The following is a 48,657-nucleotide window of genomic DNA, read 5'->3' on the forward strand; positions in this document are numbered from 1 at the left end:
GCGAGATTGCTTTTTGAACTAAGATTATAAAAGAGAGTCAAGACTTTTCAGAGCATGTATGCTGGTTTACCAGCTTAGTGTCCAAATCTGAAAACGTGAAGCCTTTGCAGTTATTATTAACGCAACTCGGTGTCGCCCAAATGCGTATCATTGAGATGAGTCAAGGTCAAAAGAACACCCGTATATTAGCTTGGCGCTTTAATACTGATGAAGAATAAGTAATAGTTAAAATTAGAAATTAATACAGTTTCACGTGAAACATAGCCCTTACTAAAAAAACACCGCTTTGGTATCCAAAGTGGTATTTTTTATGAGGAAAATAAGCTGAAACACTACCTTTAATTAACTAAAAAACATAACCTTCATCCCGATCGCGATCAGCACCACTCCTCCTAATATTTCAGCTTTATCCTCAAGCCACGTGCCAGAGTGCTTACCCAAATAAACACCGAACAGTCCAAACCCAGCAGTGGCTATTGCAATTATTAAACAAGCCAACCAGGCATTAATAGCCAGTAAGTTTAGAGTAAATCCTGCTGCCATCGCATCAATACTGGTCGCAATAGCGAGCGTCAACATCGTACGATGATTGATATATTCTTGCCTGTTGTTAGCATTCACAGCCCCACTATCAAAGCTTTGAATAGCCTCGTCTATCGTTTCTTGAACATCAGCACTCAAAGCTTCGTAGAGCATTTTTCCACCTAAAGCGAGTAGAATTATACCGCCAATCCATGGTGCAGCAGATGCCAACCAACCCAACATCACAGCACCCAGTAAATAGCCGATGAGCGGCATTACGCCCTGCGCGACACCAAAGTACAGCGCCGCATAAAATGCCAAACGTAGTATGTAAGGACGACTATGCTTTTGGGACTTAGCTCCCAGCCCAATCGCTACGGCAAACGCATCCATCGCCAGTGCAATGGCGAGTAAGATTACTTCAATCATTTATATTTCCACCGGTTAAAGCCATTCTTAAATTAAGTTCCACGTGAAACAAAAAAAGCCACCTTGCTAGCAAGATGACTTTATAGAATTAATAAGTTAATTTCAAATACTATATATCTAAATTAGAAACCGTCAGCGCATTTTCTTCAATAAAGATACGGCGCGGCTCGACATGATCACCCATCAAGCAGGTAAACATATGGTCAGCAGCGATAGCATCTTCAATCGTCACGCGTAGCATACGACGGTTTTCAGGATCCATGGTGGTATCCCAAAGCTGATCAGCGTTCATCTCGCCCAGCCCTTTATAGCGCTGAACAGCCAGACCGCGACGTGCCTCTAGCATCATCTGCTGCCATAGGTAATCAAAGTCACGTATTGGAATATCTTTATTAGTTCCTGAAGTACTTTCGCGGCGGATAAAGGCACTGTCGTCGAGCAAAGTATTCCACTCAGCGGATAGACGCAGTAGCTTGCTATACTCGCTTGAGTTGATAAAGCTGGCATCAAGCAGATAATGATGTGCTAGCTGATGCACATAAACCGTTATGCGTGGCAACCATTGCGCCTTCGTTGAGAGCACATCACCACTAGAAATAGACTCACCTTCAATGGCTAATTGTGGCTCTGGCTGTGGTTTCATTCCTAACAAGTCAGCAGTGACCGCATCCATAGTTGCAGATACGGGCGCATGGATATTAACCAATTCAATTTCAGGATTTAAATCACTACCGAAGTGATCAAGTTGGATCTGTAACGACTCTTTCCATGCTTCCATCGCTGACTTGTCATAGGTCATATCGGTGCTGAGCTTCGGCGTATGCGTCAATGCGTCGAGTAATACCGCAGGATAACGAATTTGCAAACGCGCTTTGATTAATTGCGTTTGATTATAATCGTTCAGCAACGTCTCAAGCGCCTGTCCAGTAATCGCTGGCGCATCAGCACTAACATGTAGCTTAGTATTATCAATCGTTGACGATAATAAGTAGGCTTTTAGCGCTTCATCGTCTTTTAGGTACAGCTCTTGACGACCTTTTTTCACTTTATAAAGTGGTGGCTGGGCGATATAAATATAACCACGCTCAATCAGCTCCGGCGTTTGACGGAAGAAGAAAGTTAATAGCAAAGTACGAATATGCGAACCGTCAACGTCCGCATCGGTCATTATAATAATTTTATGATAACGTACTTTATCAGGGTTATATTCATCAGGACCAATACCACAACCAAGCGCGGTAATTAGGTTACCGACTTCAGCAGACGATAGCATCTTATCAAAACGCGCGCGCTCAACGTTTAAGATTTTACCTTTTAATGGTAAAATTGCCTGCGTTTTACGGCTACGACCTTGCTTGGCTGAACCACCAGCAGAGTCCCCTTCCACAATATATAGCTCTGACAATGCCGGATCTTTTTCTTGGCAATCCGCCAACTTACCCGGTAAACCTGCGATATCTAGAGTAGTCTTACGGCGAGTCATCTCACGCGCTTTACGAGCCGCATCACGAGCACGCGCGGCATCAATAATTTTACCGGCAATCAATTTACCAGCGCTGGGATTCTCTTGCAGATAATCATTAAACTTATCATGCATTGCTGATTCGACCGCTGATTTTACTTCGCTTGATACCAGCTTATCTTTAGTTTGACTCGAAAACTTAGGATCAGGAACTTTAACGGATACAATAGCTGTTAAACCTTCACGAGCATCATCACCAGTCGCAACCACTTTCTCTTTTTTGAAGAGGTTTTCACGGTCCATATAGGTATTCAAACAACGCGTTAACGCTGAGCGAAAGCCTGATAAATGCGTGCCGCCATCCCTTTGCGGAATATTATTGGTAAAGCACAGCACTTTTTCGTTATAAGTATCCGTCCACTGTAGGGCAACCTCGACACTGATACCGTCATCTTGATTACTGATGAAATGAAATACATCGTTGACGCCATCTTTACCAGCATTGATGTAGCTAACAAATTCAGACAATCCACCTTTATGCTCAAACTCATGACGCTTATCAATACGCTCATCAGTTAGTACAATACGTACACCTGAGTTTAAAAATGACAGCTCACGTAAACGCTTGGCTAAAATATCATACTCAAAGGTAGTGCCCGTAAACACATCATGACTAGGATAAAAACGGATTTGCGTACCCGTTTGATCTGTCGCTTCCATCTGCTGGATATCGCTATCCGGCACACCATCGGTATAAGTCTGATTATAATGATAGCCTTCGCGCCAGATATTCATCTCAAGCTTTTTAGATAAGGCGTTAACAACCGAAACACCGACGCCATGTAAACCGCCAGATACTTTATAACTGTTGTCATCAAACTTACCACCAGCATGCAGTACCGTCATAATGACCTGTGCTGCAGACACACCCTCTTCTGGATGAATATCCACAGGAACGCCGCGACCATTATCCATGACGCTCACAGATTCATCTTCGTGAATGATGATATCAATCTGGTCACAATGACCGGCAAGCGCTTCATCGATAGAGTTATCCACCACCTCAAAAACCATATGATGCAAGCCGGTACCATCATCGGTATCACCGATATACATACCAGGACGCACGCGCACCGCTTCTAGTCCGCGCAGTACACGAATATCTTTCGAGCTATAATCAGAGGGTGATGCTTCAGGGGCGACAGCGGCGGCAATAGTCTCAACTACGCTGTCTGACGTTAGTTGCTGGTGGTCGGTAGGTAATGAATCACTCATGTGCATTCCTTAATCTAGCCATTATCAGCTGCGTACCATCAATCATCACCACAGTGGCAATACTTGATGATGCTATCTTAGCTATCGTTTTTATAGTTAAATTCTGCTATTAGTGTGGTTGACCTAAGATTTCCAACAGTTGAAATACGGGCGAAAACCAGTTCTAAATAATACAGACTTAGTATTATTTATAAAACAATCATTGCCAGTATTTTCAACCTTAAACACACTTTGAAGAATAATATTAAACAGTTATTTATCAAAGACTTAAATACGTCCAATCAGTAATAAATATTTATATAAAACAGTAAGACAGCTTGCTGAGAATAGAACAAAAATAAAGCCCTATTTTAGCATTTTTCTGCTTGTAAGTCACTGTTTACTGGTAGTTTTATCAGTTCTAGAAGGTTGGGTGAATCGAGGAAGTTGAGCGTGGATTTGAATATAATTTATAGCAAGTTATAAAAGAAGCTAGGCACTTAAAAATATCAATAACCATTAAATTATTTAAGGATAATTAAGTCAATTGAAAATTATTGAGTAAGTAAAATATCACCTTGTTTCATGTGAAACACTTTAGGCTCTGACCAATATTCATTTATCAGTGGCAAGATACTGTCGGTCAGACTGCTCATAAACACCTGACACGGTAGCTGCGCCAAGGTAGACAGTAAAATATCTATCGCTCTCTCATCAAGCTCTGCAGTAATATCATCTAACAGTACCACTGGTGTAGCGTTTAGCTTAGCGTCACTGCTAGATAGCTCACTATTATTTTTAACGTTAAGCAACAATGGCAACTGCGATAAGCGTAATGCGGTAATTAACAGCTTTTTTTCACCACGCGACAATACGTTAGCCGCCTGCTCTTTTAGAACTGGCAATTTAACACTTACATCGGCTGCCGAGATGGTACTGATAGTTGGGTGTTCATTATTCATTGCTACTGGATCGCTAGATCGCCAATGCACATGAATGTCAGCGCGATGGTTACCGATACGGGTATAACCGAGCTGTAAATCCTGCTCTAAACGCTCGTTAAGCTGTATATCGAGTGCTATACCAGTATCGTAACCTGCATTGTAGCTTAAGCTTAATTGCTGCGCATAGGATGGCAGTAACTGAGTAATACTCTCAGAAAAATAAGGCTGCCACGCTTCAAATATAGATTCACGATAATGATGAATCAAGGCTGCATGATTGCTAAGCCCTTTATCCCATGACTTTAGCTCAGCAAGCTGAACTTGACTAAGATGCCGCCTCTGTTTTAGCAAACTATTGCGCTGTTTTAGCAGGCGTTGATAAGCAAGCCATTGCGGGTGGAAGCCTTGTTTCATGTGAAACACCAACCAATCTAACAACTGCCGACGACTGGCACTACCCTGCTCTAGCATGTCCATCGTCGATGGATCTATGAGTAATGTTGGCAGCTGCTCAGTTAAGATACTCTGGTTATAAACAGTGGTTTGATTGAGACGTAAAATCGTCGTAGCATCCGCTTGCTTTTGGATAGCCAATGTACTGCTATCGCTGAGTTTGGCATGCACGGTTGCTGTGTTTTGATGGTGCTGAATATAGCGTTTAGGCTGATTATGGCGGAAACTCTTGCCTCTTGATAGCAAGAATATCGCTTCAAGTAGCGAGGTTTTACCGCTGCCATTAGCGCCGATAATAACGTTGCAAGCAGCAGACGCTAGATTGACTTGCGTTAAATTACGCAGGTGTGAGATTTGTAGACGTTCAATCATAATACCGATAGCCGCCTATAAAAATCAATGATAATTAACAAACATAAGTTTAATATAATATCTAGGTGTGGGAAGTTAAACTTAAAGCCTAACCACCCAATATTTTTGAATAACAAACTAGATACGCATTGGCATAATCACGTACTGATGGAATTCATCATTTAACTGATTGACCAATACCGACGCATTTGATTGGCTCATATGCATTTGTAAGTCACCTTGGATGACACCTAGCACGTCTTGTAAATAGGCGGCATTAAATGACAGCTCCATTGGTTCACCTTGATACTTGGCTTGTATCATCTCAACCGCTTCATCTTGCTCAGCATTATTGGCACGTACTTCTACCATGCCATCGCTTGCAAAATTAAATACCACCCCGCGAGATTTTTCATTACTCAAAATCGCGACGCGGCGCAGCACATCCATCATTTTTTCTTGATTGAATAAAGCCAGCTTATCGGTATTGCTAGGCATCACACGGCGATAATCAGGGAATTTACCATCGATTAAACGCGCGGTAAAAGTCACCATAAGATTTTGACTGACCTGCCCTACACTATCTACATCACCAAACGGCAAACTGACTTGCAAAAACTCACGACCGAAACTTAACGTGACTGCGTTATCCTGATCGCCAAGCATTTTACCTAGCTCAGAAGCTAGACGTTCAAGCTCGATCACAGCTTTACGTGGCAGAATAGCCTGCATATTCAAATCCGCACTGACGTCGATAACGCTACGTGCTAATGCCAGTCTATGTCCATCGGTCGCAACCGTCGTTAGCTGCTGCTGCGATACGTCAAATAGCATACCCGTCAGATAATATCGTACATCTTGAATCGCCATCGCAAACTGCGTCTTATGAATCAAATCCGTAAGACGACTACGATTGATGGTCAAAGGGGTAATATTTTCAGGATTTCCCAAGCTTGGATAATCTTCGCTGGGCAATGTGCCCAAGGTAAAGCGGCTTTTGCCACTGGTTAATAAGCAGCGCTCGTTTTCTTGAGTGGCAAGATTGATTTGTGCTTGAGCTGGTAATGATTTACAAATATCTCTTAGTTTTGTCGCCGGCAACGTCGTTGTACCTGCTTGAACACAAGCACCGGCAGGCAATTTCAACGTCGATGTCAGCTCTACTTCTAAATCAGACGCTGTCAAAACAAGCTCTGACTCAGATAATTGCAACTTGATATTACCCAAGATAACCATATTGTGGCGTTTATCCGCAGCCTTGGCGATCAAGTTTATGGCTTTTAGTAACGACTCTCGATTAATCGATAATTGCATGCTTAGTTACTCTTATTTAAATGATTCTTTTTATAAAAATATAAAATAATGGCTTAATAATACCTTGTCTACTGACGATAATCCATTAGCTGTCTGTGTACGCTTATTTTCAATATTATAAACCATATCTATCTACTAAAATATAGTGATAGCAAAGCCTTCTAACCCGCTTGCAACATCAGTGCTAGCGTTTTGTAATCCTTGTCAAACGCTGGATCTGCTGCTCGCAGCTCATTAACCTTATCGCAAGCATGCATCACTGTCGTATGGTCGCGTCCACCAAAGGATTGTCCAATCTCAGGAAAGCTATCGCTAGTCAACTCTCGTGATAGCGCCATCGCTATTTGGCGTGGTCTAGCAATACTGCGCGTACGTTTGCGTCCCAGCATATCTTTAATGGTCACATCATAATATTCAGCGACCACTTTACGAATATTATCCATATTAACGGCTTGTACGCGCATTGCAACGATGTCTTTTAGCGCATATTGCACCATTTCAAGGGTAATAGGTGCACCGGTTAAGTTAGCATTAGCAAATACTTGGTTCAATGCACCTTCTAAACGCCTCACGTTAGAGACAACGTTTTGAGCGATGAATAATGCACATTCTTTAGGAAGACTCATGCCATAAGATGCTGCTTTTCTCTGGAGAATTTGTACGCGTGTATCAATCTCAGGTGGATCAACAGCAACCGTTAAACCCCAAGAAAAACGTGATCTAAAGCGTTCGTCAAACTCAGTCATCTGTGATGGATGCCGATCCGAAGCTAAAATCAGTTGTTTATCACCACTGGTAAAATCTGCAAACAATGTCAAAAACTCATTACTACTTTTAGTCTTTCCAGCCAATACGTGAATATCATCTACAATTAATAAATCCACTTTTTTTATTTTCTTTTTAAAATCTTCTATTTTATTATTTCTTAATGAATAAACTAATTGATTAATAAATTTTTCAGAAGTGAAATAATAAAAACTTTGATTGTTTTTTAAATAGCGATGGGCTACAGAATGCATTAAATGCGTTTTTCCCAAACCAGAAGGTCCATATATAAATAAAGGATTGTGACGATTTTTTGATTGACGTTTACCAAGCTCATAACACGCCTTGTAAGCCAGATTATTTGACTTACCAGTGACAAAGGTTTCAAAGGTAAAATCAGGATTTAGATAACTTAATGATTTCGCATCACCCGAGTCGACCAGCTCTGCGTGACGCATATTGGCATCGATATCTGCTTTGGCATTGTTATGATGGATGGTTTCAAACTTATGATCTGCAGTGGGAGAGGGGAGGTTATCTTCTGCAAATAGGGATCCTGATTGTGCCTGAACATCATCATTGGTATCACGGCCAGCATTATCGACACGGACGATAACTTCTTCTATATTGCCTTGGCTGTGCTTAGTAACCAGCTGCTGAATGTCCGCTAAATGGTTCTTTTTGATATATGTCACAAAATAATCATTGGGAGCAAGAATAATCAACGTGTTGGCTTCTTGATGAGCGGACAGTGGTCTTAACCACATAGTGAACACATTATCTTTGACGTGATAACGTAGGTCGTTTAGGCATTTATCCCAAATATTTGCTGTATCTATCATGAATATCACTAACCCTATAGTCTAATATATCAATATTTTTTATTGTAAAAACCAGTCAACTCATACCTGATAAAGCGTTGATGTTGACCTCAAAAGCTCTATTATAAGATTACTCAAAATCACACATCAGATAGGGGGCTAATCTAACACAAACGCCCTGTGGATAACACCTTGTTTTTTGTGGATAACACTGTGGATAGTTTTGTGGATAAGTTAATAAAGTAAGTTATCCATATTTCACCCACAGGTTATCCACAGGTTTACCCATAGCCTAGTATTTTGATAATAAAGAGAAAATCACACTTAACCCCAGAAAAAACAGCTCCCAATAACAACAACATCTATATATAATAATTAATTAATTATTATGGAACTCGACTCAAACTGTGGATAACTTCTGAAAAGTGATTGAAAACCACGGTTATATTTAATTCAACAAATAAGGTTTATAACCAGAATTCTACAGACAATGATTTAAAAACATCTTTTCTAAACCGTTCAAAATAGTATTTATTTAATTTTAAAACGATACAGTGCAACCGATATGCATTTCTGCAATATCTGTCACGTCTGGCAACAGCAAGCAAGAAAAATTGAAAGCAGTCGTACTTTGCTATAAAAACAGTTTAAATTAGTTTATTGACCAGAATGCGATGCAATGATATAATCCTCCGTTATTAGGAATTCAGTCCATTATTTTGATAGGTGAGTTATGAAACGTACATTCCAACCAAGCGTGATCAAGCGTAAGCGTACTCACGGTTTCCGTGCTCGTATGGCAACTAAAAAAGGCCGTCAGGTCTTAGCTCGTCGCCGCGCTAAAGGACGTCATCGTCTTACTGTATAATCAGTAAATTACGATGAACATGGCTTGTTGTGTTTCTATTATTTATAGATTGCGATAGTCAATCATCACAACTGACACTCAGCCATATATTAAAAGCGCCCACATCGGCGCTTTTTTTGTCTCTGCATTTTACCGTTATTTCTAATCCTGCTATTAGTTCTTATACTAGGTTGTACTATGTCCAATACTGTTTCAGCTACACCTACCTACCGCTTCACTAAAGAGCAGCGCTTGCTCACGCCTGCAGCCTTCCGTGAGGTATTCGATGCTCCTGAACGTAAACTTCATCAGAGTCACTTAATGGCCTTTGTGCGTACCAATACTCATGATAAACCACGAGTCGGCATGGCGATTACGAAGCGTAAAGTACCGACGGCAGTTGCGCGAAATTTAATCAAACGTCAAATACGTGAGCAGTTTCGAGTAAAGGCTATTAGTTTAGAAAACAAAGATATTGTTTTTATTGTTAAAAGTTCTATTAAAGATTTGACTAATAAAGAATTGAAAAATGAAATAAATAATATTTTTAAAAAAATAGAAAAAAAATAAAATGAATTTTATTTTAATAAAGTTAAATAAATTTTTTTATAAATTATTTTATAGTTTTATTGTTTTTTATCAAAAAATAATAAGTCCTATCTTACCTGCTCGTTGTCGATATTATCCAACTTGTTCAAATTATGGTAAGCAAGCTTTAGCTTGGCATGGTGTTTGGGTAGGTAGTTGGCTTTTATTAAAACGTCTTGGCAGCTGTCATCCTTTGGGCGGACATGGCATTGACTTTGTACCGCTACCTTTAGCTTCTTATACTTATCAATACGTATCTTGTGTTACGTCAGCTCATATCAAAGCTTATATCAAGGCTCAGGGTTTATACGTTTATCGAGATCATAAGAGCTATGTTTCTCGCCTAAACCATATGATGAAATTGACATAAAACTTAAGTTAGATTGAGCGTTTTAGGATATCTATCGAGTTACCCACAAGTTATCCACACTGTTGGTATCATTTAGAGTCGTTTTTTAGTAAAATGATGAACATTTTATGTGATTGACTGCTGACATTACCGCTAGCTATATGGGTTAATGCCGTGTGGTAGTCATAACACATGCCCTAGTTTTTTATTCCCTAATTTTTTAATCTAGGAAAGGTTTATGCAAAAGATATTTCGGGTGATGATCATCATTGCGATGTTAATCACCGCTTATCTGCTGATTTTGGCATGGCGTGATGATTATGCAGATGCCCCAGCTGTAGACACGGTGCCAGAAACTGCAACTTCAGTAGGAGCTGACATTCCTTCTACTAGCGGTGCAGCAGGTGATATTCCAGTACAGACGCTACCTGTCGATAACGGTACAGTTGATAATGGTACTGTGACCGCCACACCTGCTAAAGATGCAGGACTAATCACCGTCACTACTGATCGCTATGACATCAAAATCAACCCAGAAGGCGGTGACATCGTTTATGCTGCGCTAAAGCAGTATGATGCGACGCTCGATAGCGATAAGCCTTTTGTATTATTAGAAAATAATAGTAATCGCGTCTATGTCGCTCAGTCTGGTCTGATTGGTAAAGATGGTATTGATACGGCAGAAGGTCGCGCCAAATACAGTCATACCGCGAATAACTATGTGATGGAAAAAGGTCAGCAAAGGTTATCAGTACCGCTAACTTATCAAAAAGATGGCGTGACAATCACCAAGACCTTTACCTTTACGCAAGATAAATACCCTATTGATATCAGTTATCAGATTCAAAACGCCTCTACGAAAGCGTGGCAAGGGCAGATGTTTGCACAATTAAAACGTGATAACAGTAAAGACCCTGGTATGTCTGATAAAGGTGCGCTGAGTATGGCGACTTATTTGGGCGGCGCTTGGGGTACACCGGATGACCCGTATAATAAGCTAAAATTTGGTAAGTTTAACGATGGCGCGCTGACCACCACTAGCGATAAAGGTTGGGTTGGTATCGTGCAGCATTATTTCGTATCTGCATGGACGCCTGAAAACTTCACTGGTAAATTCTTTAGTCGCGAAACCGGTGATGATTATTTTATCGGCTTTAACAGTCAGCCTGTCAATGTGGGTCCAAATAAGCAAGTCACTTTAGATGCAACCTTGTATGCAGGTCCAAAGGTACAGTCTGAGCTTAAAGATGTAGCGGTAGGGCTAAATCAGACCGTCGATTATGGTTTGTTATGGCCAATATCGAAGATATTATTTGCAATCTTGGATGGTATTCATAAGGTTATCGGCAACTGGGGTTGGTCAATCATTCTTTTGACCATCTTAGTGAAGTTCGCATTGATGTGGTTCTCTAATAAGAGTTACTATTCAATGGCGAAGATGCGTGCTATCGCACCGCGTCTAGCAGCGTTAAAAGAAGAGCACGGCGACGATCGTATGAAGATGTCGCAAGAAATGATGGGCATCTATAAAGAAGAAAAAGTCAATCCAATGGCTGGTTGTTTGCCAATATTGATGCAGATGCCTATCTTCTTAGCGTTATATTGGGTTCTAGTTGAAAGTGTTGAGCTGCGTCATGCGCCGTGGATCTTATGGATTCAGGATTTATCAGCGATGGATCCGTGGTTCATTCTGCCGCTATTGATGGGTGCGTCGATGTTTATCCAACAGCAGCTTAATCCGCAGCCAGCTGATCCAATGCAAGCGAAAGTGATGAAGTTCTTACCGATTATCTTCACCGCTTTCATGCTGTTCTTCCCAGCAGGTTTGGTACTATACTGGACCGTGAATAACTTATTTAGTATGACGCATCAGTATATCGTTAATAAAAAAGTCGAAGAAGAGCAAAAACTTCGTACCGTTAAAGTACTGGATTAATCAGTAAATAAGCTTTCTTCTTATAAAGAACCATCGCTACGGCGGTGGTTTTTTTATACGACAAATACTTAGAGTTTTTTGAATTAAAGCTCTGTACTGCGAAAAAACATCCCAGCAGTGCTGTATCGTTTTTGACATCTTTAATAATAGCAACATACCACCCTTTAAAGTTTGCTTTGTCAGTGTGCGCCAAGCCGTCTATAATGGAACTTTTAGTTATTGAGAGTGATTGTGGATTCCCAAGAGATGGCGTTAGCCGCCCCTGATTCATCTAAAGATTCTGATTTGTCGAGCCTACCCACAATTGCTGCGATTGCAACACCACTGGGGCGTGGGGGTGTCGGGATTATTCGTCTGTCCGGTGCGCGTGCGTATGACATCGCCTGTGAGCTTACTGGTAAGTCTGCTTTCAAGCCACGTATGGCCAGTTTTTGTCGTTTTTATCAGGCTGATGGTACGGTCATTGATGAAGGTTTAGTGCTGTATTTTAAGGGTCCGCACTCGTTCACCGGTGAAGATGTCATCGAGCTGCAAGGGCATGGCGGCATGATTTTACAAAACCAGTTGTTAGCGCGAGCGTTCGAGCTGGGTGCAAAACAAGCAAACGCTGGAGAGTTCTCCTACCGTGCTTTTGATAATGATAAGTTAGATCTTGTGCAGGCAGAAGCCATCGCTGATGCTATTGATGCAACCAGCGCCGCCGCTGCCAGTAGTGCCATACGCTCGCTTAGCGGTGAGTTTTCACAAAAGATTAACCAGTTACTTGAGCAATTGATTCACTTGCGATTGCATGTTGAAGCGGCGATTGATTTTCCGGATGAAGAAGATGTTGATTTTTTATCCGATGGGGTTATACAAGATAAGCTTGAGCAAACACAAGAAAAAATACAGCACGTATTGGCAACGGCAAAGCAAGGGCAGCTATTGCGTGACGGTATTCATGTGGTACTGGCAGGCAGACCGAATGCCGGTAAATCAAGCTTACTTAATCGTCTGGCAGGTCAAGAGCGTGCTATCGTCACTGAGGTGGCGGGTACGACGCGCGATACCCTGCATGAAACTGTGGTGCTCAATGGTTTGACGCTACATTTGACTGATACGGCAGGCTTACGCGATACGGAAGATACGGTAGAACGTATTGGTATCGAGCGTGCGCGTACAGCGATTACCCAGGCTGATATATTGCTCTTGGTTTATGACGTCACCCGTGACCTTGAAGAAGAGAGTACGCCATTACAGTTGGCTGAGCAGCTATTTGGTGAGTTGCCAGAAGCCAAGCGCTTATTAATCATTGCCAATAAAAGCGATTTATTAAGCGGTCTGTCAAACGATGGTAGCAGTGAAAAAATGACTTCTGCTTCTCAGTTAGAAATTAATAAGCGAGATTACCAACAAGTTAATGTTTCATGTGAAACAGGTGCTGGTATTGATAACTTAGTCGAAACCTTGTGTGCTAAAGTAGGTTTCCATCCACCAGAAAATAGCTTAATCGCTCGTACTAGGCATTTAGATGCCTTAAGAAGAACCGCTGAGCATTTAGCAGAAGCTCATGAGCAGTTAACGGTTTTCAAAGCGGGGGAGTTAGTTGCTGAAAGCTTGCGCCAGGCCCAGCAAAGTTTGGCTGAGATTACTGGTGAATTCAGCGCAGACGATTTATTAGGTAAGATTTTTGGCAGCTTTTGTATTGGTAAGTAATTTGATGGTTTGTTATTAAAAGATGAGTTCCATTGATAAGTCTTTACATACAAACATTTGAAGTCATTAGCATCTCTTATTGTGCTTAATATTAAGACAAGGAAAGCCGTATGCATTGCCCTTATTGTAATGCGTCAGAGACAAAAGTAATCGACTCACGGCTTGCAGCTGAAGGTGCGCAAGTACGTCGCCGCCGCTCATGTAATAGCTGTCAAGAACGCTTTACTACCTTTGAGGTAGTCGAAGTGGTGATGCCGCGTATCATCAAATCAAGCGGTAAGATTGAACCTTATGATAATGACAAGCTGCGGCGCTCGATTTTATTACCACTGCAAAAACGCCCTATTACCATCGATGAGCAAGAGGGGATGATTAGCCGTATTGAAAAGCGCATACGGCAAATGGGTGAGCGTGAGGTTAGTAGTAAAGTCTTAGGTGAAATTATCATGAGCGAGCTTAAAATACTGGATGACGTCGCTTATGTGCGCTTTGCCAGTGTTTATCGTGACTTTCAGGATATCGACGCTTTTCATCAAGAAATTGCCAACATTCGCCCCATTGATAAATAAAGCATATAACCTTTCTTACTTAGGTTTTTTTCAAGCTTACCATGCTTATTTTATAAGATAAGCCTCTCAATAATAATGACCACCTATTTATTAAGTCCACCCTTATGCCAAACTTAAGCCACTCGCAATATGCAAAAGACCGCTACTTTATGATGCTTGCCGTTGAACAGGCAAAGTGTGGTTTGTATACCACAAGACCAAATCCTGCGGTAGGGTGTGTGATTGTCCAAGCAGAAGAAGTGGTCGGTCAAGGATTTCATCCTAAAGCTGGAGAGCCACATGCTGAAGTTTTTGCGTTAAAAGATGCAGGTACGCGAGCCGTGGGGGCTACTGCTTATGTGACTTTGGAGCCTTGTAGTCATACGGGGCGTACGCCGCCTTGTGCGCAGGCTCTCGTTGAAGCTGGTGTGAAACGTGTCGTCATCGCGGGTCTAGATCCAAACCCACAAGTTGCGGGTCGCGGTGTGACATTGTTAGAGCAAGCGGGCATTGAGGTCACTGTAGGCGTGCTAACGACACAGGCAGAGGCTTTGAACAAAGGATTTCTGAAGGCGATGCGTACGCAAATGCCGTATGTGAGACTGAAGATTGCCACCAGTCTCGACGGTCGTACAGCCATGGCAAATGGGGAATCCAAGTGGATTACTGGTCCAGCAGCACGCGAAGATGTCCAAAAACTGCGGGCGCAGAGTGGCGCTATTATTACTGGTAGCGAAACCATTATCGTCGATAACCCAAAATTAAACGTGCGCTCTAACCAATTGGGTGTAGCGCCTGAGCAAGTTCCGAACCCTATGGTGGTGGTGCTTGATAGGCGAGAACGGCTAGAGCATCATTTACAATCTGACTATCAATTATGCCGTCGTACTGACACATTCTATTGGCGTAAAGATGACTTGAGTGAATTGTTAAAGGTTTTGGTCAGTGATTACCAGTGTTATGAGGTATTGATAGAATCGGGCGCTAGCGTTGCTGGCAGTTTTTTGCAACAACAGCTGGTAGATGAGCTGATTGTTTATCAAGCGCCGTGCCTGTTAGGTCACCAAGCACGACCTATGGTTGATATCAATCCATTGTCTTTAGCGCAGCAGCTACGCTTTGATATTCATACTCATGAACAGCTTGGTACTGATCTTAAGCTTACCTTGCTGCCAGCATAAAGCTTTTTATTTTTCAATGACTTATCCACAAAAAACCATGCAGAATCTTTAAGTGTGGATAAATATAGGTTTTTAATACGGGTTTCACATGAAACTGTGTATAACTTTGTTTCACACGAAACAGATTAGTTATAATCACTACTAGTGTTATTAAATAACCCGTTATTAATCAGTACTTTAGATTTAAGTTGACAGTATTCAAGATAGATATTAAGAAACAGTTCGATTGTGGATAACTCTTTAAAAATAAAGGTTTTTATACCAATATATAAAGATTTATCTTTACTTATCCACAGTTTATCCCATCATTAGTCTTAGCAGAGCTTATGTCGTGACTCACACTATTATTTTAGTTGTATGCTAGATGCTTAATATTACTAATGTGCTCAAATTAAAAATACCGTCTACAATGACAATATAGTCAGTCCTAAATAAAATAAGCACAAATATTATAACGCGCTACTGATATAAGTTTTCCTTGCTTGCTGTGCCTGCGCAGACAGATGCTGCGCAATACTTATCCCAGTAGCACTGTGTTTGTTTTATAGTGGATCGACTATACAATAATGACAAGAGGTCAATATGTTTACTGGAATCATAGAAAGTGTCGGAAAAGTTAAATCTATGCAACCCATGGGTGGCGATATCCGCTTAACGATAGAGTCTGCTGGATTAGATTTCAGCGATGTGAAGTTGGGAGACTCTATTGCTTCTAATGGTATTTGTCTAACGGTTGTAGACTTTGGCAGTAATTATTACTCTGTTGATGTTTCACGTGAAACTATCGCTCGTACCGCTTTAGAAGATTTGAAGCCAGGTCATATTGTGAATTTAGAAAAGGCTATGCTTCCGACCACACGTTTTGGCGGTCATATTGTGGCCGGTCACGTCGATGGTGTAGGAATGGTCAGTAAACTACAAAAGGATGCGCGCTCTATTTATATAGAAATCGAGATACCAAAGGAGCTAGCGCACTACACGGCGACTAAAGGCTCAATTACTCTTGATGGCATCAGTCTCACCACCAATTTAGTACGTGACAATATCGTCTCTCTCAATATCATTCCGCATACCGCTCAAATCACGAATATATCGCAGCATTGGTTAGTAGGAGACAAGGTCAATGTGGAGGTAGATATTGTGGCTCGCTATTTAGAACGTTTGTTAACTAAGTCACATACGGACACGAACAACACCAGCAGTCCGCAAAGCGCTATTACCGAAGCTTTTTTAGCAGACAATGGCTTTATGAAGTGAGTCATGTCTAGTTAATCCACTTCAAAAAATAGAGTGTTAATAGAATAATGTTTTCGAAGCCTCTATTGGGCTTCCTGCCCAGTAGGTGACAACTATATCTTCACTGAACTCAATCATGGGTTTTAGAGGCTTATTAATTTTTAATAAGGATCTCTAAGACCTCTTGAAGCTTGTTCTTATTAATCGGTTTAGATAAAAACTCATCCATTCCAACTTCTAAGCATGCAGCACGGTCCTCTTCAGTATTATTCGCAGTGAGTGCAACGATAGGAATGTCATCGCCTTGCGCTCGAATAGCGTGGGTCGCTTGTAGTCCATCCATCACCGGCATTCGGCAATCCATTAATATAAGAGCAATCTCTTGCCGCTGTGCTTGTAAGGCATTTAATGCTTGCTGACCATCTTCTGCCACGATACTACGATAGCCGAGTTTGGCTAATATTTTACAGGCTATTTTCTGATTGGTTGGACTGTCCTCGACCACTAAAATAAGAGATGATAGCGTTTCGCTCGCAGCATTATCTGCTGCTAATGGGCTATTATCGTCTTTAATACTTGCTTGTGGTATGAGTGCCTGCCTGATGGGTAACGTCAAGCGCAGTAGCTCAGATAGCAATAATGTCGCATCCAACGGCTTGGTTAAAAAGCCGTCACATTTATCTAATAACATAGAAGGAATGCGGCGCTCAAGTTTCATACTCAGTAATATCTTTGGTAGCGATGGTTTAGCCAGTAGATGATTCAAAATATATTGTCTATCAATATTTCTAGATGCCTGATTTTCTAAGTTAAGTTGTCCCTCTAGAGCATTCGCTTCGAGGTCTTCTACTTCAGTTTTTAAATGGATTAGCTGTTTATCATTTATATTTTTATTATCAGTTTTTATCTGATTGGATAAAGCGATAGTGAGGCTTTCATAATATTCGTAATCCAGCAGTAGGATAGGGGCGAGTGTCTGTTCGTTTTGTGCCAACTGATCTGTTAACTGTTGTAAGGACGCTCTATTTACAGCAGTGGAAATGGTCGCTGGTATGGATAAATGCTTGCATAAGCGCTGTAAATGCTCAGAGGCAAGTGGTTGATTGATAATAGCGATGAGATGAATGTGCTTTAAATGAGGGTTGAGATGGTAGATAGGTTGATAATTTGGATGCCGGCAAGGTAAATAAAGACTAAAAGTACTTCCTAAATTGGGCGTGCTTTGTACTTCGATAAAGCCGCCTAATAATTTAGAAAAACTATGAGCAGTCCTTAGTCCAATGCCTTTCTGAAGAATTTGAAGGCTTGTTTTACTCTCTGTTTGCAAATATGCCTGATTGTTTGCTCGATTATTTGCTCGATTGTCTTCTGATTTAAGCGTTTGATTAAAATAAGTGTTCAATTGACTTTGCTTGCTTGTCTCTAACCCTATTCCGCTATCTTGTATGCTAAAACGAACCCAGTCATGTGATGGGTTTGTTTTATTGCTTTCATTTACCGGTATTAAGCCGTCGTCGCCGTCTTTGGTGTTTGATAACTGTGCGCCGTTAACCGCTTCGATGGTAAGTGCAACATAGCCAGCAGGAGTGTGTTTGATGGCATTATCTAATAAATTGCGTAATATTTGTTGCAGACGCTTAGGGTCAGTATTAATACAACGCGGACAATCAGGGGCAAAAAAGTACAGCAGCTCAAGCCCCTGCTGCCTTGTACTATCTACCAATAAATGACTAACCTGTTGTCCGATTCTATAAATGTCGACTGGCTCAATGTTAAGACGGCTTTTCCTAATTTCTATCTCCCCTATATCTAACATATCATTGAGCATGATGAGCATAGAGTGACTGGCTTGAATCAAGGTATCTAAGGTTTGGTTCTGATCGGCCGTCAACGTAGTGGGATCAATGGGTTCGAGCGTGTCAATCATCGCCTCTAATGGCAGGCGTAAATCACGTCCCATGGTTGATTTGAGTGTGTTAAATTCATCCAACTGTCGTTGCATTTGCAGGTTTTTTTGTTGTAAGTCCGCAGTCTGATTGACCAGCTCATTAATATTATTGAGTAGTACGGTAAAGCCATGAACTTGTCCATGCTCACCAAACCACGGTGTAATATGCAATTGATAGGCTTTTTTATTCACCAATCCATAGACCATCAATGTGCGTGTCACACGAAGATTCGCCAGTTTTTGTAGCAATAATTGAGTAGAGGTATCTTCAGAAAAGACGAAATCTGTCAGATGATAGTTGCTATCACTTTGAAACAAAGTCGCAAATACCTGCTCAAAACGTTGATTGAAAAAGCTAATCTGACCATGTCTCATAATCATCAGCATGGGTAGCGGTGCGTGATCAACCAAACGCTCTAAACGATGCTTAAGCGTGGTAATACGGCGATGATTGCTATGCAGCTGATAGTTTATACGACTGAGTGAGTGACCTAATTGCAAAAACTCAGGCGTGGTTCCTTTTTCAATAAATGGTGGTGGGGTATAGCCATCTTTTGCGTGGCTACTTAAATTGTCGGTATAAAGTAGTAGCTTTTCCCAATTGGCACGGCGCTTTAACGTATAAAGTAACGCTAAGATAAAAAACATGATGGCTGTCATTAACGGAAGCCAATAGCGATAAGATATCCAATTAATATCAAGCGGTTTATGACGCAATATCGTATAAATCTTATGACCACTGTCAAGCTTAATACTTCCTACTAAACTATGATTGGTGAGCGTATAGGCACTATGAATACGACTATCCGATTGCAACGAGGTGACAATATTAGGAAACATGATGCCAGTAAATTCATCCTCATTAGGCTGGGTATAGCGGTGAATATACGTTTGACCAGACGGCAGCATAAAAATTAGCTGGTAACTAATATCTTTAAAAAAGGGCTTTTTTAATATTTCTTTGATCTCAGCATCTATAGGATTGGCGTGTTCAGTAATCTCATATTGCAATGAATGAAAAGCCTCTACACTGCGCTGTTCGCTATCATTTCTCATCTCATAAAACATCGTGAAATAATACAATAACAACATGGCCAGCAGTGTCAAAGTATAGAAAATCAGCAAGCGTTGTAGAGACTGAAACTGTTGCATAAAGGCATGACCTTAAGTCGGCATGATGGCATATAGTGAATTTTCGATATCTCTGTTAAATTTGCTTGTCACTCCTTAATGGATAAATAAGCGCTATATGACAATTCAAAAAATGAGACGAGGTCTTATTGCTATTATAAAGATAAATAGCGTCATTAGTAGCGCTTGATTGAGGCTATTACAATCATGGCACAACGCTACAAACTCACCTATAATAGGGCAATTACTTATCAATAATGCCTAACTATGACGACACTTGCTTGCGCCCCTGATTCAACCTTTGATACTACTGAGCCTCAGCAACCAACGATTGCTGACGAGCTGCAGCGTAATAACCCATTAAGAGTGGTATTCGCTGGTACTCCGGAGTTTGCTGCTATCAGCCTTGAGGCATTAATTAAGCAGCAAGAAGCGCTCAATATAGACATCGTCGCCGTCTATACCCAGCCTGATCGCAAGGCAGGACGCGGACAAAAACTGGCTGCTTCTGCCGTAAAGCAAGTGGCATTGGCGCATGATATCGCTGTGGAGCAACCTCTTACCTTTAAAAAATCGAGCACAGAAGGGTTGGCGGCGCGGCAGACCTTGCGTACTTATCAGCCAGATCTCATGATTGTAGCTGCTTATGGACTCATTTTACCTATTGGGGTATTAACCACACCTACTTATGGTTGCCTAAATATTCATGCTTCATTATTGCCGCGCTGGCGCGGTGCAGCGCCAATTCATCGTGCACTATTGGCTGGCGATGATGAGACAGGCATTACTATTATGCAGATGGATAAAGGGCTGGATACGGGTGACATGCTTTATAAAGTGAGCGCTAATATTGAGGCTAATGATACGGCTGCCAGCCTACATGATAAGATGGCTGCTCTTGGTGCGACCGCTATCAGTACGGTGCTACAGGACTTAGCCAACTATCAAGCACAGGCTATTGCTCAAGATGACAGCCAAGCTAATTATGCTGAAAAACTCGTTAAAACTGAAGGTGAAATTGATTGGACGCAACCTGCTACTGTGATTGAGCGGCAAATCCGTGGATTGACACCATGGCCGGGTGCTTACACTTTCTTAGCAGGGCAGCGCGTTAAAATATTAGCCAGCTTGCCTGTTAATGCCTCACAGCAAACCGAGAAGCCTGCTGGTACCGTTATCAGTGTTGGGCGTAAAGCGATTTTAGTTGCCTGTGGCAAAGAGAATAATGCTGAGCAAACTACTAATAATACAACTGCTGCTGATAGGCAGCTAGCCAGTACTTTAGCCATAACCAATTTACAGTTTGCTGGTGGTAAGCCGATGACAGCTGAGCAAATCTGTCATGGCAATCAGCTAAACGATGGTGACCAGTTCACGACAGATCCGAAATAATTTAACCTACTTTACTTATAAATAATCCAACTTGCACAAGACGCTATTCATCATACGTCAAGGAAATCCAATTTAATGAGACAAACCAGCACTGCGCCTAGAAATAATAAACTTAAACCGTCAAGCAACCTTATTATGAATGGTAGCGTCCGCGTCCGCGTGATTCGAACTTTACTGGCTATTCAAAACGGTCAATCACTCGCAAGCGTTCTTGACCCATTATTAAACAGTCTGCACGATGGTGACAAAGGTTTTGCCCATGCGTTGCTACTAACCACGTTGCGTCAATGGTATGCCCTTGAGCGCCTACTGGATAGTCTGGCTGATAACCCCATTGATGAAAAAGAAGTTCGTACCACTATTCAAGTAGGTTTGGTGCAATTGTTATACTTAGAAGTAGCGGATCATGCGGCGATTCATGAAACGGTTGAAGCAGCGAAAGAAATTGGGTTTGCTCATGCGACTGGTTTAATTAATGCCATCTTGCGTAAAGTCGCTAAGAACCCCAGTAAATTCCGTAAGAAGTGTGATAAAAAACACAGCTTACCTAATTGGCTTGCCTATCAGCTCAAGCAAGATTGGAGCGAGGAGTATGACGATCTGATGCAAGGTTTACGTCAACCTGCGCCCATGTTTTTACGCGTGAATGCTTCTATTACTTCTGTCGATAGCTATCAGCAAGCATTGGTAGAGACAGAGATTGAGGCGGATTTGGTTGAGCTAACGAGCGGTTTCAACTTACCTAACTCGTCAGATGCAGCTACATCTATGGCTCTATCAACCAAAGGTCTAAGACTACATCAAAGTACAGCAGTCAGCGCTTTGCCACAATTCGCCGAAGGTGCTGCCAGCGTGCAAGATATGCATGCTCAGCTTGCTGCACCACTTATTCATAAAGCTTTGATGAATAAGATTAGCGCTGAGAATGATAATGCTGACAGCGCTAATAGCGACACTAAAAATGCCGAGCTGCATATTTTAGATGCTTGCGCAGCACCTGGTGGTAAGCTTGCTCATTGGTTAGAACTCATAAGTTCAGCTGAGCAGTCGCCTTTGTTTCACGTGAAACAAAGCGATGCAGAAGTAACGTCTACGATTTCTAAAATCAAGATAACCGCTATCGATAATGAAGCGCCGCGTATCGAGCGTATTTATGAAAATTTACAGCGTCTGAATTTAACACAGCAAGATTTACAGCAATCTGAAAAAGAAATTGAGCTAAAAATTGTCTGTGCCGATGCCACCAGATGGCAAGGCGCTGGTAAAAAAGATAAAAACGAATCTGTATTTGACGCTATATTACTTGATTCACCTTGTACAGCGACTGGCGTGATTCGCCGTCACCCTGATATCAGTATCTTGCGTACCGAAGAAGACGTCGAGCAAACCGCATTATTACAAGCCGATATTTTGCATAACTTATGGCCACAATTGAAAGCCGGTGGTTATCTATTATATGTAACATGCTCTATTTTAAAGCAAGAAAACGTCGAGCAAATGCAGGGCTTTGTTAGTCATCATGATGATGCAGTAGCGATTGAATTTAGCGAAGATTGCAGCTGGGGTATCGCGCAAACTATTGGTCGTCAATGCTTGCCTATTGATAGCAACAGTGGTGATGGTTTTTATTATGCCTTGCTGCACAAAACTGCTGAATAAACCGTTTTAAATATTGAACAACATTATTGTAGACAGGACAATCTAATGAAATATATCAGTACCCGTGGTCAGACAGCGCCGATGGATTTTAGTGATGTACTCTTGATGGGTCTTGCACCGGACGGTGGTCTGATGCTGCCTGAGCATTATCCAAACATTGATAGTGCGACGCTTGATGAATGGCGCTCGCTTAGCTATCCACAGCTTGCCATGGCGATTATGCAGCGCTTTGCGACCGATATTCCTGTGGCTGACTTACAAGATATTATTGAGCGCACTTATACCGCTGATATATTTGGTAGTGAAGAGATTGTGCCTGTACGCAAGCTCGAAGATAATTTATACATTTTAGGCTTATCAAATGGTCCGACCTTGGCATTTAAAGATGTAGCCATGCAGTTCTTGGGCAATGCTTTTGAATATGTGCTTAAAAGAAAAGACGCACGTATTACCATCATCGGCGCGACCAGTGGCGATACCGGTAGTGCGGCGGAATACGCCTTGCGTGGTAAAGACAACATCGAAGTCTTTATGCTATCACCGCATGGCAAGATGAGTGAATTCCAGCGTGCGCAGATGTATAGCTTAACGAATGATAATATCCATAATATCGCTATCGATGGTATGTTTGATGATTGCCAAGATATTGTCAAAGCTTTACAACAAGATGCTGAATTTAAAGCGGCTTATAACTTAGGTACAGTGAACTCTATCAACTGGGGTCGCATACTGGCGCAGATTGTCTACTACTTTAAAGCCTACTTCGCCGTGACTTCAAACAACGATGAAAAAGTCAGCTTTAGCGTACCATCAGGCAATTTTGGTAATATTTGCGCTGGTCACATCGCCCGCGAGATGGGCTTACCAATTGAGCGTTTAATCGTTGCGACTAACGAAAACGACGTGCTCAATGACTTCTTTAACCAGGGTGCTTACCAGCCGCGTCCGACCGATAAAACTTATGTGACCTCAAGCCCATCGATGGATATCTCTAAAGCCTCTAACTTTGAACGTTTTGTGTATTTATTACTCGATAAAAATAGCGATCGCGTTCAGGAGTTATTTGAAGGCGTAAAGTCGGGTCAAGGTTTTGACTTGTCTGAACTAATGGAGGCGGTTAATACGCGTTATGGCTTTGCTGCGGGTAAATCTACCCATAGCGACCGCTTGCAAACCATTCAATCGCTTTATGAAGAACATGGTGAGCTAGTCGATCCGCACACAGCTGACGGTATTAAAGTCGCTAAAGAATTACAGCGCGAAGGTGAATTGATTGTTTGTGCCGAAACGGCATTACCAGTTAAGTTTGCTGAGACTATCATCGAAGCAATTGGTCAAATAGATATTGCCCGCCCAGCCCATACAGAAGGGTTGGAAAGTTTACCGCAACACGTGGTGATACTCGATAATAACGCTGAGTTGGTCGCCGAGCAAATCCGTCAACACATCACGCCAAATCCAGCTTAACAACTCTAGATATTCACATAGCTCATTAAGATTAATATCAAATTAAAGGTTACGCTATTGTAATAAAGTGTTTATGATTGTGTTATGGTGGATATAATTGTAATATTGGAAATAGCGTCGGCGAGTCATTATTGTTCTAGACGCTTTTTTAGCAATCATACCCGTCAATCACATCAGTCAATAATGCCCTTGGTTTTTATCGTTATTTTTAAATAGTGATAAAATATTCAGAGTAATTAATAGGCTTAATTACCGGTGATTATGGCGCTAACAGCGTTACATATTGTGGATATAACAATGAAGATGAGCTTAAAAAATATCGCAAAAGCGCTATTGGTTACGACCTTTAGTGGTGCAATGCTGATGAGCACTGCCCACGCTAATAATCCACCGCCAACCATCAAGGCAGATGCACCCAATCGCTACATTGTCAAAAAAGGCGATACTTTATGGGATATATCAGGACGCTATTTAGACAGTCCATGGCGCTGGAAAGAGATTTGGGCAACCAATAAGCAAATCAAAAATCCCAATCTCATTTATCCTAATGATATTCTGATTCTATGTGTGATTCAAGGTAAGACGTTGATTGGTGTGGACACTGGCGAAGGTTGTGCTGGGGTCGAAAAACAACTAACAGGTAATGTTGTTGCTAGCACGGTTGCTGTTACCTCATCGGTTAATAGCATTCCACCTATTCCATGGTCTGCTATTCAGCATTGGCTCGATAAGACACTTATTGTCAATCCGCAAGATTTTAATACCACACCATATATACTTGCCTCTAAAAAAGGTAACTTAATCACTGCAAGTGGTGATAAAGTCTATGCCAAAGGCGTGCCACTTATCGTTGGTCAGCGTTATGGCATCTACCGTGAAGGCGAGATGTATGTCGAACCTAAGACTCAAAAGGTTATAGGTTTAGAAGTCACACAGGTAGCGACTGGCTTGGTCACTTCTACAGAAACCAATGGTGTTACGAGCTTGCAGCTTATTGATAGCTATGGCAAAGAAGTTCGTGAAGGTGATCGGGTTTTTGTTGAGCTCGATAATGCTATCCCGCCAGTGTTTTATCCGACGCCAGCAACTGTTAATCGCGGTGGTATGATCGTCCGCGTCATGGATTCTATCAGTTCAGCTGCCAAGGGTAGTGTGGTTGCTATTAACTTAGGTAGCACGCACGGTGCCAAGCCGGGCGATGTGTTAACCGTTTATCAAAAAGGGGCGGTCATACGCGATATCAAAGACAATGATACGCCTGTACGCTTGCCGAGTGAGCCTACTGGCATGGTGATGGTATTCAACACCTTTGATAATATCAGCTACGCTTATGTGCTTGAGTCGGAGCTACCTCTCAGCGTTGGTGATCAGCTACTGCCACCTGCTTATCTATAAAGCATATATAAAGCTTACTTTTGAAAACAACCCTAAGTCCGCCTATACGAGCCAAGTGATTATGATGGCATCCTCCCTTTCTTTATCAGATCATCAGCGTGCAGTACTGGCGCTGTGGTCTGAGGTAAATGCGTCATTATCTGCTTATTATAAGCTTGTTACTTCTTTCGGTAATGCTGAGCTTGCTTGGCAAGCCAAAGTAGAAGCATGGCGGCAGTTGGGTATTCACCATACCCACCTAACGCGTCATGAACAGCCAGAGCAAACGCGTGCCAGTATCGATAAAATCCAACAAGCATTAATAGAGAGACGTTATGGTCTATTATTTGCCGATCAGCCTGAATATCCTGCGCAATTGCTAGCAATCTATGATCCACCGCCACTATTATTTTATCGTGGTGATAAGTCGCGTTTGAATCAAGCACAAATCGCTATCGTCGGTAGCCGAAAACCTACCGCACATGCGCAAAAAACTACCTTTGATATGGCACAATATTTAGCGCAGGCGGGTTATATCGTCACCAGTGGTTTGGCTATGGGCGTGGATAAACGCGCTCATCTTGGCGCATTGGCGCAGGTGGATTCTGAATTTCAAGGTCGTACTATTGGCGTCATGGGCACGGGTATCGATGTCAATTATCCCAACCATCATGATAAATTATTTTCTCAAATTATCGACCAAGGCGGCTGTATCATTAGTGAATTGTTGCCGCATACCCAGCCGCATAAACATACCTTTCCACGGCGCAACCGTTTGGTTGCTGGACTGAGCCTCGCGACTATTGTGACAGAAGCTACGATTCAAAGTGGCTCGCTGATTACTGCTAGATTGACCTCTGAGCAAGGCAAGCAAGTCTTTGCCATTCCTAGTCATATTGATAATAGTAATGCTGAGGGCTGTCATCATTTGATACGTGAAGGCGCAACCTTGATTTATCATCCTCAGCAAGTACTCGAAGATGTTAATAGTCAATTAGGCTATAACAATGATTCACGTGCATCAACACACCTACCTAAATCTGATAACGATGCATCGAATAACAATCAATCGCCTAGCAGTCAGCCTTCTAACTCTATAGATATAGACCGAAGCGTTGGCAAAGCTAAGGGTCAGCCATTAGCTTCTAATATCAAATCTCCTCCTAGTACTGTTGTCGTGCCTGAGCATTTAACGCTCGCTTATGAGCAGCTTGATTGGCATGGGCAAGATTTAGATGCGCTTATCGTAACTACTAAGCTTGCGCCACCGCAGCTGATTGGACAATTAATGGAGCTTGAGTTGCTGGGTGTTGTCAGTGTGCATGGCGGGCGTTATCTACGCGTTTAGTCTTATATTGCAATACTTTTAACTTTCTAAAAACATTCTATTGATTTCTAAATATCACTATCTTAGTCAGTCTTTCCACTGTGCTATGATTAGCGCCTACTTCTCTATCATCCTGAACGTTCAAGCTATGAGCCAATCCAAATCATTCATCACTGATTCTGTCATTCAAGCTGCTAAGTGGCTCAAAGAAGGACAGCTGCTCGCTTATCCAACCGAGAGCGTGTGGGGAATTGGCTGTGACGCTTATAATAAAAAAGCCGTTCAGCGTATTTTGGCCATCAAACAACGTCCACAAGCTAAAGGCATGATCGTTATTACTGATAGCATAGAGCGTTTAGCACCTTTATTAGACCCTTTAAATGAGGCGCAACTCAACCCTATTCTAAAAAGCTGGCAGATAGATAGTGAGTATATAGACCTACAATATCAGCAAGCTCATACGTGGCTACTACCTATCCCGCAGACGCTTGCTGTGACTATTCCGCCTTGGATCACAGGTCAGCACCAAACTGTAGCTGTTAGAGTTATTAGTCATCCTATTATCCGTCAGCTCTGCCAACAGCTGGTCAGTGCCCATAATCAATTTGGACTCTTGGTTTCCACAAGCTGCAACCCATCAGCTCAACCTCCAGCGATTAACTTTATTGAAGCATATGCTTATTTTGGTGAGCAAATCAGTTACTTACAAGCTGAGACATTAGGTTATACCTTACCCAGTCAAATATGTGACGCGACAACAGGCTTAATATTGCGTTAAAACACATTTAGCTATTAGACAATAAGTAATATTTTATAATTTCACTCTTGACAGAAATAAAAGAATAGCGCAACATGAATTATTAAGATAACCAAATTATTCAAGATAGTGAGTAGATAGTAATCATGAAACTAAATCCTGTGACCGAAAAATTTATTTTACATTGGGGCGAAATGGGCTCGCAGTGGGGTGTCAATCGCACCATGTCGCAGATTCACGCGCTGTTATTTATTATCGGTAAACCACTAAATGCTGAAGAAATAACCGAAACGCTTGGCGTTGCGCGCTCTAACGTTTCAAACAGTATTAAAGAACTACAGCACTGGGGGTTAGTACAAAAGATTTCGATATTGGGTGATCGTCGTGATCATTTTACCACCAATACCGATGTTTGGGAGTTGGCGCGCATCATTGTCGTTGAAAGGCAAAAGCGCGAACTGGAGCCAACGGTGCAGTTTTTACAAGAGTTGATGGACAGCCCTGAGTTTGAGCATGAGAATAGTGAAGTAAAAACTCGTATTCGTGAGACGCAAGAATTTGTTGAGACCGTGACTACTTGGTCTTCTGAGATGCTTAGATTGCCGACAAGCGCACTTAAAAAGATATTGAAATTGGGTGCTAGTATTAAAAAATTTTTACGTTAGTGGTGCGTTAATAGTGCCATAGCTTATTTAAAATAAAAAATTTAAATATTCGTTTCTGTTATGACAGAAATTTATGTAACAGATTGAAGTTTTATTAGCTCTTTTCATAGTAATAACAAATGGATGTGTCATATGAAAGCGAATAACACACAGGATAATAAAAGCATAGCGATTAAAAATGCGATCAACGTAGTGCAGTGGCAAGACTTGCGCCAGCTAACTCGCGGTCAAATTGCTTATAATATTATTTTGCCTTATCCATTTTTATTGCTGTCATGGTGGTTTGCCAGTCAATCTTGGTATGTACTAGCGTGCGGCGCTTCTTATTTATTCTTTGCCGCGGCTTTTCGCCAAGCTCATGATGGCTATCATCATAGCTTAGGGACGGGTAAACGCACGACTACTGGGATATTGCTGTTACTTAGCGTGCTCTTGATGACCAGTTTGCACAGCATTCGAGCCACTCACATGGCGCATCATCGTGACCCATTGGGCGACAGTGACATTGAGGGCAGTCTGGCAAAAGTATCGTGGTGGCGAGCGATGTTAGGTGGTGTCACTTACCGACTGGATATTTATCGCCAAGGACTGCGTCTAAGTAGTCGTCGTAATCAGCGTATCGCGTATTTAGAGTTTGGTTTGATTGCTTTGGTCGTCTTGGTTGCCCTCGTATTGACCGCCTTTACTATTCCTGCTCTTGCTATGTTAGCGCAAATATTGATGTATCACATACTGACCATGACATTGGCCAATGCCAGCGTCGGTATCATTGCCGTGTGGGGCGTACACCATGATTGTGATGAGACGATCGCTCGTACTGAGCGTAATCCATTGGTCAACTTGCTGACCTTCAACTTACTCTATCACGTAGAGCATCATCTTTTCCCTGCCGTGCCATCCAATCATTTACCGGCGCTCGCCAAGCGTTTAGATGCGGCAGCGCCACACCTGACCAAACAGCATGTATTGCCAACAATGGCTACTATCATGGAATTTCTTAATAATCGTTGGAATAAATTGAAAGATAAGTATCAAAATAATGATGATAGTGAATGTCCTATTCGCAAGCGTTTTGCCTGAAATTTCGCTAAATATCAACGAAAAATTTCGTACTATCAATTCTTTATTCATCAGTTCTTCATAGCAAATTCATCATCGCTACCAACGCACTATTTATACTCAATTAACGACGAATGTTAATAGGATAAATATAATGAAAGCGAATAATAATTTAGGTGCTTATCCTTACTTACCAGTGATTATTTTGTTTGCAGGGCTTGGTAGCATAGTTGGTGGATTAATTGCAGAGCTGGCTTTATTGTTTATCTTTCGAGAAGCAGATTTTGCCCAAATTGGTTATCAGCCATTAGTATACGTCGGTTTATTGGGTTTTATCCCTGCTTTATTAACGGGCGTTATCATCGCTAGTCAAAAGCTATGGCGCGGCGCTCATAAAAGTATAATCAAGACGTTCTTAGTTGGGTTTATAATCTCAGCAAGTTATATGGGTGCAATTGTCCTATATTTAGGCATCAACTCATGGGTAGAGGTTGGCGTGCTGTTGGCTTTTATGGCTGGTGTCGGGCTGTTTGGTGCTATCAACTCAGCTATCGCTGGCTGCATAGCTTTACCAAAAGCATGTAAAAGTGGTTTTGATATCAGCGCTAAAAAAGAAGACGATGGTTATGATAGTTTAAGTTTTACTAAATAATAAAGATGAAAATAACGCATACAGGGAGTAGGACATGAATATTTTAATCAGTGGTGGCTCAGGGTTTTTGGGTAGTGAGTTTAGTGACAAGATAATGGCACGTTACCGTGCACAAAATAAAGCGCTACATATTACTTGGCTGACGCGTGATAGCAGTCAAGTACACCCTAATGATATCAATATGATGACCTATGATGAGCTTGCAAGTTCTAATAAAAGCTTTGATGTGATTTTAAATCTAGCAGGTGCTGGGATTGCCGACTCGCGTTGGAGTGATACTCGTAAAGAGCAATTGCTTGCCAGCCGTATGAAACCTACTGAATCATTATTGTCATTCATTGCCCGCAGCAGTATTAAACCCAAACTGTTGGTCAGCGGTTCAGCGATTGGCTGGTATGGTGCACAAAGTGACAAGCCCCTTACCGAAAGCAGTAGTTTTGAAACCGATTTTGCTCATCAATTATGTGATAAATGGGAGCAATTAGCATTGACAGCAATCGAATATGGCGTGCCTGTGGCTATCGTGCGTACCGGTGTGGTTATCCATCCTGAAGGCGGTATGCTCGGCAAACTATTAACACCATTTAAAATGGGCGTCGGTGGACAGTTGGGTGATGGCAAGCAAATCATGAGTTGGATAAGCCGCGAGGATTGGGTAGGGGCAGCGATATTTATTATTGAGCAGCATCTTGCTGTCAAAAATGCTACTAATAATGCTGGGCAAAATAATAACTCCACCACACACGATAATACGCTAAAGACAGCAAATGATACGCCAGCCGTCGTTTATAATCTGACTGCGCCGAATCCAGTGACCAACCATACTTTTACTAAAACATTGGGGGCATGGTTACATCGTCCGACCTTTTTTACTTTACCTGAGTTTTTACTTAAGCTAATGTTTGGTGAGATGTCGACGCTATTGATTGATGGGCAAAAAGTATTGCCGCAAGCATTGCTAGATAATGGTTTTGAATTCCAGCAGCCGACACTTAAACAAGCGCTAGAAAATCAGAAGTCGTGAGTAATTAAGTGACTGTTTCATGTGAAACATAGTTATTAATTATATGGTTGTTGTTTCATGTGAAACCTAAATGGAGATGTGTATGAGTGACATTGAGGTCAGCACTACAGTCACTGCATCTAGCTATCCTAAATGGAAAGTGATAGCGCAATATCTATTATTAGGCGGGGTAGTAGGTAGTATTGGCATGCTTTTAATATTACTTATCACTATGATTTTCACTGAAAAAATAGGAGAAGTAGCAGAATATGGGCTTGAGGCGATTGTGCTCATCATGCTAGTTATTGTGGTCGGATTCTTTGCTGGGTTAATACCTTCTCTTATCGCTGCATTAATTATCACTAAACTTAAAATATATTTTGATTCAATACTAAAAATAATACCACTATTTATAATTGGTTTTTTTAGCGGCTTCGCTTGTGCTTGTTTTATGATTATCACCGAAGGCTTCTTGGGAGCATTAAGGGGTATGTCTGTGTATGGCTTTATTGGTGGTTTCAGCGCAGTGGTTACAGGCTGGTTAGTACTACCTAAACAAAAATAAAATTGAAGGATTTTCATTAATGAAGTTTTCGTGGAAAAAAAGACACGATATTCAGAACATCAAATTTTTAACGTAAGATAGCGTTATCTTTATCTGGTTAGATTTTACTATGTGGTTTTTTATTGTTTTTACGCAGTTGCTAGTTATTATGACCAGCATTATTCTTTGGTGGTTAATCAAGCCGAAATATCGCTTTGGGCGAATAAGCTTAGTGTTAAGTGTTTTCGTGCTTAATAATTTATGTCTTATGTATGGGCTCAGTGAATTTTGGCATGAGCGTTTCCATGTTTATCTGGTTGTTAGTATTTTGCAAGGTTTTATGTTTTATGCTGGCTGCATAACGGCTGTAATTGCAGTAGTTTATGCTCAGATTTTTAAACGAAAACCACGACCAATAATCATCCGTGCGTTTGCCGTTGTCGTTTATATCAGTATTGTGAGCTTGGCGGTATTTAATGCCTATTCGCCAGTCGTACATCGTCTGACGGTAACGACAGATAAAGTTTTAGATAAACCAATGGAAATTGCCTTGGTTTCTGATACGCATCTAGGGAGGTGGTTTGGTAATCGGCAGATAGATAAAATGGTTAAGCTAATAGATGCGCAACGTCCTGATGTGGTGGTCATCGCCGGTGATGTCATGAATGATTCTACTGATGCTTATGAAAAAACCAATATGCATGAGCATTTATCAAAATTAAGAGCGCCGCTTGGTGTCTATGCAACCTTAGGCAATCATGACTATTCTGGTAATGAGGTCGCTATTGCCAAAGCAATTGAGTGTGCAGGTATACAGGTCATTGATAATAAAAGTGTCTGGTTGGACGATTCAGTATTATTGGTCGGGCGTTCAGATGTGACAGACCCTGTACGCCCAGCTGCGGCAGATTTGTTAACTAAGGTTGAGAGCAAAAAACCTGTGATTTTTTTGGAGCACAGTCCTGATGCTTTAGAAGAAATACAGGGTTTACCTGTTGATTTGCATCTATCAGGACATACGCATGGTGGTCAGATATTTCCTTTAACCCTATTGTTAAAATGGTTCACGCCTCTAGTTTATGGTTATGAGCAGACAAATGATACGCAGTTTTTGGTGACCTCTGGTTATGGTATTGGGGCAGTGCCGTTTAGGCTGGGTACACGATCTGAGATATGGATGATTACGTTACAGTCTGCACCATAAGTTATTTTAGATAAGTAACGTAACACGCATACTAAAAGCCTCTACTATTATATAAATATAGTAGAGGCTTTCTATTCGTTGCTAATGGCTCTTTTATTTTCTTAACCTAATCTAAATTTCTTTAATACCATAGCGCTTTAGAACAAAAGCGCCTTAGAATAACAGTACTCAAGGATTGGCTTATGCGTTACGCCTTTATCATTACTATTATTGCGCTGCTACAACTTTTTAGTGTCGCCGCTGCGCTCAGTTTACAGTGGTGGCTACAGCCTTGGCTCACATCGCAACCAGCATCAGCAACTATTGCGGTGTGGATGGCAGTATTTGCTATTACCAATCTTCTATTACTGTTGAGCGTCACCAAATTATTAGCTAATAGCTATCGTTGGATTAGTGGTTGGATGTTAGTCATGCATTTTATGATGCTGACGGCTTTATCTACCAGTCTATTATATGGCGGCTATTGGCTCTTAAATAGCTTGTTCGGTATTACGCTTATTGATGGAGAAATGCTTACTATTGGATTACGCATTTTTGCGCTGTTATTTTTTATAGGGCTATTCGTTTACGCTTTATATAGTGCTTATATGCCAGTTGTGCGCGAGCTGTCTATTCAGATTAATAAACCGCTGACCAATCCACTACGTATCGCGGTAGCCAGTGATTTGCATTTAGGTCGCTTATTCGGTAATAAGGCTATTAAGCAGCTGCACACTATGGTTAATAAGCATCAAGCAGATATTTTATTGATGCCGGGCGATATTATGGATGATGATACGCAAGCTTTTAACACTTATCATATGGCAGAAAACTTAGCAAAACTTGTGAGCAGTTTGCCATACGGTATCTATGCGACCTTAGGTAATCACGATTTATATGGTCATGAGCAGCCGATTAGTGATTCTTTACGTGAGGCTGGCGTGCAGTTGCTAAATGATGAGGTAATATGCCTGACGCATAAAGGCGAGTCTATTTGGCTGATAGGGCGTTTTGATAATCATAAACGTCAGCGTGTTGCAACGACTGAGCTGCTAGCACAAGTCAATATAGCAGAGCCTGTCATACTCTTAGACCATCGGCCTAGCGATATTATCGAGCACAGTCAATTACCGGTTGATTTACAAGTCTCAGGGCATACTCATAATGGTCAAATATTTCCCGCTAACTTTATCGTAAGCGCCATCAATCGTTTGGGTTATGGTCATGAAGTTATTGGTAACGGCCACTTCGTTGTCTCCTCAGGCTACGGCTTTTGGGGCATACCATTTCGCTTAGGGTCACGCTCTGAGGTTTGGATAATTACCTTTACTGGCAACACTGCTAGTAAAAATACTGATGAAATTATATGAACGTATCAATAGCTAGGCAGTTAACAAAGCTTGTGTCCTTATCACTTCACGGACAAACCTCGCAAAACCGTTAATGATATGCTTAGTCTCTTGCTCAAGCGCTGCATGAACGCTCATAAAATGGATAAATCCGTGTGGTGCGCCAACCACAGTATAGGTCTGAACAGCCACCCCATAGTCTTTTAATTGGCTAGCATAAGCAAACGCTTCATCACGCAATACGTCTAATTCTGCAGCGACGATATAAGTAGGGCAAATTTGTCGATTATCACCTAGCATAGGTGAGGTAAGAACATGCTGACGCGGTAGCGGACTATTCTCTAAACAAGCAGCATCAAAAACCGCAACGTCAGCGTGGTCTAACAATAAACCCTCACCATATAATTCCCAGCTCGGATAATCAGTCTCAATATCAGTCACCGGATACAAAGGCATTTGCGCCATTGGATATGGTAAGCGCTGCAATATATCAAAGGTTTTTTGACCTTCAGCACCCAAATCACACCAAGCATCTTTGCTCGGACTGATGATTTGTTGCGCAATCATAGTCGATAGCCCGCCACCAGCACTATCACCAGCTAATACGATACGTGATGGCAAGGCGCCAAGTGACTGACAATGCTCAGCCAACCAAGCATAAGCAGCAATACAATCTCTTAATGCCGTAGGAGCGGGATGTTCAGGCGCTAAACGATAATCAACACTGACGACTGGCCAGCCAGTTTGCTCGCAAACGGCATGACAAAATTCATGGTGCGTATTGATATCACCGATACAAAACCCACCACCATGAAAGAACAATAAAACCGTCTCATCAGGATTGTGTTGTTGTGCTTTTTTAAAGCCAAAGCCAGTAGCATTAGCTCGTTTTTGATAGCAACGAAGCGTCATATCACCGTCGTCAGCATTGGCAATCGTTTTGTCTTGCCAACGGATAGAACTCTCACCTTTTTTAGCAAACGGCTTAATATTGCTAAAGAGGTTGTCACTGGCTTGCTGCCATACCTTTGGTGCTTGCATCGCTACCGCATCTGTGGCAAATCGTTTACGTAGTTCGGTCATTTCTACAAGGTGTAAAGGCGTTTTAAGCTTGCCATTGATTGCAAGAATTAAGCGTAGATGGGCATCGACGTGCATGTATTGCTTAGAATTAGGACCATTCAAATAATCGACTAAACTTTCTAATACAGGCGTTGGCAAGCAGCCTATGCCTTTTATGGCATAATGCAACAGATGCGGTTGGTAGTTTGTCATTAAGTGATGACCTAGCATCTTATCCTTGATAGATAGATACTTATCATCGGTAGCTTGCAATTCAATACTTTCTATTCTAGCGCTTTCTACTTTAATATTCTCTGGCTCATTACTATCAACTTGTTGATGACAGTTTGTTTTTCCCGCACTTTTTTCTTGACCTAAAGACGTTAGGTTCAGTGTCTTCACCGCTTTATTAAGTAAGGTGTTGACTGACAATACTGTTGAATTAGACATAACACCTCTTATAAATCATTACCAGCATCCACTGTCATAACATTGCTATTTTTAGTTATGCTATGAGTCAGCGTTTACTTGTGTTTAATTAATTATATTTACAGTCATAATAAGACAATCAAAAATTAAGTTGAGCACTCTTTGGTAATAGTTTGGGTACAAAGCGTAAATGATTTGGAATAAATGACGGCTTTTTGTACCTTTTGTTAGCAAAAAAGTATTTTAATTAACAATAAAGACAAACACGGTATATGGCACTTTTTTTGCACTTTAGCGAGTATTTGTCTCTATCTGCCTAGCATTTGTCAGTATTAAGAAAAATTCCTCGTATTAGGCTTGAAATTTGGCCTTGCAACCTTTATCAATCAGCTATTGAAAGATATCTATAAAAACAATGAGTGATAAAGGTTAATCAAGTAATATAAGCCTATAAGCTATTGATAAACACACTAGGGATAGCAATTAGCCAATTTTTTGTTTTATAAAGTCCATCATTATTATATCAATATTAGGGAGCTATCATGAGCGAGCAAAACACCAACCACGAATCGATTGACCAAAATATCTCACACGACAATGTTTCACACGATAACGTTGTACACGAAGAGAGTATCTTAGAAGAAACCTTGAAAGAATTTGATCCACAGAATAACTCAGGTGAAGAGAGTGTCATCGAAAACGACATTAATCTTGATACTTTTAAAGCCCGTATCGCTGAGCTAGAAGGTGAAGTTAAACAAGCTAAAGAAAGTACCGCCCGTGCCAATGCTGAAACTTATAATGCGCAAAAGCGTATTGAACAAGAGGCAGATAAGAGTAAGCGTTTTGCGCTACAGAAATTTGCCAAAGAGCTATTAGAAGTGGTCGATAATTTAGAGCGCGCGATTGAAAGCGCTCATGCAGACGATCCAGTGACTGAAGGCGTAAGACTGACGCATAAAGCATTGCTTGATGTACTGAATAAAAATGGCGTCGAAATGGTTGACCCACAAGGCGAGAAGTTCAACGCTGATTTTCATGAAGCCGTCGGTATCGACCCAGAAGCTGAAGCAGATATGGTTGGTACGGTCTTACAAAAAGGCTATAGCTTGAATGGTCGTCTATTGCGCCCAGCTATGGTGCGTGTCGGACAGTAATTTTAAGACAATCGCATTGCTACGTCAGTCTTAAATACTATAGATAATAAATAATCAGTTTTTAACGGTACTAAACCTTGTTATTAGTAAGGCTTTTGACAAAAAATCACATAAAAGGGGGTTTCATACCGTGAATGACTTGAAAAAATGCATAAGTAAACCGATATAAAGCAACAAGTGATCGAATAGGTTTATATAACCTAAGGTCTGGATGTATAAATATTTAATTTAAAAACAAATTAGGAGTAATTAATTATGGGTAAAGTCATTGGTATTGATTTAGGTACAACCAACTCATGTGTTGCAGTGATGGAAGGTGATAAAGTTAAAATCATCGAAAATGCTGAAGGTACTCGTACCACACCATCGATTGTCGCTTATAAAGATGATGAGATCCTTGTCGGTCAGTCAGCGAAGCGTCAAGCGGTAACCAACCCAAACAACACGTTATTTGCCATCAAGCGTTTGATTGGTCGTCGTTTTGATGACAAAGTCGTACAAAAAGATATCGGCATGGTACCTTACAAAATCGCCAAAGCTGATAACGGTGATGCATGGGTAGAGATCAACGGCAAAAAACTGGCACCACCACAGGTTTCTGCTGAAATCTTGAAAAAAATGAAAAAAACAGCCGAAGACTATCTTGGTGAAGCGGTTACTGAAGCAGTTGTTACCGTACCTGCTTACTTTAATGATTCACAACGTCAAGCAACTAAAGACGCGGGTAAAATCGCTGGTCTTGATGTAAAACGTATTATTAACGAACCAACTGCCGCCGCTCTTGCTTATGGTATGGATAAAAAGAAAGGCGATACTACAGTTGCTGTTTATGACTTAGGTGGTGGTACTTTTGACGTATCAATCATCGAAATCGCTGACGTCGATGGCGAGCAGCAGTTTGAAGTACTAGCGACCAATGGTGATACTTTCCTTGGTGGTGAAGACTTTGACTCAGCGTTAATTGATTTCTTAGTAAGCGAGTTCAAAAAAGACCAAGACGTCAACCTAAAAGGTGATTCTCTTGCGATGCAGCGTCTAAAAGAAGCGGCAGAAAAAGCGAAAATTGAGCTATCAAGTGCCCAAAGCACTGAAGTGAACTTGCCATATATTACTGCTGATAGCAGTGGTCCTAAGCATTTGGTGGTTACTATCAGCCGCTCGAAACTTGAGAGCCTAACGGAAGAATTAGTACAACGTACGATGGGTCCTTGTAAAATTGCCCTTGAAGATGCGGGCCTAAAAATCGGCGATATTGATGATGTCATCTTAGTTGGTGGTCAGACTCGTATGCCATTGGTACAGCAAAAAGTACAAGAGTTCTTCGGGCAAGAGCCACGTAAAGACGTGAACCCTGATGAAGCAGTAGCAGCGGGTGCGGCTATTCAAGGTGCGGTATTGTCTGGTGAAAAAACTGACGTATTGCTACTTGATGTGACACCATTGACGCTTGGTATCGAAACCATGGGTGGTATCTTGACGCCAATCATTGAGAAAAACACCATGATTCCGACTAAGAAATCACAGGTATTCTCAACGGCTGAAGATAACCAGCCAGCGGTTAGCATTCAGGTTTATCAAGGCGAGCGTAAAATTGCCAACCAAAATAAACAGCTTGGTCGTTTTGATTTAACGGACATTCCACCAGCACCACGTGGTTTGCCACAAATCGAAGTCAGCTTTGACATCAACGCTGACGGTATCATGAATATCTCAGCGACTGATAAAGGTACTGGTAAAGCACAAAGTATCCAAATTAAAGCGGATTCTGGTTTGTCGGACGAAGAAGTTGAACAAATGATTCGTGATGCTGAAGCCAATGCTGCTGAAGACGAGAAATTCGCCAATTTAGCGCAAGTACGTAACGAAGCAGATGGTCGTATCCATGCGGTACAAAAAGCGCTAAAAGATGCCGCAGATAAAGTATCTGACGATGAAAAATCATCAGTAGAAACGGCTATCTCTGAGCTTGAAGCAGCTGCGAAAGAAGATGATCATGAAGACATCAAAGCCAAGCTTGAAGCATTAGACAATGCTTTCTTGCCAGTTAGCCAGAAGATTTATGCTGATGCAGGCGCTGGTGCTGAAGGTATGGATCCAAACCAGTTCCAACAAGGTGCGGATAATGCTGGCGAGAGCAACCAAGCAGACGACGATGTGGTCGATGCTGAGTTCACTGAAGTAGACGAAGATAAAAAATAATACTATTAATAAATAGTTAAGCTAAAAAACGCATCCTTCGGGGTGCGTTTTTTTATTTTGCATGATAGTTTTTACTTAATACGTAGGGATTATTACCCAAACTAAGTGGTTGTAACAAAAGATTTCATATCTCAGTCTTTGTAACTCTAGTACTGATAAATACTTGCAAAACTTAACTTTCCTACCATTAAACACAGACAGAGTTTTTGACACGGTTTGTTACTATGTATACATCGTTAGCAGACAAGGCGATATGGCTAAAAGGCCAGTATAAATAAATAACTTGTTTGTCCAAATTGATTTTAAGGAGCTACAAATGAAAACTCTACAAAAAACTCTAATTGCACTAGCCGCTGGTTCTTTACTAACAGTAGGTGCACAAGCAGCTACTTCTTATGGTAATGGCTATACTGGTCAACCATACGTCGGTGCGAAAGTTGGTCAGTTCGATCTAGATCGTTCTGGTACTGATGATCCAACTGCTTACGGTATATATGGTGGTTACAACTTTGATCCTAACTTTGGTATTGAAGCTGAATACGTAGGTTCAGATGATGCTGACTATAGCAGTTTAGGTCAAAACGGTGAAGTAGATGCCAAAACATATGGTGCTTATGGTACATACCGCTATCAGTTCCCAAATACTGGCCTATACGCCAAAGGTAAATTAGGTGTTGCTAAAACTGAGGTAGAAGGAACAGGTACTTTGACACAAAACTTCTCAGACAGTGACACTAGCTTAGCTGGTGGTGTAGGTCTTGGTTATTCAGTAAACCCTGATTTCAGTGTTGAAGCTGAATATGACATGCTAGGTAGTGATACCAGTCTTATGACGGTTGGTGCACAGCTAAAATTCTAATCCTTTGATTAGTCATTTCTTAAATAAAAAACGATCACTTAAGGTGGTCGTTTTTTCTGTAATACTTTTAATACACAACAAATGTTTTTTAGTAACAACAATATTGGTACTATAGCGCCGTCATCTATAGACGAGATGGTTTTTCGGTGAAATATAGTCTATACGAAAGTTTAGTACCAACTAAAATAAATTTGGGGAATCCAATGAAAATGTTACAAACAACAGTATTAGCGTTAGCAACTGCGTCTTTATTAAGTGTCAGTGCTCAAGCAGCAGTTAACTACGCAGGACAACCATATATCGGTGCAAAGGTTGGTCAGTATAGTCCTGATGTTGATGATGTTGATGACGCAACTTCATACGGTATCTATGGTGGTTATAAAATGGCCAATAACTTTGGTGTAGAAGCCGAGTTCTTAGGTACTGGTGATACAGATTCTGATGAAGATGATATAAATAAAGAAGAATATTCTGCTAAAACATATGGCTTATATGGTACTTATGATTATATTTTTCCTACTACCAACTTGTATGCTAAAGGTCGCCTAGGTATCGCTAAAAATGAAATCACAGTGAAAGATACCTTTAAATTGACTGGCACTAGTGACGAAACTGAAATTTCAGGTACTGGCATAGCGGGCGGACTTGGACTAGGCTATAACATCACACCTATGGCCTCTATAGAGGCGATGTACAATATTTATCCTAGTGTTGAAGCTGAAGATAATGATGATATAGACGTAAGTGGTATCACCTTAGGTGCACATTTCAAATTCTGATGTGAATTTATATTTTTAACTTTGATGTTTTTAAAGTTGAATTAGTTGAATAAATAAAACGATCGCTTCGGCGGTCGTTTTTTTGTTTTTTTACATTAAATATATTTTTAGAACAAATATTGTTGTTATGGATATTTTAAACGTGGGTTTAGAGGATATTAATTTCAATTGTATCGAATGAAGGGTTTTTAAAATCTTCTCAAGGAAGTAAATGTGCTACATTGAAAGTTAGTATGATAAAGATAGGGAGTGTGGCAATGATGGAGACGCTTTGGATGATTGAACCTTGGCACTGGTTGGTATTGGGTTTTGTGCTGCTGATTGTCGAGATGTTTGTTCCGACGTTTGCTAGCCTTTGGTTTGGTGCTGCCGCCATCATCGTTGCTGCGATTGCATGGTTATTACCTATTTCTATCTCCGTTCAAATTATTATTTGGTTGGTACTTTCCGCTATATTTCTGTTGGCATGGTTCAAGTTTGTAAAACCTTTGTCTGTTGATCGCACCGAAGCAGGACTGGGTGGTAGTGTCATCGTTGGTGAAATCGGTATGATTATCGTGCAGCCACAACCAAATAGAGCAGGTATGGTACGCTTTAGTGTCCCTATTGTTGGGGCGGCTGAATGGATGTGCCGTACTAGAGATGAGCAGGTGGCAGTCGGTGATAGAGTTGTGGTGACGGATATCGTCGGTAACGAGCTGATCGTGAGCAGTATGAAGGCTTGGGCAGCAACGAACAAAAATACGCAAGTATAATAATAGGGATGAGTTATGGAAAGCTTTAGTATTGTAATGATAGTTTTGGTCGCACTGGTCGTATTTACAGTGTTTAAGGGTGTGCGCATCGTCCCGCAAGGTTACAAGTGGGTGGTGCAGCGATTGGGTAAATATAGCCAAACACTAGAGCCTGGCTTAAATCTTATTATTCCTTATGTTGATGATGTCGCTTATAAAGTTACGACCAAAGACATCGTGCTTGATATTCCATCACAAGAAGTGATCACGCGAGATAACGTGGTTATTATTGCTAACGCCGTTGCCTATATTAGTATTGTGCGTCCTGACAAAGCGGTCTACGGTATCGAAGATTATGAATATGGTATCCGTAACCTGGTACAAACGTCTTTACGTTCGATTATTGGTGAGATGGATCTTGATAGTGCATTATCTAGTCGTGATGAAATCAAAATGAAGCTCAAGCATGCCATCTCAGAAGATATTGCTGATTGGGGTATCACGCTAAAAACAGTAGAAATTCAAGATATTAACCCTTCGCAGACTATGCAAGCGTCAATGGAAGAGCAAGCGGCAGCCGAGCGCCTACGTCGTGCGACAGTGACCCGTGCTGATGGTCAAAAGCAAGCGGCTATCCTAGAAGCAGACGGTCGTTTAGAGGCCTCACGCCGTGACGCTGAAGCGCAGGTGGTACTGGCAAAAGGTTCAGAAGAATCGATTCGTCTAATCACTGCTGCAATGGGCACGGAAGAGATGCCGATAGTTTACTTACTTGGTGAGCAGTATATTAAAGCGATTCGTAAGCTGGCTGAGTCTGATAACTCAAAAATGGTGGTATTACCAGCTGACATTCTAAGTACAGTAAAAGGCATGGTCGGTGATAAGCTTAAAGTCTAAATCACTGTACTTGAACCACATCCTATAGAGTTAACCCTTCAAAATAGTCAGTAAGCGTGCAACGCGCTGGCTATTTTTTTGACTTTGATTTGCCAAGGCTACCTTTAATGGATTTTTTAGCGTGTGATGTCACTTTTTTAATAATAAGAATACTGATACAAGGAAAATAACAATGACCAAACAACATCTGAATACTGAAATAATCTCAATAGAGGATTTCTCGCAAGGCAGCCCATTACCCTATAGTGTGCTTGATGCGACGCACATCAATGCCGCCTATCCTGAGCAAAAATTAGAGATTCGAGGTGGTGGCTATGGCTCAGACGCGGCGGCACATCCAACCAATGCTAACCAATTTTATGTGCTTACCGATCGAGGTCCCAATGCCGACTTTGATGGTATTGCCGGTAAAGGTAAGCAGTTTTTAGTGCCCGATTATACGCCTTCTATTGGGCTGTTTGAGTTGCAAGCTGACGGCAAAATTATTAAGATAAAAGAGATAGTGCTAAAAGATAGCAATGGCAAGTCTATCTCTGGGTTACCGAACCTAAAAGCCTTTGGCGGTACCAATGAAGTACCATATGATATAAATGGTCAGCCGATGACGGTCAATCCAAACCTGCCTTTTGATGCCATAATCAATCCGATTAAAAGCGATATCAATGGTTTAGATCCTGAAGGACTTGCTGTCCTCAAAGATGGTAGTTTTTGGATCAGTGATGAATATGGTCCGCATCTCGTTCACTATGATGCGGATGGGGTGGAAATTGAACGTATCAATGCATTTGCCAGTGATGAACGTAATAACGTAGTTGTGAATGGTCAGCGAGTTTTATTACCGGCAGAATTTACCAAGCGCCGCGCCAATCGCGGGATGGAGGCGTTAACCATCACTCCAAATCAGACCACACTGGTGGGTATCATGGAGTCATCGATGGACAATCCCGATAAGTCGGGGCGCGGCTCTAGCTTGACACGCATTATTACTATTAACTTAATCTCAGGACAAATAGCGCAGTATTTATATCGTCTTGATAATGCCGCATATGTGGCATCAGGAATAGTTGCTATAAATGAGCATGAATTTTATCTGATCGAGCATGACCGGAAATTTCCGCTACAAGATGAGGCGGCGAAAAAACTTATTTATAAAATGGATATCTCGCAAGCAACAGATATTGAAGCTGTGCTAAATGGCGAAAGTATCAAACAAGATGAGACTCTTGGCTTAACGATTGATGGACAACCACTTGAGCAAATAATTGCAGAAAACGAAGCAAACTGGCAAACGCTAGAAGAGGTGGCTATCAAGCCTGTCAAAAAAACCTTGGTAGTCGATGTCCTAGCTACTTTAGATTATCCGCACGATAAGCTTGAAGGTTTATGGCTACGTCAAGATGGTTCATTAGGTTTACTCAATGATGACGATTTTGCCATGACAGATTCAGAGATAATCAATGTAAAAAGTACCGTTGAACAGAAGTATCTCGATAAAGAAAAAACGATAGAAGATGCCAATCGATTATATCTCGTGATGCCTACCGAGTAGATATAGATAGTTTTTATTAGATCAAAGCATTTATCGTAAGCCAAAAAAAGACCTCGTTTGAGGTCTTTTTTATTGCTGCTAGTCTTAGTTTAGCGAACGGTCATTTAAATGACTTTTGAAAAGCGGTTTTTATGTTTCTTTTCAAGGTATTCATCGAATACCATGGCAACGTTGCGACCGAGTAGGCGACCTTTTGGCAATACTCTAATACCGGCAGCATCCATGTCAATCAAACGATCGTCTTGCATCTGACCTAATTGTTGGATTTCATCAATAAAATAAGTAATGGCATCGATACCGAATTTTTGATTGACGTCTCTAAAGTCGATATAGTCGTGACATAACAAATTCATAATCACATATTCACGTAAGCGATCTTTGATAGAGGTTTTAATCACGTTTACCGCTGGCATCACTGCAGGATTATCGCGCGCCGCATCGATGTTTTCTTTATAAACCTCCAAATCGGTATGATTTTGTAGGATATAGCTGCTATTGGCATTGGCAATTTGACTGATTGAAGAGACGCCAAAGCCTAATAAATCACAATCACCCATGATGGTGTAACCTTGAAAATTACGATGTAATTTACCTTCGCGCTGGGCGATAGCAAGCTCATCATCAGGCTTGGCAAAATGGTCAATACCAATATACTGATAACCTGCTTCGGTTAGGGTATTGATGGTATTACCAAGCATCGTAAGCTTGGCGGCTGGAGTAGGCAAGTCCGCCTCTTTGATTTGTCGTTGAGACTTAAAGCGTTCCGGCAAATGAGCATAATTAAATACCGACAAGCGATCGGGCGTCATCTCGATAATACGGCTTACGGTTTTATCTAAAGTCGTTGGCGTTTGATGCGGTAAGCCATAAATCAAATCGACATTGATAGAATGAAACCCTAGCGCGCGCGCTTCTTTTAACACATTTTCAATTAATTCTGCTGAATGTACCCGATTGACCGCAATTTGTACGGTTTCATCTAAATCTTGTACGCCCAAACTCACACGGTTAAAACCAAGGTTACGTAGAACTTGTAGCGTCTCGCCGCTCAGCTCACGTGGGTCAATTTCGATAGAATAATCGCCTTGGTCTTCCGGCAAAAACTCAAACTGGGTCTGCAAGAATTCCCAAAGTTGTATTAGTTCATTGTCTTGTAGAAATGTGGGCGTCCCACCACCGAAATGTAGCTGTTTAACCAGTGGTTTTTTACCGTTTTCTGGTGTGCTTAATAAGCTGCGTTTGTGCTTAATTTCAGCAATCAGATATTCTAGATAATCGCCAGCATCGCTGTTCTTTTTGGTGATGATTTTATTACAAGCACAGTAATAGCAAAGGTGACGGCAAAATGGAATATGGAAATACAGTGATAATGGCGCATGGGCTTCGCGCTCTTGCAGGATTTTTGTCTCAAGCCCTTCTGGCATCGGTGAAAATTCTAAAGCGGTCGGGTAGGAGGTATAGCGTGGCCCTGAACGATTATATTTATTAATGATGTCTTGATCGAATGCCGGCAGATGCTTACTGGTAATGCTGCCACGAGTGCTGGCATACGGATTGTCCAGCTGCATGACAGGACGTACCGTGGTGGGCTGCTCGCTCGCATTGATGGAGGGTTGAGATGCGCTATTGATATCGAATTGTTCTGACATGCAAGATTCCTCGTTTGACTGTATAAATCGTCGTTTTTACGTGATTGGTAAACGGCTTTTTTAAGTCGGGTAATAGCTTTGCTGGTCGCTATTTTGATATAGGTTATTTGGCTCACTGCGAATGACAATAATGCATAAGTCAGCTGAGCTATTTAGCATAAATTTCAAAGCTAAGCAGGTAATGACTAGTATAACAAATCATTAACTATAGTGGCATGGACAGCGAGTTTTTGTATATACCCATAAAGTTGTATTATTATAGGGTACAAAAAAAGACCTCAGGATTACCCTAAAGTCTTTTATATCAATATCAAAAATTACGCTAATTTATTCTCTGAGTTGAATCTTATTACCAACGGCTTGCTTGGAGATTTCACCAGCGCTAAAGGGCAGACGAATCCATTCTTTCGCAGAATAACGGCGCGTTTGGTCACGGTGATAAGGCCGTGTTTTATCGGCTGACTGTGAGTACGCTAGTAGCGCTTCTACCACAGGTCCTTTGTCATCAAACGTGACCGTCTGCATGTAGGTTGGACCATTGATAATTGGACCGTAAGTACCATCAACGTTTACAGTAGTTGTAGTTTTAACGCCGTTTCTATCGATAATTCTATTCCGAGATTGTGCAACATTGAAGACCCCTTCGCGACCTAATCCACCATGCATAGAGATTTTCTCATTATTTCTGCCAGCATCGATGACGTATTGCAGATCAGATAATGAGGCATCAAGCGCTATGTTTTTATCTTGAAAGAACCTGATGGAATCGCCTAGAGCGGTACGCGTACTCTCATTGATAAGCAAACCACTAGGGGTATTAACAGGATCGTTTACATTAAACTTAACACTAAAGGCATCATCAGTAGTTTCAGTAAAATCAACATTACTCCAAAACTCTCTAAAAACATGAGCACCTTGGCTATCCAAGTTGTTACGACGATCCCAGTTGCTTAAAACTGTGCAGGCTGCTGTAGCATCAACAGTGCCTCCTGTAGAAATAGGCATCATTGGCTTATCTTTACAATCAGCTAGTACATCGTCAAGTACCAATTCGGCAACATAACTGCGGTTGCCATAAACGACCTCTTGCATATTCTCTAGGTTAAAGGTATTACCGCCTAAATTATCTTTATTGCTTAATCGATCCGCTATCTGAGTAAGTCCCATCCGCGAACGCATCAGTAACGGTACACCATCTACTGGATTAGCACCTAGGAAAGGCAGTAAGCGACGGCGTAGCAAGGGTGAAAATTCAGTTAGTGGCTGTTGAGGATTGCTAAGCCAATAGCTGTCATTTGAGTTGGCGACATAGTCATTACGAATCAAGAAGGGTAAATTTGTCCGTCCAAAGATACCCGCTTGTGGTGAATCGGTATCACTGCCCCATTCACAGTCTGCTGTACTGCCATTAAGTGCTGGTAAATCTGCTGCAATCAAGCCGCCAAGGACTGGACCGGCATTGGCACTACAAGCTTCTAATTTTTGCTTGGTTACATGTGGAACGGTTGAGATATCGGCATACAGTGCCTTACCGTAACGGTCAGTAGCGATGGTATTGACGAAGCCCAGACCGACTATATCTTGCATTCTATCTACTAAATCTTCAACACTGGTAGCTTTATTCATACTACGCCATTGATTCAATGCACGAGGATTCTCAGAGGCTGCATCACGAATCGTAAAAGCTAGATTATAAGTGCCCCAAGCTGGCAGGGCACCACTAACCTTATCGACTGCTAGCATAGGTCCATATTGTGATAAATATATGGGTCGAACCAGCGTTTGATCGTTTGGTAGTTTAATAGTAATAGGAACCGCTTCGATATCACGCTGCTCAAACACACCAGCGCTATTTTTATAGTTATACTTCATCGGATTGCCATTCACCAGACTGAGCTGATAAAGGGTAAAGCGCTTGGCAGTAGAAACGGTATGACTCCAAGCAACGTCTTTGTTAAAGCCAATGTTAATGAAGGGTTGGCCTTGTTGAGCGGCACCCATGACATCAAGCTCGCCTGGCAGAGTTAAGTGAAACTCATAAAAGCGCTGTACGCCTTCCCATGGTTCATGCGGATTGCCATACATGACACCACTACTAGTACCGGTTACTTCACTACCGAATGCATACGCGTTACTACCGCCATCCATCGCGTTGATAGTGCTCATATCAAATGCAGGTGCTGATTCTACAACGGGATCTGAAGCCTCAACACTACGCATTCTAGAGCTACCCATTACGCCGTTTGCTGCAGGCGGCGCTGCAGCAACGATTGGACCGACAAAGTTAGATAAGCCACCACGCAAATTGGCTTTGCCATAAACTATCAATAAATCATCAATGGTGATCTCACGTACCCACTTAGCGTTAGCACAAGCAGGGTCAATATTGGCAACCCCTTTATCACGCAGATAACGACTATAACCGGCGGCATAGCCTGTTACGGCATCAATCACTTCAGGGTCTTGCGCCGCTAAAAATTCAGCTCGCCTAGCTGGAGAGTTATACCAAGTGTAGAAAACGTCGCTTGCCATATTACCTTCAGTACCTAGATATAGCATACTCTCACCGCTGGCCACCACTAGCTCACGGGCGAGTGAGCAGATATTATCTTCGGCAAAAGCATAACCGACGCCATAACCCAGCCCTTTGTAATCTTTAGCGGTGATATGCGGGATACCAAACTCAGTGCGCTGGATATCTGCCGCATACGTGTTGTCATCTATATTGCTACTAAAACTGTCATTATCCGAACAACCAGACAATCCCAATGAGACTGCCGCCGTCAATAGCGTAAGTGTGTACACACGCCGATTAAGCATTTTGATGCTCATAAGCTTACCCATCCATGGTTAATTACTATGTTATAAAGCGATAGCAAAAAAATTGCTACCCAGCTTTAAATGATCAATAAATTCCTTTTATTGTGCATGCTTTTTTGATTGCTCATACTTGCTAGTCATTAAGTTTTTCAATTATTTTTACTGTCCTAGCTAGCAGTAAAAGTGAGAAGGTTTAAATAAAAACTGTAAACATTTGATGAATCAGAAGAATCAAAAAGCATTCATCCATCATATAACAATTACAAACATCTATGTTAGTGAATATATTAGCTTATTAATCAATCATTTTTTCTTTAA

Annotated in this window: 37 protein-coding genes and 1 pseudogene; 29 read left to right on the forward strand and 9 right to left on the reverse strand. The window is 41.4% G+C overall.

Annotation, left to right across the window (positions count from 1 at the left end; all coding sequences use genetic code 11):
• Window positions 1-218 (forward strand): annotated as a pseudogene (locus CAN34_RS08885) (RlmF-related methyltransferase); the annotation flags it as partial.
• 124 nt (window positions 219-342) lie between these two features.
• On the opposite strand, the gene CAN34_RS08890 reads toward CAN34_RS08885, so the two are convergent.
• From CAN34_RS08890 to dnaA, 5 genes are all read right to left on the reverse strand, one after another.
• Complete coding sequence (locus CAN34_RS08890) at window positions 343-951, reverse strand: manganese efflux pump MntP family protein (RefSeq protein ID WP_089555342.1); 609 nt, start codon at window positions 949-951, stop codon at window positions 343-345.
• Between the two features lie 109 nt (window positions 952-1,060).
• Window positions 1,061-3,688 (reverse strand): DNA topoisomerase (ATP-hydrolyzing) subunit B, encoded by a 2,628-nt coding sequence (gene gyrB, locus CAN34_RS08895; protein ID WP_089555343.1) that lies wholly within the window; start codon window positions 3,686-3,688, stop codon window positions 1,061-1,063.
• Between the two features lie 533 nt (window positions 3,689-4,221).
• A complete protein-coding gene (locus tag CAN34_RS08900) occupies window positions 4,222-5,436 on the reverse strand; it encodes a DNA replication/repair protein RecF (RefSeq protein ID WP_089555344.1) in 1,215 nt (404 codons plus the stop codon).
• A 117-nt stretch (window positions 5,437-5,553) separates the two neighbouring features.
• Complete coding sequence (gene dnaN / locus CAN34_RS08905; protein ID WP_089555345.1) at window positions 5,554-6,729, reverse strand: DNA polymerase III subunit beta; 1,176 nt, start codon at window positions 6,727-6,729, stop codon at window positions 5,554-5,556.
• A gap of 161 nt (window positions 6,730-6,890) precedes the next feature.
• On the reverse strand, window positions 6,891-8,336 hold the full coding sequence (dnaA, locus tag CAN34_RS08910) for a chromosomal replication initiator protein DnaA (RefSeq protein ID WP_089555346.1): 1,446 nt from the start codon (window positions 8,334-8,336) through the stop codon (window positions 6,891-6,893).
• A gap of 712 nt (window positions 8,337-9,048) precedes the next feature.
• Between dnaA and rpmH the strand changes: the two genes are divergently transcribed.
• From rpmH to CAN34_RS08950, 8 genes are all read left to right on the forward strand, one after another.
• Window positions 9,049-9,183: a 50S ribosomal protein L34 gene (gene rpmH, locus CAN34_RS08915; RefSeq protein ID WP_007394757.1), complete on the forward strand. Its 135-nt coding sequence runs from the start codon at window positions 9,049-9,051 to the stop codon at window positions 9,181-9,183.
• Between the two features lie 177 nt (window positions 9,184-9,360).
• Complete coding sequence (gene rnpA, locus CAN34_RS08920; protein WP_089555347.1) at window positions 9,361-9,732, forward strand: ribonuclease P protein component; 372 nt, start codon at window positions 9,361-9,363, stop codon at window positions 9,730-9,732.
• A gap of 1 nt (window position 9,733) precedes the next feature.
• The gene (gene yidD, locus CAN34_RS08925; protein ID WP_089555348.1) at window positions 9,734-10,120 is read left to right on the forward strand and encodes a membrane protein insertion efficiency factor YidD; all 387 of its coding nucleotides are present in this window, start codon (window positions 9,734-9,736) and stop codon (window positions 10,118-10,120) included.
• A 217-nt stretch (window positions 10,121-10,337) separates the two neighbouring features.
• Window positions 10,338-12,035, forward strand: a complete 1,698-nt coding sequence (gene yidC, locus CAN34_RS08930; RefSeq protein WP_089555349.1) for a membrane protein insertase YidC — start codon at window positions 10,338-10,340, stop codon at window positions 12,033-12,035.
• Between the two features lie 246 nt (window positions 12,036-12,281).
• Window positions 12,282-13,730 carry a tRNA uridine-5-carboxymethylaminomethyl(34) synthesis GTPase MnmE gene (mnmE, locus tag CAN34_RS08935; protein WP_089555350.1) on the forward strand — a complete coding sequence of 483 codons (1,449 nt, stop codon included), beginning with the start codon at window positions 12,282-12,284 and terminating at the stop codon, window positions 13,728-13,730.
• Between the two features lie 110 nt (window positions 13,731-13,840).
• Window positions 13,841-14,299, forward strand: a complete 459-nt coding sequence (gene nrdR, locus CAN34_RS08940; protein ID WP_089555351.1) for a transcriptional regulator NrdR — start codon at window positions 13,841-13,843, stop codon at window positions 14,297-14,299.
• Between the two features lie 104 nt (window positions 14,300-14,403).
• On the forward strand, window positions 14,404-15,459 hold the full coding sequence (ribD, locus tag CAN34_RS08945) for a bifunctional diaminohydroxyphosphoribosylaminopyrimidine deaminase/5-amino-6-(5-phosphoribosylamino)uracil reductase RibD (RefSeq protein WP_089555352.1): 1,056 nt from the start codon (window positions 14,404-14,406) through the stop codon (window positions 15,457-15,459).
• A gap of 582 nt (window positions 15,460-16,041) precedes the next feature.
• A complete protein-coding gene (locus CAN34_RS08950) occupies window positions 16,042-16,716 on the forward strand; it encodes a riboflavin synthase (RefSeq protein WP_089555353.1) in 675 nt (224 codons plus the stop codon).
• A 133-nt stretch (window positions 16,717-16,849) separates the two neighbouring features.
• On the opposite strand, the gene CAN34_RS08955 is transcribed toward CAN34_RS08950, so the two are convergent.
• The gene (locus tag CAN34_RS08955; protein ID WP_089555354.1) at window positions 16,850-19,795 is read right to left on the reverse strand and encodes a response regulator; all 2,946 of its coding nucleotides are present in this window, start codon (window positions 19,793-19,795) and stop codon (window positions 16,850-16,852) included.
• A gap of 246 nt (window positions 19,796-20,041) precedes the next feature.
• On the opposite strand from CAN34_RS08955, the gene fmt reads away from it, so the two are divergent.
• The 13 genes from fmt (at window position 20,042) to CAN34_RS09020 (ending at window position 34,226) form a co-directional block, all read left to right on the forward strand.
• The gene (gene fmt / locus CAN34_RS08960) at window positions 20,042-21,166 is read left to right on the forward strand and encodes a methionyl-tRNA formyltransferase (RefSeq protein WP_089555355.1); all 1,125 of its coding nucleotides are present in this window, start codon (window positions 20,042-20,044) and stop codon (window positions 21,164-21,166) included.
• 75 nt (window positions 21,167-21,241) lie between these two features.
• Window positions 21,242-22,825: a transcription antitermination factor NusB gene (locus CAN34_RS08965; RefSeq protein WP_089555356.1), complete on the forward strand. Its 1,584-nt coding sequence runs from the start codon at window positions 21,242-21,244 to the stop codon at window positions 22,823-22,825.
• Window positions 22,826-22,870: 45 nt separating this feature from the next.
• Entirely contained in the window at window positions 22,871-24,292 is a 1,422-nt protein-coding gene (gene thrC / locus CAN34_RS08970; protein ID WP_089555357.1) for a threonine synthase, read from the forward strand.
• 297 nt (window positions 24,293-24,589) lie between these two features.
• Entirely contained in the window at window positions 24,590-25,687 is a 1,098-nt protein-coding gene (locus tag CAN34_RS08975; protein ID WP_254423142.1) for a LysM peptidoglycan-binding domain-containing protein, read from the forward strand.
• Between the two features lie 61 nt (window positions 25,688-25,748).
• Window positions 25,749-27,014: a DNA-processing protein DprA gene (gene dprA, locus CAN34_RS08980; protein ID WP_174668357.1), complete on the forward strand. Its 1,266-nt coding sequence runs from the start codon at window positions 25,749-25,751 to the stop codon at window positions 27,012-27,014.
• A gap of 127 nt (window positions 27,015-27,141) precedes the next feature.
• Entirely contained in the window at window positions 27,142-27,771 is a 630-nt protein-coding gene (locus CAN34_RS08985) for an L-threonylcarbamoyladenylate synthase (RefSeq protein ID WP_089555359.1), read from the forward strand.
• 125 nt (window positions 27,772-27,896) lie between these two features.
• On the forward strand, window positions 27,897-28,415 hold the full coding sequence (locus CAN34_RS08990) for a GbsR/MarR family transcriptional regulator (protein ID WP_089555360.1): 519 nt from the start codon (window positions 27,897-27,899) through the stop codon (window positions 28,413-28,415).
• Between the two features lie 132 nt (window positions 28,416-28,547).
• On the forward strand, window positions 28,548-29,495 hold the full coding sequence (locus CAN34_RS08995; protein WP_089555361.1) for a fatty acid desaturase: 948 nt from the start codon (window positions 28,548-28,550) through the stop codon (window positions 29,493-29,495).
• Window positions 29,496-29,628: 133 nt separating this feature from the next.
• Window positions 29,629-30,126 carry a hypothetical protein gene (locus CAN34_RS09000; RefSeq protein WP_089555362.1) on the forward strand — a complete coding sequence of 166 codons (498 nt, stop codon included), beginning with the start codon at window positions 29,629-29,631 and terminating at the stop codon, window positions 30,124-30,126.
• Between the two features lie 34 nt (window positions 30,127-30,160).
• Complete coding sequence (locus CAN34_RS09005) at window positions 30,161-31,150, forward strand: epimerase (protein ID WP_089555363.1); 990 nt, start codon at window positions 30,161-30,163, stop codon at window positions 31,148-31,150.
• 82 nt (window positions 31,151-31,232) lie between these two features.
• Entirely contained in the window at window positions 31,233-31,694 is a 462-nt protein-coding gene (locus tag CAN34_RS09010; RefSeq protein WP_089555364.1) for a hypothetical protein, read from the forward strand.
• A 226-nt stretch (window positions 31,695-31,920) separates the two neighbouring features.
• Window positions 31,921-32,877 carry a metallophosphoesterase gene (locus CAN34_RS09015; protein ID WP_254423143.1) on the forward strand — a complete coding sequence of 319 codons (957 nt, stop codon included), beginning with the start codon at window positions 31,921-31,923 and terminating at the stop codon, window positions 32,875-32,877.
• Between the two features lie 182 nt (window positions 32,878-33,059).
• Window positions 33,060-34,226 carry a metallophosphoesterase gene (locus CAN34_RS09020; RefSeq protein ID WP_089555366.1) on the forward strand — a complete coding sequence of 389 codons (1,167 nt, stop codon included), beginning with the start codon at window positions 33,060-33,062 and terminating at the stop codon, window positions 34,224-34,226.
• Window positions 34,227-34,238: 12 nt separating this feature from the next.
• Here CAN34_RS09020 and CAN34_RS09025 read toward each other — a convergent pair whose 3' ends face one another.
• The gene (locus CAN34_RS09025; RefSeq protein ID WP_089555367.1) at window positions 34,239-35,717 is read right to left on the reverse strand and encodes an alpha/beta hydrolase; all 1,479 of its coding nucleotides are present in this window, start codon (window positions 35,715-35,717) and stop codon (window positions 34,239-34,241) included.
• A 521-nt stretch (window positions 35,718-36,238) separates the two neighbouring features.
• Between CAN34_RS09025 and grpE the strand changes: the two genes are divergently transcribed.
• The 7 genes from grpE (at window position 36,239) to CAN34_RS09060 (ending at window position 43,870) form a co-directional block, all read left to right on the forward strand.
• Window positions 36,239-36,853 (forward strand): nucleotide exchange factor GrpE, encoded by a 615-nt coding sequence (gene grpE, locus CAN34_RS09030; RefSeq protein ID WP_089555368.1) that lies wholly within the window; start codon window positions 36,239-36,241, stop codon window positions 36,851-36,853.
• Between the two features lie 255 nt (window positions 36,854-37,108).
• Entirely contained in the window at window positions 37,109-39,052 is a 1,944-nt protein-coding gene (gene dnaK, locus CAN34_RS09035; RefSeq protein ID WP_089555369.1) for a molecular chaperone DnaK, read from the forward strand.
• A gap of 316 nt (window positions 39,053-39,368) precedes the next feature.
• Window positions 39,369-39,911, forward strand: coding sequence for a porin family protein (locus CAN34_RS09040; protein ID WP_089555370.1), 543 nt, complete (start codon window positions 39,369-39,371; stop codon window positions 39,909-39,911).
• A 203-nt stretch (window positions 39,912-40,114) separates the two neighbouring features.
• The gene (locus tag CAN34_RS09045; protein WP_089555371.1) at window positions 40,115-40,690 is read left to right on the forward strand and encodes a porin family protein; all 576 of its coding nucleotides are present in this window, start codon (window positions 40,115-40,117) and stop codon (window positions 40,688-40,690) included.
• A gap of 257 nt (window positions 40,691-40,947) precedes the next feature.
• Window positions 40,948-41,445 carry an NfeD family protein gene (locus tag CAN34_RS09050; protein ID WP_089555372.1) on the forward strand — a complete coding sequence of 166 codons (498 nt, stop codon included), beginning with the start codon at window positions 40,948-40,950 and terminating at the stop codon, window positions 41,443-41,445.
• Window positions 41,446-41,460: 15 nt separating this feature from the next.
• Entirely contained in the window at window positions 41,461-42,321 is an 861-nt protein-coding gene (locus CAN34_RS09055) for an SPFH domain-containing protein (protein ID WP_079692948.1), read from the forward strand.
• A 172-nt stretch (window positions 42,322-42,493) separates the two neighbouring features.
• Window positions 42,494-43,870 carry an esterase-like activity of phytase family protein gene (locus CAN34_RS09060; protein ID WP_089555373.1) on the forward strand — a complete coding sequence of 459 codons (1,377 nt, stop codon included), beginning with the start codon at window positions 42,494-42,496 and terminating at the stop codon, window positions 43,868-43,870.
• A gap of 104 nt (window positions 43,871-43,974) precedes the next feature.
• Here CAN34_RS09060 and hemN read toward each other — a convergent pair whose 3' ends face one another.
• Complete coding sequence (gene hemN, locus CAN34_RS09065; protein ID WP_089555374.1) at window positions 43,975-45,519, reverse strand: oxygen-independent coproporphyrinogen III oxidase; 1,545 nt, start codon at window positions 45,517-45,519, stop codon at window positions 43,975-43,977.
• A gap of 327 nt (window positions 45,520-45,846) precedes the next feature.
• Window positions 45,847-48,351: a penicillin acylase family protein gene (locus tag CAN34_RS09070; protein WP_089555375.1), complete on the reverse strand. Its 2,505-nt coding sequence runs from the start codon at window positions 48,349-48,351 to the stop codon at window positions 45,847-45,849.
• Window positions 48,352-48,657 lie beyond the last annotated feature (306 nt).

The sequence above is a fragment of the Psychrobacter sp. DAB_AL32B genome (assembly GCF_002224105.1).
In the GTDB taxonomy this organism is placed as follows: domain Bacteria; phylum Pseudomonadota; class Gammaproteobacteria; order Pseudomonadales; family Moraxellaceae; genus Psychrobacter.

Excerpts from the sequence above, each read along its gene's own strand:
- CAN34_RS08890 (WP_089555342.1), bottom strand. The coding sequence starts at position 951 with ATGATTGAAGTAATCTTACTCGCCATTGCACTGGCGATGGATGCGTTT.
- gyrB (WP_089555343.1), bottom strand. The coding sequence starts at position 3,688 with ATGAGTGATTCATTACCTACCGACCACCAGCAACTAACGTCAGACAGC.
- CAN34_RS08900 (WP_089555344.1), bottom strand. The coding sequence starts at position 5,436 with ATGATTGAACGTCTACAAATCTCACACCTGCGTAATTTAACGCAAGTC.
- dnaN (WP_089555345.1), bottom strand. The coding sequence starts at position 6,729 with ATGCAATTATCGATTAATCGAGAGTCGTTACTAAAAGCCATAAACTTG.
- dnaA (WP_089555346.1), bottom strand. The coding sequence starts at position 8,336 with ATGATAGATACAGCAAATATTTGGGATAAATGCCTAAACGACCTACGT.
- rpmH (WP_007394757.1), top strand. The coding sequence starts at position 9,049 with ATGAAACGTACATTCCAACCAAGCGTGATCAAGCGTAAGCGTACTCAC.
- rnpA (WP_089555347.1), top strand. The coding sequence starts at position 9,361 with ATGTCCAATACTGTTTCAGCTACACCTACCTACCGCTTCACTAAAGAG.
- yidD (WP_089555348.1), top strand. The coding sequence starts at position 9,734 with ATGAATTTTATTTTAATAAAGTTAAATAAATTTTTTTATAAATTATTT.
- yidC (WP_089555349.1), top strand. The coding sequence starts at position 10,338 with ATGCAAAAGATATTTCGGGTGATGATCATCATTGCGATGTTAATCACC.
- mnmE (WP_089555350.1), top strand. The coding sequence starts at position 12,282 with ATGGCGTTAGCCGCCCCTGATTCATCTAAAGATTCTGATTTGTCGAGC.
- nrdR (WP_089555351.1), top strand. The coding sequence starts at position 13,841 with ATGCATTGCCCTTATTGTAATGCGTCAGAGACAAAAGTAATCGACTCA.
- ribD (WP_089555352.1), top strand. The coding sequence starts at position 14,404 with ATGCCAAACTTAAGCCACTCGCAATATGCAAAAGACCGCTACTTTATG.
- CAN34_RS08950 (WP_089555353.1), top strand. The coding sequence starts at position 16,042 with ATGTTTACTGGAATCATAGAAAGTGTCGGAAAAGTTAAATCTATGCAA.
- CAN34_RS08955 (WP_089555354.1), bottom strand. The coding sequence starts at position 19,795 with ATGCAACAGTTTCAGTCTCTACAACGCTTGCTGATTTTCTATACTTTG.
- fmt (WP_089555355.1), top strand. The coding sequence starts at position 20,042 with ATGACGACACTTGCTTGCGCCCCTGATTCAACCTTTGATACTACTGAG.
- CAN34_RS08965 (WP_089555356.1), top strand. The coding sequence starts at position 21,242 with ATGAGACAAACCAGCACTGCGCCTAGAAATAATAAACTTAAACCGTCA.
- thrC (WP_089555357.1), top strand. The coding sequence starts at position 22,871 with ATGAAATATATCAGTACCCGTGGTCAGACAGCGCCGATGGATTTTAGT.
- CAN34_RS08975 (WP_254423142.1), top strand. The coding sequence starts at position 24,590 with ATGAAGATGAGCTTAAAAAATATCGCAAAAGCGCTATTGGTTACGACC.
- dprA (WP_174668357.1), top strand. The coding sequence starts at position 25,749 with ATGATGGCATCCTCCCTTTCTTTATCAGATCATCAGCGTGCAGTACTG.
- CAN34_RS08985 (WP_089555359.1), top strand. The coding sequence starts at position 27,142 with ATGAGCCAATCCAAATCATTCATCACTGATTCTGTCATTCAAGCTGCT.
- CAN34_RS08990 (WP_089555360.1), top strand. The coding sequence starts at position 27,897 with ATGAAACTAAATCCTGTGACCGAAAAATTTATTTTACATTGGGGCGAA.
- CAN34_RS08995 (WP_089555361.1), top strand. The coding sequence starts at position 28,548 with ATGAAAGCGAATAACACACAGGATAATAAAAGCATAGCGATTAAAAAT.
- CAN34_RS09000 (WP_089555362.1), top strand. The coding sequence starts at position 29,629 with ATGAAAGCGAATAATAATTTAGGTGCTTATCCTTACTTACCAGTGATT.
- CAN34_RS09005 (WP_089555363.1), top strand. The coding sequence starts at position 30,161 with ATGAATATTTTAATCAGTGGTGGCTCAGGGTTTTTGGGTAGTGAGTTT.
- CAN34_RS09010 (WP_089555364.1), top strand. The coding sequence starts at position 31,233 with ATGAGTGACATTGAGGTCAGCACTACAGTCACTGCATCTAGCTATCCT.
- CAN34_RS09020 (WP_089555366.1), top strand. The coding sequence starts at position 33,060 with ATGCGTTACGCCTTTATCATTACTATTATTGCGCTGCTACAACTTTTT.
- CAN34_RS09025 (WP_089555367.1), bottom strand. The coding sequence starts at position 35,717 with ATGTCTAATTCAACAGTATTGTCAGTCAACACCTTACTTAATAAAGCG.
- grpE (WP_089555368.1), top strand. The coding sequence starts at position 36,239 with ATGAGCGAGCAAAACACCAACCACGAATCGATTGACCAAAATATCTCA.
- dnaK (WP_089555369.1), top strand. The coding sequence starts at position 37,109 with ATGGGTAAAGTCATTGGTATTGATTTAGGTACAACCAACTCATGTGTT.
- CAN34_RS09040 (WP_089555370.1), top strand. The coding sequence starts at position 39,369 with ATGAAAACTCTACAAAAAACTCTAATTGCACTAGCCGCTGGTTCTTTA.
- CAN34_RS09045 (WP_089555371.1), top strand. The coding sequence starts at position 40,115 with ATGAAAATGTTACAAACAACAGTATTAGCGTTAGCAACTGCGTCTTTA.
- CAN34_RS09050 (WP_089555372.1), top strand. The coding sequence starts at position 40,948 with ATGATGGAGACGCTTTGGATGATTGAACCTTGGCACTGGTTGGTATTG.
- CAN34_RS09055 (WP_079692948.1), top strand. The coding sequence starts at position 41,461 with ATGGAAAGCTTTAGTATTGTAATGATAGTTTTGGTCGCACTGGTCGTA.
- CAN34_RS09060 (WP_089555373.1), top strand. The coding sequence starts at position 42,494 with ATGACCAAACAACATCTGAATACTGAAATAATCTCAATAGAGGATTTC.
- hemN (WP_089555374.1), bottom strand. The coding sequence starts at position 45,519 with ATGTCAGAACAATTCGATATCAATAGCGCATCTCAACCCTCCATCAAT.
- CAN34_RS09070 (WP_089555375.1), bottom strand. The coding sequence starts at position 48,351 with ATGAGCATCAAAATGCTTAATCGGCGTGTGTACACACTTACGCTATTG.